At 61.5% G+C, this 56806-nt stretch carries 50 protein-coding genes and 9 pseudogenes (2 of these 59 cut by a window edge); 44 read left to right on the forward strand and 15 right to left on the reverse strand.

The genetic code is table 11. From position 1 onward, the window contains the following. Positions 1-112: the start of a glycosyltransferase family 2 protein gene (locus P0D84_RS44115; protein WP_408349246.1), read on the reverse strand. The gene continues 194 nt to the left of window position 1, outside the view; 112 of the gene's 306 nt are visible here — the first part of the coding sequence; the start codon lies at positions 110-112; the stop codon falls past the left edge of the window. Between the two features lie 334 nt (positions 113-446). Continuing rightward, positions 447-2237 (reverse strand): annotated as a pseudogene (locus P0D84_RS44120) (ATP-binding cassette domain-containing protein); the annotation flags it as partial. 93 nt (positions 2238-2330) lie between these two features. Between P0D84_RS44120 and P0D84_RS44125 the strand changes: the two are divergent. Continuing rightward, positions 2331-3431, forward strand: coding sequence for an IS5 family transposase (locus tag P0D84_RS44125; protein WP_408349678.1), 1101 nt, complete (start codon positions 2331-2333; stop codon positions 3429-3431). A 150-nt stretch (positions 3432-3581) separates the two neighbouring features. Here the strand turns inward: P0D84_RS44125 and P0D84_RS44130 are convergent. Then, positions 3582-4144: pseudogene (locus P0D84_RS44130) on the reverse strand (ABC transporter transmembrane domain-containing protein); the annotation flags it as partial. Between the two features lie 464 nt (positions 4145-4608). Here P0D84_RS44130 and P0D84_RS44135 point away from each other — a divergent pair. From P0D84_RS44135 to P0D84_RS44170, 8 genes are all read left to right on the forward strand, one after another. Continuing rightward, a complete protein-coding gene (locus tag P0D84_RS44135) occupies positions 4609-5904 on the forward strand; it encodes a glycosyltransferase family 4 protein (RefSeq protein ID WP_408349249.1) in 1296 nt (431 codons plus the stop codon). A gap of 102 nt (positions 5905-6006) precedes the next feature. Next, on the forward strand, positions 6007-6612 hold the full coding sequence (locus P0D84_RS44140) for a D-glycero-alpha-D-manno-heptose-1,7-bisphosphate 7-phosphatase (RefSeq protein WP_408349252.1): 606 nt from the start codon (positions 6007-6009) through the stop codon (positions 6610-6612). After that, complete coding sequence (waaF, locus tag P0D84_RS44145) at positions 6609-7829, forward strand: lipopolysaccharide heptosyltransferase II (protein ID WP_408349255.1); 1221 nt, start codon at positions 6609-6611, stop codon at positions 7827-7829. Before P0D84_RS44140 ends, waaF begins: the two co-directional genes overlap by 4 nt. Positions 7830-7853: 24 nt before the next feature. Continuing rightward, positions 7854-9599, forward strand: coding sequence for a carbamoyltransferase family protein (locus P0D84_RS44150; protein ID WP_408349258.1), 1746 nt, complete (start codon positions 7854-7856; stop codon positions 9597-9599). Then, positions 9596-10672, forward strand: coding sequence for a glycosyltransferase family 2 protein (locus P0D84_RS44155; RefSeq protein WP_408349261.1), 1077 nt, complete (start codon positions 9596-9598; stop codon positions 10670-10672). Before P0D84_RS44150 ends, P0D84_RS44155 begins: the two co-directional genes overlap by 4 nt. After that, the gene (locus P0D84_RS44160) at positions 10669-11802 is read left to right on the forward strand and encodes a glycosyltransferase family 9 protein (protein ID WP_408349264.1); all 1134 of its coding nucleotides are present in this window, start codon (positions 10669-10671) and stop codon (positions 11800-11802) included. The genes P0D84_RS44155 and P0D84_RS44160 overlap by 4 nt, the downstream gene beginning before the upstream one ends. After that, positions 11792-12745, forward strand: coding sequence for a glycosyltransferase family 4 protein (locus tag P0D84_RS44165; protein ID WP_408349267.1), 954 nt, complete (start codon positions 11792-11794; stop codon positions 12743-12745). The genes P0D84_RS44160 and P0D84_RS44165 overlap by 11 nt, the downstream gene beginning before the upstream one ends. 38 nt (positions 12746-12783) lie before the next feature. Beyond that, positions 12784-13797 (forward strand): UDP-glucuronic acid decarboxylase family protein, encoded by a 1014-nt coding sequence (locus tag P0D84_RS44170; RefSeq protein WP_408349270.1) that lies wholly within the window; start codon positions 12784-12786, stop codon positions 13795-13797. Here the strand turns inward: P0D84_RS44170 and P0D84_RS44175 are convergent. After that, positions 13754-15505 (reverse strand): RecQ family ATP-dependent DNA helicase, encoded by a 1752-nt coding sequence (locus tag P0D84_RS44175; protein ID WP_408349273.1) that lies wholly within the window; start codon positions 15503-15505, stop codon positions 13754-13756. The two genes, P0D84_RS44170 and P0D84_RS44175, sit on opposite strands and share 44 nt — an antisense overlap. Before the next feature lie 518 nt (positions 15506-16023). Between P0D84_RS44175 and P0D84_RS44180 the strand changes: the two genes are divergently transcribed. The 3 genes from P0D84_RS44180 (at position 16024) to P0D84_RS44190 (ending at position 17395) form a co-directional block, all read left to right on the forward strand. Further along, a complete protein-coding gene (locus P0D84_RS44180) occupies positions 16024-16224 on the forward strand; it encodes a hypothetical protein (protein ID WP_408349276.1) in 201 nt (66 codons plus the stop codon). Between the two features lie 219 nt (positions 16225-16443). Next, positions 16444-17148 (forward strand): sensor histidine kinase, encoded by a 705-nt coding sequence (locus P0D84_RS44185; protein WP_408349279.1) that lies wholly within the window; start codon positions 16444-16446, stop codon positions 17146-17148. Continuing rightward, a complete protein-coding gene (locus P0D84_RS44190; RefSeq protein ID WP_408349282.1) occupies positions 17138-17395 on the forward strand; it encodes a hypothetical protein in 258 nt (85 codons plus the stop codon). Before P0D84_RS44185 ends, P0D84_RS44190 begins: the two co-directional genes overlap by 11 nt. A 454-nt stretch (positions 17396-17849) precedes the next feature. Here the strand turns inward: P0D84_RS44190 and P0D84_RS44195 are convergent, their stop codons facing one another. Then, positions 17850-18734 (reverse strand): manganese catalase family protein, encoded by an 885-nt coding sequence (locus tag P0D84_RS44195; protein WP_408349849.1) that lies wholly within the window; start codon positions 18732-18734, stop codon positions 17850-17852. Between the two features lie 565 nt (positions 18735-19299). Between P0D84_RS44195 and P0D84_RS44200 the strand changes: the two genes are divergently transcribed. Continuing rightward, positions 19300-19827, forward strand: a complete 528-nt coding sequence (locus P0D84_RS44200) for a DUF4142 domain-containing protein (RefSeq protein ID WP_408349852.1) — start codon at positions 19300-19302, stop codon at positions 19825-19827. Positions 19828-19854: 27 nt separating this feature from the next. After that, positions 19855-20107 (forward strand): annotated as a pseudogene (locus P0D84_RS44205) (GlsB/YeaQ/YmgE family stress response membrane protein); the annotation flags it as partial. A gap of 188 nt (positions 20108-20295) precedes the next feature. Here P0D84_RS44205 and P0D84_RS44210 read toward each other — a convergent pair. Beyond that, on the reverse strand, positions 20296-20436 hold the full coding sequence (locus P0D84_RS44210; protein ID WP_408349285.1) for a DUF2934 domain-containing protein: 141 nt from the start codon (positions 20434-20436) through the stop codon (positions 20296-20298). A 286-nt stretch (positions 20437-20722) separates the two neighbouring features. Here P0D84_RS44210 and P0D84_RS44215 point away from each other — a divergent pair, with 286 nt between their 5' ends. Continuing rightward, positions 20723-21220 (forward strand): YciE/YciF ferroxidase family protein, encoded by a 498-nt coding sequence (locus P0D84_RS44215; RefSeq protein WP_408349288.1) that lies wholly within the window; start codon positions 20723-20725, stop codon positions 21218-21220. 75 nt (positions 21221-21295) lie between these two features. Here P0D84_RS44215 and P0D84_RS44220 read toward each other — a convergent pair whose 3' ends face one another. Together P0D84_RS44220 and P0D84_RS44225 are read right to left on the reverse strand one after the other, a co-directional pair. Beyond that, entirely contained in the window at positions 21296-21703 is a 408-nt protein-coding gene (locus P0D84_RS44220) for an Hsp20/alpha crystallin family protein (protein ID WP_408349291.1), read from the reverse strand. A 25-nt stretch (positions 21704-21728) separates the two neighbouring features. Continuing rightward, entirely contained in the window at positions 21729-22169 is a 441-nt protein-coding gene (locus P0D84_RS44225) for an Hsp20/alpha crystallin family protein (protein ID WP_408349294.1), read from the reverse strand. Positions 22170-22420: 251 nt separating this feature from the next. On the opposite strand from P0D84_RS44225, the pseudogene P0D84_RS44230 reads away from it, so the two are divergent. The 11 genes and pseudogenes from P0D84_RS44230 to P0D84_RS44280 all read left to right on the forward strand — a co-directional run bounded on the left by P0D84_RS44230 (position 22421) and on the right by P0D84_RS44280 (position 32456). Further along, positions 22421-22844, forward strand: a pseudogene (locus P0D84_RS44230) (hypothetical protein). Between the two features lie 347 nt (positions 22845-23191). Beyond that, positions 23192-24223, forward strand: a complete 1032-nt coding sequence (gene coxB, locus P0D84_RS44235; protein WP_408349296.1) for a cytochrome c oxidase subunit II — start codon at positions 23192-23194, stop codon at positions 24221-24223. Then, entirely contained in the window at positions 24220-26169 is a 1950-nt protein-coding gene (ctaD, locus tag P0D84_RS44240; RefSeq protein WP_408349299.1) for a cytochrome c oxidase subunit I, read from the forward strand. Before coxB ends, ctaD begins: the two co-directional genes overlap by 4 nt. After that, complete coding sequence (locus tag P0D84_RS44245) at positions 26166-26816, forward strand: cytochrome c oxidase subunit 3 (RefSeq protein ID WP_408349302.1); 651 nt, start codon at positions 26166-26168, stop codon at positions 26814-26816. The genes ctaD and P0D84_RS44245 overlap by 4 nt, the downstream gene beginning before the upstream one ends. Positions 26817-26827: 11 nt before the next feature. Continuing rightward, a complete protein-coding gene (locus tag P0D84_RS44250; RefSeq protein ID WP_408349305.1) occupies positions 26828-27160 on the forward strand; it encodes a hypothetical protein in 333 nt (110 codons plus the stop codon). Next, a complete protein-coding gene (locus tag P0D84_RS44255) occupies positions 27133-28101 on the forward strand; it encodes a cytochrome c oxidase assembly protein (protein WP_408349308.1) in 969 nt (322 codons plus the stop codon). Before P0D84_RS44250 ends, P0D84_RS44255 begins: the two co-directional genes overlap by 28 nt. Continuing rightward, the gene (locus tag P0D84_RS44260; RefSeq protein WP_408349311.1) at positions 28098-29390 is read left to right on the forward strand and encodes a cytochrome c; all 1293 of its coding nucleotides are present in this window, start codon (positions 28098-28100) and stop codon (positions 29388-29390) included. Before P0D84_RS44255 ends, P0D84_RS44260 begins: the two co-directional genes overlap by 4 nt. Positions 29391-29423: 33 nt before the next feature. Beyond that, positions 29424-29606, forward strand: a complete 183-nt coding sequence (locus P0D84_RS44265; protein WP_408349314.1) for a hypothetical protein — start codon at positions 29424-29426, stop codon at positions 29604-29606. Positions 29607-29723: 117 nt separating this feature from the next. Then, positions 29724-30101 carry an NUDIX hydrolase gene (locus P0D84_RS44270; RefSeq protein WP_408349317.1) on the forward strand — a complete coding sequence of 126 codons (378 nt, stop codon included), beginning with the start codon at positions 29724-29726 and terminating at the stop codon, positions 30099-30101. Positions 30102-30364: 263 nt separating this feature from the next. After that, positions 30365-31534: a zinc-dependent alcohol dehydrogenase gene (locus P0D84_RS44275; RefSeq protein ID WP_408349320.1), complete on the forward strand. Its 1170-nt coding sequence runs from the start codon at positions 30365-30367 to the stop codon at positions 31532-31534. Between the two features lie 469 nt (positions 31535-32003). Then, positions 32004-32456, forward strand: coding sequence for a CinA family protein (locus P0D84_RS44280; protein ID WP_408349323.1), 453 nt, complete (start codon positions 32004-32006; stop codon positions 32454-32456). A 296-nt stretch (positions 32457-32752) separates the two neighbouring features. Here P0D84_RS44280 and P0D84_RS44285 read toward each other — a convergent pair whose 3' ends face one another. Continuing rightward, a complete protein-coding gene (locus tag P0D84_RS44285) occupies positions 32753-33967 on the reverse strand; it encodes a zinc-dependent alcohol dehydrogenase (protein WP_408349855.1) in 1215 nt (404 codons plus the stop codon). A 199-nt stretch (positions 33968-34166) separates the two neighbouring features. Here P0D84_RS44285 and P0D84_RS44290 point away from each other — a divergent pair. The 11 genes and pseudogenes from P0D84_RS44290 to P0D84_RS44340 all read left to right on the forward strand — a co-directional run. Further along, positions 34167-35178: pseudogene (locus P0D84_RS44290) on the forward strand (SDR family oxidoreductase). A 95-nt stretch (positions 35179-35273) separates the two neighbouring features. Beyond that, a complete protein-coding gene (locus P0D84_RS44295) occupies positions 35274-35525 on the forward strand; it encodes a xanthine dehydrogenase family protein molybdopterin-binding subunit (RefSeq protein WP_408349326.1) in 252 nt (83 codons plus the stop codon). A gap of 263 nt (positions 35526-35788) precedes the next feature. Next, a complete protein-coding gene (locus P0D84_RS44300; RefSeq protein WP_408349328.1) occupies positions 35789-36310 on the forward strand; it encodes a glutathione binding-like protein in 522 nt (173 codons plus the stop codon). A 66-nt stretch (positions 36311-36376) separates the two neighbouring features. Next, entirely contained in the window at positions 36377-37522 is a 1146-nt protein-coding gene (locus tag P0D84_RS44305; RefSeq protein ID WP_408331415.1) for an ISAs1 family transposase, read from the forward strand. A 1479-nt stretch (positions 37523-39001) separates the two neighbouring features. Then, positions 39002-39388 (forward strand): ATP-binding protein, encoded by a 387-nt coding sequence (locus P0D84_RS44310; RefSeq protein WP_408349331.1) that lies wholly within the window; start codon positions 39002-39004, stop codon positions 39386-39388. Then, a complete protein-coding gene (locus P0D84_RS44315; protein ID WP_408349334.1) occupies positions 39385-39525 on the forward strand; it encodes a hypothetical protein in 141 nt (46 codons plus the stop codon). The genes P0D84_RS44310 and P0D84_RS44315 overlap by 4 nt, the downstream gene beginning before the upstream one ends. A 21-nt stretch (positions 39526-39546) precedes the next feature. Further along, positions 39547-39834 carry a sensor histidine kinase gene (locus P0D84_RS44320; protein ID WP_408349336.1) on the forward strand — a complete coding sequence of 96 codons (288 nt, stop codon included), beginning with the start codon at positions 39547-39549 and terminating at the stop codon, positions 39832-39834. Further along, entirely contained in the window at positions 39831-40808 is a 978-nt protein-coding gene (locus P0D84_RS44325) for an IS5 family transposase (protein ID WP_408349339.1), read from the forward strand. Before P0D84_RS44320 ends, P0D84_RS44325 begins: the two co-directional genes overlap by 4 nt. 9 nt (positions 40809-40817) lie before the next feature. After that, complete coding sequence (locus P0D84_RS44330; protein ID WP_408349342.1) at positions 40818-41309, forward strand: ATP-binding protein; 492 nt, start codon at positions 40818-40820, stop codon at positions 41307-41309. 30 nt (positions 41310-41339) lie between these two features. Continuing rightward, the gene (locus P0D84_RS44335; RefSeq protein ID WP_408349345.1) at positions 41340-41552 is read left to right on the forward strand and encodes a response regulator; all 213 of its coding nucleotides are present in this window, start codon (positions 41340-41342) and stop codon (positions 41550-41552) included. Positions 41553-41945: 393 nt separating this feature from the next. Continuing rightward, positions 41946-42218, forward strand: a pseudogene (locus P0D84_RS44340) (GMC family oxidoreductase); the annotation flags it as partial. 155 nt (positions 42219-42373) lie between these two features. Here the strand turns inward: P0D84_RS44340 and P0D84_RS44345 are convergent. The 3 genes from P0D84_RS44345 to P0D84_RS44355 form a co-directional block, all read right to left on the reverse strand. Beyond that, positions 42374-42559, reverse strand: a complete 186-nt coding sequence (locus P0D84_RS44345; RefSeq protein WP_408349348.1) for a hypothetical protein — start codon at positions 42557-42559, stop codon at positions 42374-42376. A 114-nt stretch (positions 42560-42673) separates the two neighbouring features. Then, positions 42674-43081, reverse strand: coding sequence for a GFA family protein (locus P0D84_RS44350; protein ID WP_408349351.1), 408 nt, complete (start codon positions 43079-43081; stop codon positions 42674-42676). 46 nt (positions 43082-43127) lie between these two features. Continuing rightward, complete coding sequence (locus P0D84_RS44355) at positions 43128-43277, reverse strand: hypothetical protein (RefSeq protein WP_408349354.1); 150 nt, start codon at positions 43275-43277, stop codon at positions 43128-43130. 352 nt (positions 43278-43629) lie between these two features. On the opposite strand from P0D84_RS44355, the gene P0D84_RS44360 reads away from it, so the two are divergent. From P0D84_RS44360 to P0D84_RS44380, 5 genes and pseudogenes are all read left to right on the forward strand, one after another. After that, the gene (locus P0D84_RS44360) at positions 43630-44532 is read left to right on the forward strand and encodes an SDR family oxidoreductase (protein WP_408349357.1); all 903 of its coding nucleotides are present in this window, start codon (positions 43630-43632) and stop codon (positions 44530-44532) included. 7 nt (positions 44533-44539) lie between these two features. Then, positions 44540-44815, forward strand: coding sequence for a hypothetical protein (locus P0D84_RS44365; RefSeq protein WP_408349360.1), 276 nt, complete (start codon positions 44540-44542; stop codon positions 44813-44815). A 281-nt stretch (positions 44816-45096) separates the two neighbouring features. Continuing rightward, positions 45097-45440, forward strand: a pseudogene (locus tag P0D84_RS49210) (DUF3022 domain-containing protein). Positions 45441-45689: 249 nt separating this feature from the next. Continuing rightward, positions 45690-49853: a CheR family methyltransferase gene (locus tag P0D84_RS44375; RefSeq protein WP_408349366.1), complete on the forward strand. Its 4164-nt coding sequence runs from the start codon at positions 45690-45692 to the stop codon at positions 49851-49853. Between the two features lie 210 nt (positions 49854-50063). Further along, positions 50064-50747 (forward strand): annotated as a pseudogene (locus P0D84_RS44380) (DUF4158 domain-containing protein); the annotation flags it as partial. Positions 50748-50983: 236 nt separating this feature from the next. Here P0D84_RS44380 and P0D84_RS44385 read toward each other — a convergent pair. Next, complete coding sequence (locus P0D84_RS44385; protein ID WP_408349369.1) at positions 50984-51334, reverse strand: response regulator; 351 nt, start codon at positions 51332-51334, stop codon at positions 50984-50986. Between the two features lie 6 nt (positions 51335-51340). After that, positions 51341-52817, reverse strand: a pseudogene (locus P0D84_RS44390) (ATPase domain-containing protein). Positions 52818-53053: 236 nt separating this feature from the next. Between P0D84_RS44390 and istA the strand changes: the two are divergent. Both istA and istB read left to right on the forward strand, forming a co-directional pair. Beyond that, positions 53054-54601 carry an IS21 family transposase gene (gene istA / locus P0D84_RS44395; protein ID WP_408349372.1) on the forward strand — a complete coding sequence of 516 codons (1548 nt, stop codon included), beginning with the start codon at positions 53054-53056 and terminating at the stop codon, positions 54599-54601. Between the two features lie 12 nt (positions 54602-54613). Further along, positions 54614-55372: an IS21-like element helper ATPase IstB gene (istB, locus tag P0D84_RS44400; protein WP_408349375.1), complete on the forward strand. Its 759-nt coding sequence runs from the start codon at positions 54614-54616 to the stop codon at positions 55370-55372. Positions 55373-56212: 840 nt separating this feature from the next. On the opposite strand, the gene P0D84_RS44405 is transcribed toward istB, so the two are convergent. Next, positions 56213-56806 carry the 3' portion of a TetR/AcrR family transcriptional regulator gene (locus P0D84_RS44405; RefSeq protein ID WP_408349378.1) on the reverse strand. It continues 39 nt past the right edge of the window, so the window shows 594 of its 633 coding nt (coding positions 40-633); the start codon falls outside the window, past its right edge; its stop codon occupies positions 56213-56215.

Genomic DNA, 56806 nt, shown 5'->3' on the forward strand with positions numbered 1-56806 from the left:
CAAGGAGGCGCGAGAGGGTATGCATTACTTCCTTCGCCCGGTTATGCGTCAGCACGACCACAGAGATGCGATGCGCGACCGATAGGTCTGGGTAATGAGCGTCTATTTTCATTTCCTGGCCTCTGGTTTGTCCCGCCAGACCGCAACGACGCGCCTGCGGATGTCCGTCTGAGTCGATCCAGTGCTCCAGCGGAGCCGGTTCAGTCAGCCGCTGATCGCGCCGACAGTTCGCTCTTCCTTGCACATCGTCAATGCCCCTGATACGCCGTTATCCAGCGTGGCCGCATAATTGTAGAGCTCTGTCGAGCCGCATCTTCCAGCAACAGCGATGCCAGAGAGCGCTCAACGAAAGCTCCGCTTGCAATCAGCCTTGGGTCAGCACCATGCATGCGCCCCGGTCGTTCCGTGCAACTGCCAATTGTCTGAGCAGATGCGGTAAGGCCCGGCTAGGCCATCTTTCCGGCGGCCGACTTCTCCCCGCGGTTCGAATCCGTCACCTTCCTGAGTTCGATAATCAAAGCGTCGGGCGGGACCGGTTTGCTTAAGTGCGCCTGGAAGCCGGCCTGTTGCGCGCTCAAGCGGTCACCCACTTCAGCGTAGCCGGTCAAAGCGACCGCCGGCAGATACGACGTCGGCGGCAAGTTCCGTTCGCCTTCCAGCGCTCGCAGTCGCCGCAGTACGTCGTAGCGGTCTTCATCCGCGAGCACGATGTCGCATAGCAGGACTTGCGGCCACTGGTTCGTCTCCGCGTGAGAAAGTCACGCCAGCGCTTCGGCGCCAGATGACGCGAGCTGCACGCGCGCACCGCTCGCGCTCAGCACCGCTTCGAGCGCGTCGCGCGCTTCTTCCGGGTCGTCAATCGCCATGATGAACAGATTGCCCAGCGGCCGCACGCCACCCGGCTTTTCTGCCGGCGCGATTTGCGAATCCGCCTCGGCCACCGGATGCAGGGGCAGCATCGCGACATACGCGAGCCGGCCGCGCAATGGCATCAACGTAAAGCTGCCGCCCGCGGCAGCCAGCGAGGCCTCGCTATGCTGCGCGGCGACCTGCGAAAGCTCCGCCGGCTCGCTACCCATGCCGAGCACGCTGACCCATGCGTGGTTGTTATGCGCTCCACGCGCAGCGCGATTCGATGGCCCGGCTTCGCCTGCGCGATCTCATTGCGGCACAACTCCGATCACCGGCTGCAACACGCCCGGATCACCCGTCACACGCAGAGCGTTGTCACTGAGTTCAGTATGGACGGTCACACGCTGCGCGGCGATCTCATCACGCAATGCGCTGATCACGTCCGTCATCAGCGCGGCCAGGCTGACCGACTGTGCGGTCAGCTTGCGCTGCGCATGCTCCAGTTCGCCTTGCTGCCGTTGCAGCGACCACATCTTCGCGTAGACGCCATTTCGACAGAGCAACTCGCGGTGCGTGCCCTGCTCCACCACTCTGCCGTGCTCCATCACCAGAATCCAGTCCGCTTCCACCACGGTCGGAAGACGATGCGCGATCACGATCGAAGTGCGGCCTCGCGCGAGACGCGTCAGCTCAGTCTGGATCGCGCGTTCAGACCGCGTATCGAGCGCGGAGGTTGCTTCGTCGAAGACGATGATGCGAGGGTCTTTCAGAATCGCCCGAGCGATGGCGATGCGCTGCCGCTCGCCGCCCGAGAGCCGCACACCGCGTTCGCCGACGCGCGTATTGTAGTGATCCGGCAGGCGTTCGATAAACTCGTCAAATTGTGCGGCACGCGCCGCGCGCACGACGTCCGCGCGCGTTGCGGATGACCGCCCATACGCTATGTTGTAGGCGATCGTCTCGTTGAATAGCACGGTGTCCTGCGGCACTATGCCGATCGCCTCGCGCAAGCTTTTCTGCGTCACTTGGCCAATATGCTGGCCGTCAATGCGAATTGTGCCGCTTCCCGGCTGATAGAGCCGGAACAGCAGCTTCGCGATCGTCGATTTGCCTGAGCCGCTGCCCCCGACCACCGCCAGCGTCTTGCCGGCGTACGCGTGAAAGTCAACATCGCGCAATATCTGGCGCGCCGGGTCGCAGCCGAATTCCACATGCTCGAAAGCGATTTGCCCCGCGCTCACCACCAACGGCTTCGACGCCGGGGCGTCGATATCCTCACCCACTCGCCCTTGTGTGCCGAGAATGATGAACATACGCTCCACGTTGACCAGCGCGTCGTTCGTCTCGCGAAACACGAAACCGAGCGTGTTCAGCGGCATGCAGATCTAGCAGGCCGGTGAAATACCTCATGTAGCGGTCATCCGGGACGCAGGCGTAAACGTTGAACTGATGTCATCAATGAGAGCGAGATGGAACGGATGCGTGGGCCAGATGGTTTTACCGAGTCAATGTTCACGGTGTTGAAGCTGGACGATTTTGTACCGAAGGACCATCCGTTGCGTCTGATTCGCACCTGGCTCAATGACGCGCTTAAACGCATGGACGATGTGTTCGCGCGGATGTACGAGGCTGACGCGAAAGGAGGTCGGCCGAGCATTGCGCCGGAGAAGCTGGTGCGAGCTCTTTTGCTGCAGGTGCTGTATTCGATTCGTAGCGAGCGCATGCTGGTGGAACAGATTTCCTACAACATGTTGTTCCGCTGGTTCGTCGGCCTGCCGATGGACGGGACCGTGTGGGACCACTCGACGTTCAGCAAGAACCGCGACCGGTTGCTCGAACACGATGTGCTGGTGTTGCTCTTCAACGAGACGGTCGAGACCGCGCGCGAGCGCGGATATCTTTCCGGGGAGCACTTTAGCGTCGACGGCACGTTGATTCAGGCATGGGCCGGGCACAAGAGCTTTGTGCCCAAGGCAAGTCCAGACAAAGACGACACGCCTCCTGACGAACCGCCCGCGCCGAATGACAACTGGCACGGACAGAAGCGCAGTAACGAGACGCACCAATCCACGACGGACGAGCAGGCGCGCCTGTTTCGCAAGAGCAAAGGAACCGGAGCGATGCTCTGTTATATGGGCCACGTGCTGACCGACAACCGGCATGGCCTGGTGGTCAACGCACAGGTGACGCTGGCGACGGGCACCGCCGAGCGCGACACGGCCGAGCTGATGCTTGCCGATGCCGCAAGTGTTGCGCCGCTCGGCATCACGGTCGGCGCGGACAAGAACTACGACACCGCCGGTTTCGTGGCCAGTTGTCGAGCGAACCGTGTGACGCCGCATGTGGCGCAAAACGATGGGCGTCCAGGAGGTTCAGCAATTGACGAGCGAACTACGCGCTGGCCGGGTTACGCGGTCAGCCAGCAAAAACGTAAACGCATTGAGCAGGTGTTCGGATGGGGCAAGACAGTCGGACGAATTCGACAAGCGATGTATCGGGGACTTGAACGCGTAGACCAGCTCTTCGTGCTGACGCAGGTCGGCTACAACCTGACGCGTATGCGCACACTTGCCGGTTGAGGGGCAGGAAGCGATGGATAACACCGATATGGTGAACCCGCGAGTAACGCCGAATGCCCGCAAACGTATTCCGCGTTTCAAAAGTGCAAACCCAGCATCCGTCGTAATGCATCTGAGCGCATCAACGACGGATATTTCAACGGCCTGCTAGACGAGATAGGCATTCACCAGTATCAGATCGCCCACGCTCATGCTGCCGCCCACCACGTGCTGCGCGGCGAGCAGCACGATCGCAGGATGCCGAGCGCAATCACCGCGCTCTGTCCGACGTGCAACGCGGTCAGCGCGCGTTGATTCGCAGTTCTCGCGTGGACCACTTCTCCAGAACTTCGCTCAGCCGGCGCGTCTCGGTTTCTTCTGTCGCAAAGTATTTGACGGTGTCGTAGTTCAGCAGGCTGTCGACCAGCCAGCCGTCCGACTGCGCTTCCAGCGCGTTGACAGCGCGCTGGAAGGGAACCCGCCGGCGCGTAACGATGAATGTGTAAACCGCGTAGCAGAAGAAGGTGACGGCGATTGCCAGCATGAATTCGCGCGCATAGTTGTGGACCATGAGCGCAACGATCGTCGCAATCTCGAAAGCGGTCGGCACGATGGTGAACAGCGCGACGCCGAGCAGAAAAGATGCCGTCCACCCCCTTCTTAACATCGCGCACGATGACACCGGTCTCGCGCCGGGTATGAAAGCGGGCACTCATCCGATGCAGATGCGCGAATAATAGCGCGCGCGATAGTAGCTGACTCGTCGTCGCCCGGCAATTCCGATGCGGCGGCGCGGCGTTGCCAACGTTAAGCGGAAAGGAATGCCTGGCGAGCCACGTGTGAGCAAGCAGCGCGCCTGAAAAACCGGTCAAAAAGTGACGCCTGTGGAGCGTCAGGGCTTTTCGGTCCGTCGTTGCACATTGGAATCATCGCAGTACCAACGAATGCTCCGGCCCGCGTGAACTTACATGCGCATTGTAAAAACAGGGAACGCCACAGCGTTTCTCGCGCGGAAACCGGGGGTGCGCAACAGAGGCTAGTCCGTCTGAAAACCGCTGCATCTATCTAAGGCCTCCGTTCACGCGAGTGGCACACCGCATGCTGTAGTCGAGTGTCGACTTCGTCGCGTGGTTTCCAACCGTGTTAGACAAAGCAACCGTATCGACTTCCAGTACTGTCCCGCTTGCGAAGGAACGCCATGAAGATCGCTCTCATCAGTGAACACGCCTCGCCACTTGCCGTTGCAGGCGGTGTCGACAGCGGAGGGCAAAACATTTACGTTGCCAACGTCGCGCGCCAACTCCTGGAGATGGGCCATGAGGTCGACGTCTTCACGCGCTGCGACCCCGCGCTGCTCCCGCTCATCTCGGACATGGACGGTGTGCGGGTGATTCATGTGCCGGCTGGACCGCCGAAGCAACTACCGAAAGAACAACTGCTGCCCTTCATGGATGAGTTCGCAACGTTCCTCATCGAGTTCTTTCAGCGGGAAAGAGACCCGCACCAGGTCATGCACGCGAATTTCTTCATGTCCGGCCTCGCTGCCCTGAAGGTGAAGAAAGCCCTCGGCGTGCCGCTCGTCACCACCTTCCACGCGCTAGGTCGCGTGCGGCGAATCCACCAGGGCGCGGACGACGGCTTTCCCGACGAGCGTTTCGCCATTGAAGACGAACTGGTCGCCCGCTCGGACATTGTCGTGGCCGAGTGTCCCCAGGACGAGGCCGATCTGATCGAACACTACCGCGCCGATCCGTCCCGCATCCAGATCGTCCCATGCGGTTTCGACGCCGACGAATTCCGGCCCATCGAGCGCGCCGCCGCGCGCGAGGCCCTCGGCTGGCATCAGGATGAATTCACCGTGCTGCAGCTCGGACGGCTCGTGCAACGCAAAGGCATCGACAACGTGGTGCGCGGCGTCGGCATTCTGCGGCAGGTATTCCGGGCGTCCGCGCGACTGTACGTGGTGGGCGGCAACTCGGACGCGCCGAATGAACTGGCCACACCGGAGATCGCGCGCTTGCGCGGCATTGCCGGCGAATGCGGCGTGGCCGAGCAGACCGCCTTTGTCGGACGGCGCGGACGGGCACAACTGCGCTACTTCTACAGCGCGGCCGATGTGTTCGTGACCACGCCGTGGTACGAGCCCTTCGGCATCACGCCAGTCGAGGCGATGGCCTGCGGCACGCCCGTGATCGGCGCCGATGTCGGTGGAATCCGCTATTCGGTCGCCGATGGCGTGACGGGCTTCCTGGTGCCGCCGCGCGATCCGGTCGCACTCGCCGCGCGCCTCGACCAGTTGCGGCGCGAACCGGCGCTGGCGCGCCGCATGGGTGAAGCAGGCCTCGCGCGCGCCCAGGCGGAATTTACCTGGCAAGGTGTCGGCGCAGGGCTAGCGCAGATCTATGCGCGCGCGGCGCGACTCGTGCCGGAAAGAGCCGGAGTGGAACAGGTCGGGATGCCGAAGCGCGCCGCGGCCGGCGCGTCGTTCGGTTAAACCGGCGCACGCGCCGCCTTTCGTACGGTTTGCCCGGCTTGCCCGCGCCGTCACCGCGACGCAGGTACAGATGTTCCGCTCACGCTTTTCGTCTGGACGCTCATGATGCAACCCGCTGTGTTCCTCGACAAGGACGGCACGCTGCTCGACGACGTGCCGTACAACGTCGAACCCTCGCTCATGCGTTTAGGGCCCGGCGCGTGCCGCGCACTGACTCTGCTCGCCGCGCAGCCGTTCGCGCTGTTTGTTATCAGCAATCAGTCGGGTGTGGCGCTGGGCAGGTTCGAGTATCCGGCATTGAACGCAGTGGAGGCGCGGTTGCATCGCATGTTCGCCGGGTGCGGCGCGACCTTGCGCGGCGTGTACTGGTGTCCGCATCATCCGCATGGCAGCGTCGCGCGTTATGCGGTTGCGTGCGACTGCCACAAGCCTGCTCCTGGCCTTCTGCTGCGCGCGGCGCACGAACACTGGCTCGATCTCGCACGCAGCTGGTTTATCGGCGACATCCTCGACGATGTCGAGGCGGGCAATCGCGCCGGCTGTCGCACGGTGCTGCTCGATAATGGCCATGAAACCGAATGGCTCGACGGCGCGCAACGTCTGCCGAACGAGCGCGCCGCCGATTTGCACGAGGCCGCGCGGATCGTCGTGCGCTGCTCCGACGATGACAGGCGCAACGCTTCAAGCTGCACGGAAGCCGCGCGATGAACGCCCCGCTGCTGCTCGCCCAGCCGATCCTGGCGCACGCGCGCGTGCCCGATGCGCCACCGCCTTCGTCCTGGGGCGAAGACGTCAAACGGATTCTGTGCGTGCGTCTGGACAACCTGGGCGACGTGTTGATGACCACGCCGGCACTGCACGCATTGCGCCGGTCCGGCGCGAATCGCCACATCACGCTGCTCGCTTCGCGCAGCGGCGTTGCGCTCACCCCCTTTCTCGACGACGTCGACGCGGTGATCGAATACGACGCCCCATGGGTCGCGCAACCGCCGAACGATAACCGCACACTCGCCGACGATCAGCGGATGCTCGACCATTTGCGCTGCGGCTGCTTCGACGCAGCCGTGATTTTCACCGTCTACAGTCAGAGCCCGTTACCTGCGGCAATGCTTTGCTATCTCGCCGGCATTCCGCGCCGCCTCGCTCACTGCCGGGAGAACCCCTATGCGTTGCTCACTGACTGGTTGAGCGAACCGGAACCGCAGCAGCGCACGCGTCATGAAGTGGAGCGTCAGCTCGATCTTGTGCGCCACGTCGGTGCGCAAGCGCCGGACACGCGCATGCGCTTCAGCGTGGACGAAGCCGACCGGAGAAGCCTCGATGCGCAACTTTCAGCGCGCGGCGTCGATCGCGCAGCCCGCTGGTTCGTCTTGCATCCCGGCGCCACCGCCGCGTCGCGCCGCTATCCGCCCGAACGTTTCGGCGAATTGGCCGGCCGCCTCGCGCGCGAAACTGGCGCGGCGGTGCTGATCACCGGCAGTTCAGGCGAACGCCCGTTAGTCGAGGCGGTGATTCGCGCGGCCGAGCCTTGCGTGCGGACATATCTGCACGATCTGAGCGGCGCGCTCACGCTCGGTGAACTCGCCGCACTGATCGAGCGGACAAGCGTGCTCGTGTCCAACAACAGCGGCCCGGTGCATCTGGCCTCGGCGCTGGGCACACCAGTCGTCGATCTGTACGCGCTGACCAATCCGCAACACACGCCGTGGCAGACGCCGCACCGTGTGCTGTTTCGCGACGTCGAATGCCGCTGGTGCTATCGCAGCGTGTGTCCGCAACAGCATCACGCCTGCCTGCTCGGCGTCACGCCGGATGAAGTGGTGCAGGCGGCACTCGAACTGCTCGGTCAGGCGGCCACGCACCGCGCCGCATCCGGCGCGAGCGTCGACCTCCCGCCGCTCACCGATGAACCCGTGGCCCCCTGAAACCCTCTTCCCTTGCGAACGCTCATGTACACACTCGGAATCAATGCCGTCTATCACGACAGCGCCGCAGCCCTGCTGCGCGACGGGGTGGTCCTCGCCGCCGCCGAAGACGAACGCTTCACCCACATCAAACATGCGAAGCGCCCCGTGCCGTTTTCGACATGGCAATTGCCTTTCGATGCGATCGACTATTGCCTGAAGGCGGCCGGCATCACGCTCGCGGACGTCGACCATGTTGCGTATTCGTACGACCCCGCCTTGTTCGGCGGCATGCCGAAACATGCGGGCGCAACCATCGAACTGCCGTTCGATCCCGCCAATACTCGCTTGGCCAACCCGTCGGCGTCGCCGTGGGATCCGCTCTTTCTCAGCTACATTGCGAACGCCAAAGGGCAATTGCTCGACGGCGCGCCGCATCATTTGCGCAAGCGCTTCCAGGGCGTGGACCGTGACAAGGGGTTCCAATGGCACTTCGTCGAGCATCACCTTGCACACGAGGCCAGCGCCTTTCTCGCCGCGCCATTCGACGACACCGCGGTCCTGACCATGGATGGCCGCGGCGAAGGCGTGACCACCAGCATGGGGCAATTCGTCGGTGGTGAATATACGCGACTCAAGCAGGTCGAACTGCCGCACTCGCTCGGCTTGCTTTATGAGGCCGTGACCGACTGGCTGGGCTTTCTCCACTCGTCGGACGAATACAAGGTCATGGCGCTCGCTTCGTACGGCCAGCCGCGATACATCGATGTATTCCGCGAGATCGTTCGCTATCGCAACGATGGGAGTTATACCGTCGAGGCGCCGCGTCTTGCCGAACGCTTCGGACCGGCGCGCGAACGCGGCGCTCCGCTCGAGCAGCGTCACCTTGATATCGCGCATTCCTTGCAACGGGTGCTCGAAGAGACCGTGCTGCAACTGGCGGGCTGGCTGCATCAGCGGACCGGTTTGAGCAGGCTGAGCATGGCCGGCGGCGTTGCATTGAACTGCGTGATGAATTCGAAACTGCGCGACGCGGGTCCGTTTTCCGAGGTGTGGGTTCAGCCCGCTGCGGGCGATGCCGGCACGGCGCTCGGCGCCGCGCTGTGGATCGACTACCGCGAGCGCAGCGCGCGCGGCGACCGCCGGCGTCACTGGGTCATGGATCACGCGTATCTCGGACCGGAATACGGCGAAGCGGAAATCGAGCAATTCCTGGGTTGGTCGAAGATGCCATACCGGCGCCTGTCCGACATTGCCGGCGAGACCGCCGATCTGCTCGCTGACGGCAAGGTGGTCGGCTGGTATCAGGGCCGCACGGAATTCGGACCGCGCGCACTCGGCGCGCGTTCGATCCTCGCCTCGCCTGTAGACCCGCAGATGCAGGCGAAGCTCAACGAGATCAAGGACCGTGAAGATTTCCGACCGGTGGCGCCGGTCGTGATGGAAGAGCACGCGAACGAATGGTTCGTCGACGGCAGGTTCGCGCCTTTCATGCTGTTCGTCTTCGACGTGCGCGCCGACAAGGCCGCACGCATTCCGGCTGTGCGGCACGTCGACGGCACGGCGCGGGTGCAGACCGTCAACCGCTCGCAGCATCCGCTGTATTACGACCTGCTGGACGCGTTCAGACAACGCACGGGCGTGCCGATTCTGGTCAATACCTCGTTCAATACACGCGGCGAGCCGATGGTGAATTCGCCGCGCGACGCGGTGGAATCGTTCTGGACCTCGCCGCTCGATGCGCTAGTGATCGGGCCGTTCCTCCTCGAGAAAACGGGAGTCCGCGCATGAGCCCAGTGAGCGGTCCGATCGGATCTGGCGACGCTACGGCCAACGCATGTGGCGTGAGCGAACCGGTCGCCTGCGGCCATTGCGACTCGCCGCCGACGCAATTCGATGTTTCCGTGGTCGTGCCGACCTATCGGCGTTCCGCGCTGCTCGCCGCGTGTCTCGCCGCGCTGTGCGAGCAGGATTTTCCCGCCGGTCGCTACGAGATCCTGGTCTGCGATGACGGCCCCGACGAGGCGACGCGAGCATGCGTCGAGCGCCTGGCCGAAGCCCAAGCCGCGCGTGGCCTCGCCGTCCGCTATGTGCCGGTCACGCGCACCCAGGGGCCGGCCGGCGCACGCAACGCCGGCTGGCAGCAGGCGCGCTCGCCGGTGATCGCCTTCACCGACGACGACACCCTGCCCGATCGGCACTGGCTCACGGGCGGCGTCGCGGCGCTCGCACACGGCGCCGCGGCCGCGACGGGAGCGATCGTCGTGCCGCTACCGCCACGGCCGACCGATTACGAAGCCGATGCAAGCGGCCTCGAACGTGCCGAGTTCTCGACCGCGAACGCGTTTGTCGTTCGCTCGTTCCTCGCCGCGGCGGGTGGCTTCGACGAACGTTTCACGTCGGCATGGCGTGAAGACTCCGACCTGCAGTTCACGCTGATGCAGGCGGGCGGCGAGATCGTGCGCGTGCCCGAAGCGCTGGTCGTGCATCCGGTCAGGCCGGCGCGCTGGGGGGTGAGCATCGCGCAGCAGAAAAAAAGCCAGTTCGACGCGCTGCTCTACCGCAAGCATCCCGAACTGTTCAGGACCCGCATTCGCACGACGCCTCCACTCCTCTATTACGCGATCCTGTGCACCACGCTAACCGCGTTGTGCGCTGTATTTGCAGGCGGCGCCGCCATCGCGCTGACGGCGCTATTCGCATGGCTGGTGCTCACGGGCTGGTTCTGCGCAATGCGTTTGCGCGGCCGCGATCGCAGTTGGCAACACATCGCCGAGATGGCATTGACGTCGATTCCCATCCCGCTTCTTTCCATATTCTGGCGGCTCTACGGCGCCTTTCGCTTCAAGGTGCTCTTTCTATGAACGCAGCCTCGTTCCTGACGGCATGGGCGCCGCGCCGCATCGTCATTTTTCGCGCGCTGCAACTCGGCGACATGCTGTGTGCGGTGCCCGCGCTGCGGGCGCTACGACACGCGGCCCCGCAAGCGCATATCGCGCTGATCGGGTTACCGTGGGCGCAGGCGTTCGTCGAGCGCTACGGCGATCTCATCGACGAGTTGATCGTCTTTCCCGGCGCGGTGGGCTTCCCCGAACAGTCAGAATCGAACGCCGGGCTACCCGCATTCTTTTCGCAAATGCGTGGAAGGCGTTTCGATCTCGCGATCCAGTGGCACGGCAGCGGCGGCATCGCCAATGATCTGCTGCTCGAACTCGGCGCGCGGGCCCAGGCCGGCTTCGTCCAGCCTGGCGAACCGGCAAGGCATGGATGCTTCCTCGACTGGCCCGACGATCTTCCGGAGTCCGAACGCTATCTCGCGCTGACCAGTGCGATGGGCGCGCCTGTGATCGAACGGCAAGCGGCATTCCCATTGACCACGCGGGACAGCGACGAGTACGCCGCGCTCGCGTCGATGCATGGCGTGGAAGCACAGCGGCTCGTGCTGGTTCATCCGGGCGCACAACTGCCGTCGCGCCGCTGGCCCGCGGAGCGTTTTGCCGCGGTGGCCGACCATCTGGCCGCTGACGGCTGGCAGATCGCCATCACCGGCACCGCCGCCGAAGCGGCGCTGACAGGCGCCGTGTTGGGCGCGATGACCGCGCCCGCGTTATATCTGGCGGGCGCCACGTCGCTCGGTGGACTGGCCACGCTGGTCGCCCACGCGCGTCTCCTGGTATGCAACGACACCGGCGTCTCGCATATTGCCGCCGCGGTGGCCACCGCGTCGGTGGTCATCGCGTGCGGCAGCGATACGCGTCGCTGGGCGCCGCTCGACCACGCACGGCATCGGGTGCTCGCCGACTATCCCGCTTGCCGGCCGTGCATGTTCCGCGATTGCCCGTATGGGCATCCGTGTGCGTTGAACGTCGGCGTCGATCAGGTTGTCGCTGCCGCGCGAGCGCAACTCGCGCAGGTTCAGGGTGCATGTCCGGGCGCACCGAACGCATTGCACGCGGACAGCCGGACTTTGAAGGAGATGCCTCATGCTGCATAGCCGCCGTCTGCGCGTGTTGACCTGGCACGTGCATGGCAATTACCTGTACTACCTGACGCAGACGCCGCACGATTTCTTCCTGGTCACCAAGCCGGGCAATCCACCGGGCTATGCGGGCAAAACAGGCGTTCTGCCGTGGGGCGACAACGTCCACGAAATCGCTGTGGACGATGTGCCCGATCAGGAATTCGACGTGATCCTGTACCAGCACAAAGACCATTGGGAACACGACCGCAAGCACGTATTGAGCGCGGCGCAACGGCGCCTGCCGCGCGTCTATATCGAGCACGATCCGCCGCAGGACAATCCATTCCAGCAATGGCATTGGGTCGACGACCCCGACACGCTGCTGGTTCACGTCACCCACTTCAACCAGTTGATGTGGGACTGCGGCGTCACGCCGACGCGTGTCATCGAGCACGGCGTGTTCGTGCCCGCGGGCGTGCGTTACAGCGGTGAGCTTGAGCGCGGCATCGTGGTGGTGAACCACCTGGCGCAGCGCGGACGGCGGCTCGGTGCGGATGTATTTAGCGAAGCCCGCGCGCGCGTGCCGCTCGATCTCGTCGGCATGGATGCGGAGCGGCTGGGTGGTATCGGCGAAATCGGCAATCTCGATCTGGCCGCTTTCAGTGCGCGTTATCGCTTCTTCTTCAATCCGATTCGCTGGACCAGTCTTGGGCTGGCGATCGTCGAGGCCATGACGATCGGTATGCCGATCGTGGGTCTAGCAACCACCGAACTGGCCACCGTGATTCGCAACGGCGAAAACGGTTTCATCCACACGGATGTGAACGTGTTAGTGGAAGCCATGCGGGCGCTGCTGCGCGACCCTGGCGAGGCGCGGCGTCTCGGTGAAGGCGCGCGGCGCACCGCGCTCGAGCGCTTTCATATCGACCGTTTTGCGCGGGACTGGCATGACACGCTGCAGCACGTCGCAGCCTGACACGACATCCGCCGCGCTCCACCGAAGGACCAAGCATCATGAAAGAACTTACCCGCAAGAGGATTCTGGTTACCGGCGGCGCCGGATTTCTCGGCTCGCATCTGTGCGAGCGGCTCGTCGCACAAGGGCACGACGTGCTGTGTGTCGATAACTTCTACACCGGCACCAAGGACAACATCGCGCATCTTCTCGATTGCGCCAACTTCGAACTGATGCGTCACGACGTCACCTTTCCGCTCTACGTGGAAGTGGACGAAATCTACAATCTCGCCTGCCCCGCTTCTCCCATTCATTACCAGTACGATCCGGTGCAGACCACCAAGACCAGCGTGCACGGTGCGATCAATATGCTCGGACTGGCCAAACGCGTGAAGGCAAAGATCTTCCAGGCGTCGACGAGCGAAGTCTACGGCGATGCGCTCGTGCATCCGCAGACCGAAGACTACTGGGGACATGTGAACCCGATCGGTCCGCGTTCGTGCTACGACGAAGGCAAGCGCTGCGCCGAAACGCTCTTCACGGATTACCGGCGTCAGCATGGCCTGTCGATCCGGATTGCGCGCATCTTCAATACGTATGGGCCGCGCATGCATCCCACCGACGGCCGCGTCGTGTCGAACTTCATGATGCAGGCGCTGCAGGGCGCGCCGATCACGCTCTACGGCGACGGCTCGCAAACGCGCTCGTTCTGCTACGTGGACGACATGATCGACGCGTTCATCCGCCTGATGAACACCGACGAAGAGCCGGTCGGCCCGATCAATCTCGGCAATCCCCATGAGGTGACGATGCGCGAGATTGCCGAGCGTATCGTCGCGATCACCGCGTCCACATCAACGCTGGAGTTGCGCCCCTTGCCGACAGACGACCCCTGGCATCGTCAGCCGGATATCACGCGTGCGCGAGCGCTGCTCGGCTGGCAACCACAGATTTCGCTCGACGACGGACTCGCCGCTACCGCCCGTTATTTCCGCGCGCGCATCGCCGCCAGCGAGGGTCTGCGTAACGCTATGCCGAACTTCGCCGCACCGCTCGCACATAGCTCGACATGAAGGTGCGCGTGCGGCCGTCCGGGAACTGCACCGCAACCTGCTCGCCGCTTGCCAGCGCAACTTCACCAGCGCCGTAGCGTGGCACGCGCACCGGATCGCCGGGCGCCCATTGATGCGATTCGCGTGGTTGCCGCGGAGGCGGCTTGATAGACGATAGATCCGCGACCACTGCGTCTGTATCGAAATGCACATCGATTTGCGGCGGATTCGCGCAGTTGTCGCACACGCCGCAGCGCTCCATTTGCGGCGTATCGCCGTAGTAATCGAGAATGGCGCGCCAGCGGCACTGGCCGGTCTGCGCGTAGTCGATCATCTTTTGCAAGGTGTCCTTGTCGTGTGCGCTCATCTGCTCGAATTGCGCCGCGGCTTTTGCTACTCGTTCGCTCGCCGTGTCAGACGCTGCGTGGGTGAGTAGCCGGTAGCGGCGCTGCCGGTCACGTCCGGCAATGCGCGCGTCCACCAGCATGTTCAACGCGACCTCCAGCTTGCCGCCTCCCACATCCACGAGTGCCTGTTTGAGTGCCGCGAGCGTCGCGCCCTTGGCGTTGTCCTTGCAATGCGTCGCCAGCGTGTCGTACACGCGTTGTGCGAGGTCAGGGCTCGGATAGCGGCCAGCCAGAAAAAACTGCTGGATGCGCCGATCGCCGAGATCGAACAGCAGCACACAGTCGGCCGGTTCGCCGTCGCGGCCTGCGCGGCCCGTTTCCTGATAATACGCGTCGAGGCTGCCGGGCATCTGATAGTGGATCACGAAACGGATATCCGCTTTGTCGATACCCATGCCGAAGGCGTTGGTGGCAACCATCACGCGTGTCGCACCGGACATGAACTGCTCCTGCGCCGCTTCGCGCGCATTGGCGGAGAGACGGCCGTGATACCGCGAGACGGACTCGCCTGCGTCGACGAGCCAGCCGTAGATGCGCTCGACATCCGCCACCGTCGCAGCGTAGACAATGCCGACACCGGCTAGCGACGTGATCAGCTCGCGCAGTTGCTCGCGCTTCGCTTCAACCGCGCGCGTCGCGCCGTCCTTGCCGCCACCTGTGCTGACTTGCATGACGCGGTAGCGCAGATTTTCGCGCAACGTGCCGGTTCGAACGACACGCGGGTCGCGCAAGCCCAATGAGCGAACAATGTCGTCCAGCACCGTGGCTGTCGCCGTCGCGGTTAAAGCGAGCACCGGCGGATGACCCAGTGCTTTCACCGCGCTCGCGATTTCGAGGAAGGCCGGCCGGAAGTCGTGACCCCATTGCGACACGCAATGCGCCTCGTCCACAACCACGAGTCCGACGCGGTGCCCCGCGTGGGCGCGAGAAATGTCGATGAACGCCGGTTGCGCGAGGCGCTCCGGCGTCACGAATACGATCCCGCTCTCGCCCGCCGCGATACGCGCCAGCGCCTCGCGTTCCGCGCGGCTTCGCAGCGTGCTATTGACCAGCGTGCAGTCGATGCCGGCCGCGAGCAGCTTGTCCGTTTGATCCTTCATGAGCGCGATGAGCGGCGACACGATCAGAGTCATGCCGTCGAGATGCAGCGCGGGGAGTTGATAGCACAGCGATTTGCCGGCGCCGGTTGGCATCGTGGCCAGCGTGTCGTGCCGTTCCAGCACGCTGCGCATGATGTCTTCCTGGCCGGCGCGCAGCCGGGAGATCCCGAACATGTCGCGCATAGTCTTACGCATGCTTCGGAGGCGCTGGTCGAGGGTCATCGGGTGAAACACCGGCAGAAACAGGCGAGAGAATTCATGCGCAATTTTCTCTTTTGATCATCGTGGTGTCGAACGCAGCAACCGCCGTGCCGGGAAGCGTGTACGGCGCGCAGCTTGACGCATTTCGCGATAACGGCGGATGTCGCTCACAAGAGCGCGAAGTTTTCCGACCCATGAACATCGACAGCTATCGTTCCCAGCAACGTGGGACTATTCTTTGAGCTTCAACGACGTGCTTGCCCGCTGTCTCTGCTCCATTTCACCCGAAGCGTCGAACAGTCGGGGAAGACGATCAATAGGCGCCAACCTGTACGCGTTCATCGGCCGCAGCGTCGACTACCATCGCGGGCTGTCGATCCGATGACGGTCGCGAGAGGTCGGCGACTCGTTGGGGGAAGCCACAATACGTTGCTCCCCACGCCTTACCGGCCGCGCCCTGCCGAATAAACGAAGGCATGCACGTTGCTACATGACTGGAAGACTTCCGCGCTCTGCGCCTACGCCTGAAGGAGCTTCTGATGACGCACCGTCCCATTTCGTGGCTTGCCACCACCGCCGTCGCGACAGTGACGGCTGTTTCCGGTTGCAGCCCCTCCGGTTCTGCAGCAGGCGGCCAAGGCAGCAATGACGTTGCCGCAAGCGCCGCTGCTCAGAGCGGCCCAGCCGTGGCGGCGCCCGCCACCGCCGCCAGCGACAGACCGGCCGGTGCAAGCCAGTAAGCGCGAGCAGGCCTATGGCGGGAGGTTTTGCTTCAAGTGCGGCCCCGTTCATGCAATCGGCTCAACGGATCGCGCAAGCAACACGAACACGAACTCGAGCCTGACCCACTTGCCAATTCAGAGCGATCAACGCGCAAGCGCAGCGAAGCTGCTGGCGCGCACGATGGATCAGTTCATTGCCGCAGTGAGCCACGAGCTTCGATCACCGCTTAACGTCACGTGTCCCGGGCGGAGCTGCTGCAACTTGCCATAGACCCGTCGCATGTTGGCCGGTCCGGCGACGCCATCCGCCGCAATGGCAGACAGTTGTCGCACACGGTCGACGATCTGCTCGATAGAGGGGCAATTGCGACCGGCAAGCTGTCGGTGAATCTCCAGCCCGTCGACCGCGGCGCACTCGCTGCGATCGTCGCCGAGGATGTCCGAAGCTTGCGCAGCACAAGGGGTCTGCAGTCGCACGCTCCCGGCATCTCGCCCTGCCTTGTGATGGCGGACAAGGGCCGGATGAAACGGGTCGTATGGAACCTTCTGGCCAACGCCGTCAAGTTCACCGACGCCGGCGAAATCGAAGTGTCGGTCAACGCCGCGCAGGATTACGGGGAAATGATCGTACGCGATACAGGACGTGGTATTGACGCCGACTCGCTACCTCCCGTATTCGACCGCTTCCGGCAGATCGCCCCGCAAGCGAGCGGTCGGGTGGGCGGATTAGGCCTTGGCCTCTGGCTGGCAAGACAGATTGTCAGTCTGCACGGGGATCTATCGCCGTTGCGAGCGACGGACCGGGTTGCGGGGCGACCTTCACGGTCAAGCTTCCCCTGGTTCCAGCGGCCGCTGACTGCGCGGTGGCTAGAATCCCTCGGCCGCCGGGCACTGCCGTTGCTGCGAAGTGGAGACACTCGAGGAGATAGCCATGAACCCTGAATCTTCAGACCCGGTCGAGCGCGCCGATCGCCGCCGGGAGGCGCTTGGTGACGGGGACATCACCCAGAAACCAGACGGTACGATCGAACAGCGCCCGCACGGCAATATGGACGAGACCCTCGTGCCGAAAGGGAAGGACCACCCCGAGGAAGGTCCGTACGTGCCGGAACACGACGGTGTGGACCCGGACACCAGCCCCGCCGCCAGCAGCGATCATCCTAAAGGCAAGTCGGATCTTGGAGCCTGATGGACTGCGCAGGGCTGGCTCGACGCGGGAACGACACCCCTATCTCGTGCTGATCGGCCCACGCTGCGTCGCGAGGCAGAGAATCCCTCGCCTTTTCCGCCGGTTCCGTTTCCCGTGCCTCGCAGGTCCCCCGGTTGCGGCACACGGCCACTAGCTGCAGTCATCAAACGGAGATACCCATCGGTCGCGCATCCTGACTGCACCGGCGCCCGGTCATCCGACGCTCTGACACACCCCGCTGGCCATCCGCTGAGGAAGCCGCCATGACTGATAGCAAGGAAAGGCCCGGCCCGCCATATACTGCGCCCGATGCAGCGGTGAACGTCACTGCAATCGAGGAGCGGCTGAATGTCGATGTTGCCGATAGCTTGCCGAGATACCGGGTCCTCATCAGGCTGGGCTTGTCATTGCCGACGAAAGGCCATCGGCGGCTCCAATTGAAGCTCTGGCAACCTTACTTCGTGACTGCCGCATCCTGCCCGGCGCCAAGGTCAGCGCCGGTGACCGGATCTGTGTCGGTTGCAGAGGCCGTACGCGATGCCATTGCGCTCAGCACCTCGACGTCTTTCTTCGAGAACTGGACGGTCGCGAGCCCGTCACCGCCGTCGACCGCAGGCTGGGGCTGCTCGACGAAGTCCCAACCAGGCCCTTCGTTCCATGGACCGCGCGGCGCGTCGTCGCCGTCGGACATGTTGTAATAAACGTTTGTAAATTCAGGAACGCCTGGCAATTTCCCTTGCGGAAAATTCGGCTGGATCGAGTGAAGGGCCTTTTCAAAAGATTTTTGATGCGCAATTTCGCGGGTCATCAGAAAGCCGAGCGCTTCCTTGATACCGGGGTCATCGGTCACGTTGATCAACCGCTCGTATACGATCTTCGCGCGGGCTTCCGCGGCGATGTTCGATCTCAGGTCAGCCGTCGGCTCACCGATAGTGTCGATGTACGCCGCAGTCCAAGGCCCGCCCGCCGAGTTCGTCAGCGCGGGACCCCCGCCATAAAGCAATGCGGTCGTGTGGGAGTCGTTTCCGCCTCCGGTCAGCGAGCGATAGAGCTCCGCTTCCTTTTCGACGCCTTCTGCCAGTTGCCCCTTCGCGCTCTTGTTAAGCATGGCGACAATGGAGCCGATGATCTCCAGGTGACTGAGTTCTTCGGTCGCGATATCGAACAGCATGTCGCGCCGGCCGGGGTCGTCCTCGCTTACCGCCTGGGTGAAATATCTGCACGCGGCGGCCAGCTCGCCCTGCGGCCCGCCAAACTGTTCGAGCAGCAGGTTCGCAAGGCCGGGGTTCGGTGCGGCCACGCGGACGGTGTACTGCAGTCGCTTGTTGTGAACAAACATCGCATCTCTCCAAAAAGTAATGTGGGTTCCGCAGACGCAAGTCCCCGCTTGCGGGTAATACATCCACGGGAATGTCTCGTTGGAAATCAAGCTGGGGGCGATGACGAACGCATGCGCGGAATGTCCCGTGCCCCAGTCTCAGAGCGATCGCTCCGGCGGAAAGTGCGCGCAGGAACGCAACGGTAATAGGCCTGCGATCGTGGGCGGCGCATGCGTCGTGCCTGAAGATTGAGGTCCGCGAGTAACCCGACTTCCTTGTTCCTTCGTAAGCACCGTTCGATGCCGGACCGCCTATGAGAGCGAACTGATCCGCCGCGCTGCGTGAAATCTGCCCGTGCCGTTCGTGCGGCATGCGCCTTGCGCGTTGCTAGGCGTCCGCAGCGCAAAGGGACAGTGGGGTTGCACGCGGCTCGCTCGCGCGAGCCGTCTTTTTTCCATCGCGCAGGCTTGGCAGGTGCTTTGCGTTGGCGTGTCAGACGGCATGCCCCACACGTGATAGTTGAGCCGGCAAACACACTACTTGACCAGGGAAGAAAAAATGAAAAACAGCGTGAAAAATTTGACAATGATCGGCGCGCTTAGCGCGGGACTCACCTTCGCGTCGGCAGCGGCGACTGCGCAGACGCAGGCCGCCTTGACGACTGCGGCCAACCCCTTGGCACAGGTCGATAAGGACTTCGTACAGGCTGCGTCCATGTCGTCATCGACCGAAATCGATGCGTCGAAACTCGCGACCAGCAACTCCAGTGACAAGGATGTGAAGTCCTTCGCGCATCACATGATGCTCGATCATACGAAGCTGACCGTTCAACTGAAAATGGCAGCACCTCATGGCGTCGCGGTGCCGAAAGACAATTCCGATACCGCGGTGCTCGAGTCTCTCAAGACGCTTAAGGGTGCAGACTTTGACAAAGCCTACATAGCGAAGGTTGGCCTCGAGGGGCATCAGCAGGCTATCGCGGCTTTCGAAAAAGAGGCTTCAGAGGGCCAGAATGTCGATCTGAAAAAGGCAGCGCAGAAAGCCTTGCCAACGATCAAGGAGCACTACCAGATGGCCCAGCAACTGGCGTCGAAGAAAGGCGTCGCCCAGTAACGGCCGCATGGAAAACCGGAGAAGCACATGGAACCCACATCGCATGGAATTATTTTCTGGCTTGTAATCGGTGGCGTCGCCGGCGCGCTTGCTGGTCGTATCGTCGATGGGGCGGATTTGGCATCGTCGTTGACATCATCGTCGGGTCGTCGGCGCGTTTCTCGGCGATTGGGTGGGCGGCGCTCCTGGGCTCCATCTCGGTAGCGGGATAGTCGGCTCGCTGATAACTGCCCTGATCGGGGCGGTGATCCTCCTGTTGATCGCTCGTCTTTTCGGTCGGGGGCGGTCCGGGGCGCCGTCTAACCAGGCAGCGGGACCGCCCGCGCCGTTGCGCTCGCAGGAGTGCTGCCTGACGGCGCCCGGCGGTTCTCAGGTTTTCGCGGCGACTTAGCCGTCGTCCGCCGCGCTGCCCTGCTCCTTGTCCGCCCCCTTCCCATCCGCCGCACCATCAGCGCCTCCCCGCATACGCTATTCATCCGCGAGTTCGGCTTCGACAAGAGTTCTCGCTTTCCGCCAGTACTCGTCCGCACATCCTTCCATGCTGCCGTCCTCCTGCCAGAGCTCATATGCTTTGGCCCGGATGCGCTCCTCAAACGTCGCTGTGTTCATGCAGGACTCCCTGGTCGTAGGTCGTTGGTGTCAATTATAGATTTTCGTTCCGTCAATCGCAGTTGGATTCATGGGATGTCTACGCTGCGAAACATTGTTACGGCTGCGGGACCTCGATCCGGTGAACTGCCCCAACAAATGCAGGCTCCGCCGGACTTTAGAGACGTACCCGGGCGCAGGCGACAGGAGACATGCGGGGAACGTGGCGGCTTCCGTCGCGCGTCACGCCTTGACCGGGCACACCCGTTGCGAAATCGAGGCTTCCTACACCCTCAGGGAGTCCATCATGGCCCAACGCAAGACAGTCGACGATCTTTTTGTCCATATGCTGTCGGATATCTATAGCGCGGAAAAGCAGCTCACCAGGGCACTGGCGAAGCTGTCGCGCGCAGCGTCCGATCCCAAGCTGAGCGACGCGTTCAAAACGCACCTGGAGGAGACGCAGGGGCAGGTCGAGCGCATCGATCAGGTAGTGGACGTCTGCGGCATCCGCCTGAAGCGAATGAAGTGCGTTGCCATGGAAGGACTTATCGAGGAGGGAGCGGAGCTGATCGACGAAATCGAAAAGGGCCCGGTTCTGGACGCGGGGCTCGTAGCCGCAGCCCAGAAGGTCGAACACTACGAGATCGCGGCCTATGGCAGTCTGTGTGCGATCGGCAAGCAGCTTGGATTCACTGAAGGGGTGAAGCTGCTCCAGGCGACCCTTGAGGAGGAAAAGGCAACTGACCTCAAGCTTTCCGAGTTTGCAGAAAAGGCGGGCAATGCGAAGGCGTCGGCAGCCTGATAAGGATGCCGCACTCAGGGCTCACGGCGGGGGCGCAGCATCAAGGTTACTTGCTCGCCCCCGCTTGCCGGGCTCCTAGCCAACGGCGACCTCAATCCGCCGCGGCCGCGCCTCTTCGCGGCGTGGGATCAGCAGCTTCAGTACACCGTCCTTGAGATTTGCTTCGATCTTTGAAGTATCAAACTCCGGTCCAAGCGTAAACGAGCGTGCGAAGTCCGGCACACGCACTTCAGCGTGCTGCAGCCGCAGCCCTTCCCGGGTCGGCACGCTGGCGGATGCGTCGATCCGCAGATTGCCGTCCTGCACCCTGATCTCGAGGCTCTCCCGTGCCACGCCCGGCAGATCGGCCCATAGGGTTACGCCGTGTGCGTCCTCGATGACGTCGACGGCCGGATTCAGCGTCAGGCGTTTTTCCGCACGGTCCGGCACTGCAGCGCTTGCCACTTTGGACTCCCGGCGCGTAAGTTGGTTTGTATCGCTCATGATTGGCTCCTCTCCGTGGACTGTGTTACTGGACGGTAATCGCACGAGGTTTCGACGACTCGCGCTTTCCGATGCTGATGCTCAGGCAGCCGTTGAGATAACGGGCCTCCACCCGGTCAGGATCAGCATGCTGGGGAAGCTCGGTCACCCGGCGGAATTGCCCGCTGAAACGTTCCCGCGCGTAATGACGCGTGGCTTCGTCGACCTCGCGCGTCGCCGCGGCCCGTTCGCCGGCGATCGTAAGCAGGCCCTTGTCGATGGAGACTTCCAGTTGCTTTGGGTCGATGCCCGGCGCGAAGGCGACGATCTCGATGGTGTCATCGGTCGTCCCGACGTTGATCTGCGGGAAGGCCGACAGGCGGTCGGTCCGGATACTGGAAGGGTGGCCGCTGAACAGCGTCGCCATCTGCTGATGCAGACGATCGAACTGGCTGAACAGGTCGGACGTGAAGTAGAGATCACTCATGGTCGTTTCCTCTGGGAAAAATGCGGCGAGGAGACGGACGGGCCTACGCGCTCCAGTCCGTCTACCCCACTGCGGGCAAACAAATCGAAACACGCAACGCACGATGCTGAATTCGCGCGGCTGCCTGAGCGAAATGAAAGATAGACGTTGGCGCGTAGATTTCAAGGGTGCAGAAATTTTTTTTTAACCTCTTGAAAATCCGCTCACGCACCTTACTCTCCGCGCAGATCTGTTCCCGCCGGAGGACACTCATGGAATTCGATTCAGACTGGCTCACGCTCGGCAGGCATCGCGTACGTCTGCGCTCGCCGCGAGGTTTTCCGACCGAGGGCATGCGCACGGCGGTCGACGTGATGCACCTTGCCATCGAAAACAATATGAGCGCCCGGGCCCGCCTGGTGGATGCGGCGGTGCGCGAAGAGAAAACATACGAGCTCTCGATTGGCACGACGTTCGCGGACGACCGACTGTGCGTCCCCCAAACTCGAATCCGCGATCGCAGTCGTGCTTGGATTGCTGCCGGAACAGGTCCGCATCTTTGTGACGGTGGTCACGCAGGAGGAAGTCGATCTGCATTTCGGCGTCTATGAAAGAATGCTGGCGGAAAAGATCGGTGGGCTACCCCCCATCGGGCACGGGCTGCCTGTCCACGCTCGGGAAACACGGGAGACGTAGCCCCGGCTGCTAGAACCAAGGACGAATCGGCGGAAACACTTCAGTGCTGCGCCAGGCTTGCACAACCAGAAAGGTCACTTCCGCTTCCTGGTTGAAAAGTTTTCTGACGACAGTCCCGGGACGGTGCATCGTGAGGACGCCAGGATAGGGCAGCGGCGGTGCTTATCTGATCATCCGGACCGAAATCGCGGGACCTGGGGCCGGTCTCGCCCGATGTGCCGTCCCCGTGCGCAGGTACATAGCTTGCTGCCACGTCGCAGAGGACTCCCCGAGACGTCTACACCGCTGAGAACATGCATACAGGCCGAGCATACCGGGCACAGCCGGGACGAACACCGAACAAGGCGTTGGTTCGTCGGCTTTGGCAAACCTTTGCCCCGCTGGTGCCCGGCGGCGTTGCCGCGCGCGTATGCGCCGAGCCCAGCCAGAACGTGCTCCATCCGGCCGGCGTGCAGGCCGCCCATATCTTTACACTTTGGACGATCACGCTTGCCGTCTGCTCGCTGGTCTTCGCGGCAGTTCTGATTGTCTTGCTGCTCGCCGTCATGCGGGCTCCGCGCACAAACCATGACGACCGCCCGGACCTGACCTCGCTCGATCGGCCCGAAAACCGGCTGCGTCGCGTCGTGGGCGGTGCGTCGGTGGCGTCCGTGGTCGTGCTATTTGGCCTTCTCCTCACTGACGTTATGACCGACCGCGCCCTGTCGCGCCTGCCGGTCGCCAACGCGGTTCATCTCGAGATGACAGGCCACCAATGGTGGTGGGAAACCCGCTATGCCGACGACACCGCCGGCGGCGGCTTCGCCGTGTCGAACGAGGTCCATGTGCCGGTAGGACGGCCCGTCGTCGTTTCACTCAGGGCGGACGATGTGATCCACACCTTCTGGGTGCCGAATCTGCATGGAAAGAAGGACATGATCCCGGGCCGCGAGTCGACGATCGAATTCCGCGCCGACCGTCCCGGCACGTATCGTGGACAATGCGCGGAATTCTGCGGGCTCGAACATGCGCTGATGGCCTTCTCAGTCGTCGCCGAGTCGCCAGCGCAATATCAGGCGTGGGTCGCGCACCAGCAGATGCCGGCGCCGCAGCCCACAAATGACCTTCAGGCGCAAGGCGAGCGCATCTTCACCACCGGTGGCTGCGCCGGATGCCATACAGTGCGAGGCACGTCCGCCCACGGCGCGCTCGGCCCAGATCTCACGCACGTCATGAGCCGGCCGATGCTCGCGGCCGGCACGTTCGCGAACAACACTGCCAACCTGGAGGCCTGGATCAAAGCACCGGGAAGCATGAAGCCGGGCACGACGATGCCCGCGAGCCCATTATCGCGACAGGAACTCGAAGCGCTCGCCGCGTGGATCGGAACCCTTCAATGAGCGACCGTCAATCTGCTTCGGACGATACATCACCACATCTGGTGGACGGTCCCGCGGCCGGACCTCGGAGTGTGGAAGCGCTCGCGCGCACGTGGAGCGATCCGCCCGGATGGATCGGCCGGCTTTCCGCGGTGAATCACAAGACAGTGGCGTGGCGCTTCATCATTACGACCTTCGTCTTTTTTCTGCTGGGTGGGTTACTCGCGCTAGCGATGCGGCTGCAACTTGCACGCCCCGGCAATCGGCTCATCGGACCAGAACTCTACAACCAGCTCTTCACGATTCACGGCACGACGATGATGTTCCTGTTCGCCGTGCCGATCATGCAAGCCGTCGCCACATGGCTCGTGCCGCTGATGATCGGCTCGCGCAGCGTCGCATTCCCGCGAATGAACGCGTACGCGTACTGGGTTTTTCTGTTCGGCGGGCTCACGCTATATGTGGCGTTCGTGCTCGGCGCGGGTCCTGACGCTGGCTGGTTCAGCTATGTGCCGCTAGCCGGTCCCGACTATTCAACGGGCAAAGGCGTCGACATCTGGGCGCAGATGATTACCTTCACCGAACTGTCTTCTCTGCTGGAAGCGGTCGTACTCATTACGACGATCTTCAAACTGCGCGCGCCGCGCATGTCGCTCAATCGCATGCCGTTATTCGTATGGGCCACGCTCGTCACGCAGTTCATGGTGTTGTTCGCCATGCCCGCGGTGATGGTCGGCAGCACGGCGCTGATTCTCGACAGACTGGTCGGCACGCACTTTTATAACGCGGCCCGCGGTGGCGACGTGCTGTTATGGCAGCACCTTTTCTGGTTCTTCGGACACCCCGAGGTGTACCTGATCTTTATCCCGCCATTGGGATTCCTTTCGTCGATCATTCCGACTTTCGCGCGTCGTCCGATTTTCGGTTATCCGGCGATGGTTCTTGCGCTGATCACGACAGCATTTTTCGCGTTCGGCCTGTGGGTGCATCACATGTTCGCGACGAGCATTCCCGAGCTCGGCAAAAGCTTCTTTACCGCGGCGAGTCTGATGATCGCCATTCCGTCAGGCGTGCAGATTTTTTGCTGGCTCGCGACACTCTGGACCGGCCGCCTCAATCTGAAGACGCCTCTGTGGTTCGCACTGGGGTTCTTTTTTATTCTGGTGCTCGGCGGCATGACAGGCGTCATGCTGAGTTCAGTCTCGCTCGATCTTCAGGTTCACGACACCTACTTTGTTGTCGCGCATTTGCATTACGTGCTCCTGGGCGGCGCCGTCTTTCCCCTGTTCGGCGCGTTCTACTACTGGTTTCCCAAGGCGACCGGCCGTCTGATGAGTGAAACACTCGGGCGTTTGCAGTTCTGGCTTTTCTTTATCGGTTTCAATGTGACGTTCTTTCCCATGCATCTGCTCGGTCTGCACGGCATGCCGCGACGGGTATGGACCTATCCTCACGGCATGGGCTGGGACAACATGAATCTCACCGCCACGATCGGCGCCTACACGATCGGTGCGAGCGTACTGATTTTCCTGGTCAATGCAACCCGAAGCTATAGGCATGGCGAACTCGCGGGCGCAGATCCCTGGGGCGCCGGCACGCTGGAGTGGAGCACGTCCAGTCCGCCACCGCCGCATAATTTCGATGCGCTACCCGTCGTGCACGGACGCGATCCGCTATGGGAATCCGGTGCACAGCCGGGCTGCGTCAGCGGACTCGCAGCGGACTCGCGGGAAGTGCTCTCAACCACCGCGCTGGACGCGCTGCCCGATCTGCGGCTGCTCTTTCCGTCTCCGTCGATCTGGCCGTTCATCAGCGCGGTGGCGACCACCGTGTTGTTCGTCGGCTCGATCTTCTCGCCGTGGGCGGTCGTATGGGGATCGGTGCCGGTCGCCATCGCGATGATCGGCTGGTTCTGGCCGAATCGCGGTGGGAACCGGCGCGCCGTTCAACTGGAGAAACGGCCATGACGGAAGTCCGCAAAGTCACGCCGGACGATCCCGGCAGTCACAAAGGCGTGACCTCCGCGTTGACGCTGGACGTGCGTCACTTGCCGAGCTTCGGCTTTGGTCATCGTAGCCTGATGTGGTGGAGCACTGTATGTCTGATGTTGATCGAAGGCACGGTATTCGCCATTGCCGCAATGATGTATTTCTATCTGCGCAGCCTGACCACGAACTGGCCGCTGAATGCTGCGCCGCCCGCGCTCCTGTGGGGCAGCGCAAACACTGCGGTGCTGCTCTTAAGCATGTGGCCGAATCAGCTCGCCAAACGCGCTGCCGACCGCGAAGATCGCGCCCGCTCACGGTTATGGCTCTCGGTCTGCCTGTTATTCGCCTTCATATTTCTCGTACTGCGCGGCTTCGAATTCGCCGCGCTGAACGTGAACTGGTACACCAACGCCTACGGGTCCGTGGTTTGGCTCCTGCTCGGCCTGCACACGACCCACCTCATCACCGACACCGTGGATACCGCCGTCCTTGCGGTCCTGTTGTTCACGGGCCCTTTTGAAGGAAAACGGTTTGTCGACGTGAGCGAGAATGCGCTGTACTGGTACTTCGTCGTACTGAGCTGGTTGCCGATCTACGCGGTGATCTATCTCGCTCCACGCCTGTAATGGAGGTCGCCATGCGAACCTGGCTCGCGCTGCTTGGTGCGCCCTCGGCCGTTCTGAGCGCGCTGAGTGCCGACTATGCACTGGTCGCGCCAGCCTGCGCATGGCGCACGCTGCTGCCGCTGGGCAGCGTGACCGGCACCGCCCTGCTGTTTTCGATGCTCGCGACGCTGCTCGCCTGGCAGCGCTGGCGCGAAGCCGCCGTGGTCGCGCCGGCGAGCGCGCCCGCCTTGCCGGCACGGCCCGCGATGCTGGCGTGCGCGGCAACCTGGGTCGGCATGATCTCGACTCTCGCACTCGTCGCAATGTGGATACCACAATGGCTGCTCTCCCCCTGCGTGCAATGAGCCTCGCGGCGACCTGTCTGCTCGCGCTCTGCGCGGCCTTCGAACCCGTCTGCGTGCAGGCACATGTGCTGAGCGCAGCAGGACGAGGCGCCCCCAACGTGCTGCGCTGGACGTTCGAGCCTTGGATTGTGGCACTGCTGCTCGTGAGTCTCGGCCTGTATGTCGCCGGCTATCGGCGCCTGTGCGCACGCAGCAAACGCGGGCTCGGGATTCGCACTCGTCAACTGGCCGCCTTCGTAATAGGATGGCTCACCCTGGTTGCCGCGCTCGATTCGCCGCTCGATGCATTGAGCGCTGCCCTCTTCTCCGCGCATATGGTGCAGCACGAATTGATGATGATCGTTGCCGCTCCGCTTCTTGTGCTAGGACGTCCGCTCGCTGTGTGGCTTTGGGCATTTCCCGGCCGCGCACGGCATGTAATCGTCGCCGCGGTTCGCTCTCCACCCTTGCATAGGCTCTGGCGGGCACTGTGCGCGCCGCTCGTCGCGTGGCTGCTGCATGCGGCCGCGCTCTGGGCATGGCACATGCCGCGTCTCTTCGAGGCGGCCTTGGCCTCGCCCTCAATTCACACGCTTCAGCACGGTAGCTTTCTACTGAGTGCGCTACTGTTCTGGTGGGCGGTTTTCGGCGATGGTGCACGGCGCGAACAGAGTGGCTACGCGATGTTGCTGCTCTTCACGACCATGGCGCACACCGGCGCGCTCGGCGCGCTGTTGACGCTGGCGCCAGGGCTCTGGTATCCGGCATATATCGAACCTACGTCGGCGCTCGGTTTCGATCCGCTTCAGGATCAGCAACTGGGCGGCCTCGTTATGTGGGTGCCAGGCGGTCTCGCTTATCTGATCGCGGCGATCGCGACCGGCGCTCGCTGGCTGATGCATCGCGCGCCCGTGACGTTCAATGAAAACGCTCTGGCTCCGCGCGAGGACGGTACGTCATGATAGGCGCGAAGTTGACCGTGCTGGCTAGTGCGGCGGCCCTTTGCACCGGATTTTCGCCGGCGATATATAGCCAAACGCTAAACACGGCGGACGCTCAACTCGTCGCGCGCGGCGAATACCTCGCGAAAGCCGCCGATTGCGCAGGATGCCACACAGCTGTCGGCGGGCCCGCGTATGCCGGGGGACTCGGGCTCACGTCGCCGTTCGGCACCATCATGAGCAGCAACATTACGCCGGATCGACGCTACGGCATTGGCGCATACAGCTTCGACGATTTCGATCGCTCGATTCGTCTTGGTGTCTCGCCCGGAAATAAGCGGCTCTATCCGGCCATGCCGTACACATCGTTTTCGAAAATGTCGACCGCCGACATGCGCGCGCTTTACGCGTACTTCATGCACGGCGTAAAGCCGGTGGCACAGGCCGCGCCGCCTACCAAAGTACCATTTCCGTTCAATCAACGCTGGGTGCTCTATTTCTGGCAAAGCGCATTCGCTCCGACCAGGCCGTATGAGCCGAAAGCTGGACACGACGCTCAATGGAATCGAGGTGCCTTTCTCGTCCAGGGGCCAGGCCATTGCGGCGCATGCCATACGCCTCGCGGCGCAGGCTTTCAGGAACGTGGCTATGACGAATCTTCTTCCACGTATCTGACGGGCCGTATCAACGACAACTGGTTCGCGCCCAACCTTACCGGCGATCCGGGCGCAGGACTTGGACGGATCGGCGAACAGGACGTCGCCGCGTTTCTGAAGACGGGGCACGGCGCAGGCGTGAGCGCGTTCGGGACGATGGTCGAGCAGGTCGAAGACAGCACACAGTATCTGACCGACAGCGACGCGCTCGCCATAGCGCACTATCTGAAGTCATTGCCGGCACAGAAACCGTCTGGACGCTACGATCCTGGCGCGCTGCCGGATCTGGCAACTCGCAATGGCAATCACATCGACTCGCCGCAATCGGTCGGTGCGCGCGTGTACGTGTCGTTTTGCGCGCAGTGTCACGGCGCCGGGGGCGCAGGCGTGCCCAACGTGTTTCCGCGGCTTGCGGGTAATCCGGCCGTGATCACCGAGGACACGACATCGCTGATTCGCCTGCTCGTGGAAGGCGGCAGCAGCCCCGCAACCGTCGACGGGCCGCCGCGCCAGGCCATGCCGGGCTTCGCGCAAACGCTGACGAACGCACAGATGGCCTCGGTGCTTTCGTGGATCCGCGCTTCATGGGGCAACGATGCACAGCCAGTCACCGCAAATGACATCCGGTCGCTGCGAGAAACATTGCACAAATGACATGGCGAAGACGGCGGGTAACCATATCGTTGAATGGCTCGATTACGCGTCCGCGCTGGTGGCAATCACCGCAAAGCCTGGCAGCCGCAGAACAAGATCGAGAAATTCGGTTTGGAGCCGCCGATCAGGCAACCCGGCCAACCGGCCGAACTCGTGCCGGTTCATGTGCTGCTGGGCCATGAAGCGAGCTTCGTCACCGGCAAAGTGTATGGGTGACGGGCGGCAATCGTTTAGCGTAAGCGCGACCCGGCAATTTCAAACGATGATTTCAAAGTACCCGGTATGGGGAGCAGCCGCCGCTTCCCCTCAAACGAGGCGGGCGGCAGGCAGAAGATGAAAGACAGGGCAACCGTTCTATGCGTTCGGGACGACCGTATTTTGCTGGTTGCCAGGCAACGGTCGAGATGGGCCTTGCCCGGTGGACGGATTCGTCGGGGCGAGTCGCCACAGGACGCTGCGTCGAGAGAACTGGGCGAAGAAACGACTCTTGTCGCCGACGCTCTGGTTTATCTCTTCCAGTTCAACGGCTTCAACACGCAGCATTACGTCTTTTTCGCGGACGTCGACCCTCTGTTATCCGCGCAAGCCAGCAACGAAATTGTCAGGTGCGGGTGGTTCACTCCGGCCAAGGTAGAGACGCTCTCGGCGAGCGTGCCAACGCGTGGGATCGTGGCGCTTTTCTGCCGACATATCGGCGACTTGAAAAGCTGATGAGGCCGTGCAGAGGTCGAGCGCCAAACGCGCGAGAACCACGTCGCCGCATGAGGTCTATACGACAGTGCCCTGCGGTAAGCCGTGGACAGAATTGCTTCGAGTGCGCAGCGAGGCCTTTTTGCAAGCCGATCGTCGGGCAACGACTGCCGACGAAGCTCCCGACATTCGTGGTACGGCCGTTGCTCAGTTGAACAGACCGAACCCGGTATCCGGCCAGACCCTCGGTGCGCAAATTGGCCACTATCCCTCAGGAGAGTCACATGAGAGCACTTCGCTGGCACGGCAAGCATGACATTCGCTGCGACACGGTTCCCGATCCGATCATCGAAGAAGGTCGCGACGCAATCATCAAGGTATCGACCTGCGCGATTTGCGGATCGGACCTGCACCTGTTCGACGGTTTCATGCCGACCATGGAAAGCGGCGACATCATGGGACACGAATTCATGGGCGAGGTTGTGGAAGTCGGCAAAGACAATGCGAAACTCAAGGTGGGCGACCGTGTCGTGGTGCCGTTTACTATCTTCTGCGGCGAATGCGAGCAGTGCAAGCGGGGCAATTTCTCGGTGTGCGAGCGCAGTAATCGCAACAAGGAGAAGGCTGACAAAGTATTTGGTCACGCGACCGCCGGGCTCTTCGGCTACTCCCATTTGACCGGCGGTTATCCCGGCGGCCAGGCGGAATACGTCCGTGTCCCGATGGCCGACACCACCCACGTCAAGATTCCGGACGGCCTGACCGACGAGCAGGTCCTCTTTCTCGGCGACATCTTTCCGACCGGCTGGCAGGCGGCCGTGAACTGCGACATTCAACCCGACGACACCGTCGCGATCTGGGGCGCGGGTCCGGTCGGTCAGATGGCAATTCGCAGCGCCGTCCTATTGGGCGCGCGGCAGGTTGTGGTGATCGACCGCGTGCCGGAACGACTCGCGATGGCGCGTGCGGGCGGCGCGATCACCATCAATTTCGACGAGGAAAGCGTGCTGGACCGCCTCAAGGACCTGACTAACGGAAAGGGGCCGGAAAAATGCATCGATGCCGTGGGCATGGAGTCGCATGCAACTCGCTCCTTCGATGCCGTGTACGATCGCGTCAAGCAGGCGGTGATGCTTGAGACCGACCGTCCCCATGTGCTTCGCGAAATGATTTATGTTTGCCGCCCTGCGGGAACGCTGTCGGTGCTGGGTGTCTATGGCGGTCTGATCGACAAGATCCCGTTCGGCGCGTCGATGAATAAAGGCCTCACCTGGAAAATGGGTCAAACCCATGTCAATCGGTGGACCGACGATTTGCTCGAGCGGATTCAGGAAGGCCAGATCGACCCCTCCTTTGTCATCACCCATTCCGTAGCGCTGGAAGATGGACCGGGCATGTACAAGACATTCCGCGACAAGGAAGACGGCTGCATCAAGGTCGTGCTGAAACCTTGATGACCCTCTCACGCGGCCGCGCTGAGCTCAGCGCCTCAGGGCGGCGTTGCAGACGACGCATTCATGGCAAAGCTGGGAACAGCAATGCAGAAAACCAGCCATCCTCTGGTTAAGACGGATGGGCTCCATCAAAGCGCGAGTGACCTGCGCGAGCGATCGGGCAAGAACGGTCGCGTCCGAGAGACGCGCGTGTACAAGCGAGCGGGCGGCCGGCTGCTGGCGGGAGCGGCAGTGTTTCTCCTGGCGTCACTCTCCCACAGGTCGGAGCGGGCAAAAGCGACTCGCTGAGCGAGGGTAAGTCTCGAGGCGGAAAAATGGGACATACAGTGGGACACACCCTATCACGTTCATCGGCGGCCGCTTTTCAGAACTATCAGTTCTCGTCCTTGGGCCGCGTGCGCTTTCGCCGGATCCGGACCGTCTCTTGCTACGTGGAAAGGGACGTTTCGCTCCTTCCTTGGGTGCGGCCATGAATGTCCCCATGCAGGTCGTGTCGTTCCTGTCATCGCGCGGGCTGAAACTCGCCACGGCCGAGTCGTGTACTGCGGGCCAGATCGCGTCTTATCTTGCCAGCGTACCTGGAAGTGGTGCGTGCCTCGATGTCGGTTTTGTGAGCTATTCCCCTTCGGGCAAGGTCGGCTTTCTCGGTGTCAAGCAGTCAACAATGGAACGGTGCGGTCTCACCAGTGAATCAGTCGCGCGTGAAATGGCCGAAGGTGCGCTCCAGCAGGAGGGTTGTTGCGCGGACATTGTCGTGTCCAACACGGGACTGGCGGACGATGGAACGGAAGGCGGTCCGCCTCCAGGCACGCAATGCTATGCGTGGGCATTCTGCACGCGGGAAGGCAACATAGTCACGTTTTCCGAGACACGAAGGTTCGCGGGCAACAGGAACGACGTTCGCTCGGCTGCCGCACTCTAAGCTCTGTCGCGCATCGAGCATTACTTCACGAAGTCGCCAACGTAGGGCGGCAAATTTACACGAGGCCCAGGACATGAGCCTGTCATCCTCGGGATTCGCACGCGGAAAAAGACGTGGCACAAGCGCTAAAGCCCAGTTTCGGCGCACACATCGGCAAACCGGGTGTCGCTGGCGTCGTTACTTGCGGCGATCGGACAGTGCCGTCTTGCAGCGACGCATAACGTTGTGACGTGAGCAGTCCATACGTTCGCCTATCCACGCGTTCCGGCGGCCCTGCGCCGGAACGAGTAGTGGGGTCATGCGGACGGTTTCAGCTCGACCTTGATCCAGCCAGGCTGACGTTCGTCGAAAGCCTTGAAAGCGTCAATCGCGTTGGTCATCGATTCACACTGGGTGAGGATTTTCGACGGATCAATTTTGCCGGTTCGCACCATTTCCACCAGTTGCGGCACGTACCTGCGATGGTTGCAATTGCCCATGCGGATCGTCAGGTTCTTGTTCATCGCCATGCCAATCGGGAAGAACGAATCGGTGGGCGGATAGACGCCGATGATCGAGAGCGTGCCCGCCTTCGCGAGCGCCTGAACCGCCCATTGCAGCGCCTGCGACGGAGCATCACCCGGATGCCAGTTGTCCCCATGCGGACGGGCGTGGGGCGCGATCTTTTTCCCCTCTTCCTCGAAGGCCTGTTTTTGTTCTTCGGCGTGCGCGGCCGCCGGACCTGCGTGCGCATAAACCGCGTCGACGCCCACTGCATCGATCGCTGAATCTACACCGATACCGCCGGTTAGCGATTTGATCGTCTCGACGGGATCCTCCTTGTCGAAGTCGATAACTTCGGCGCCCTGCTCACGTGCCATCGCCAGGCGTGAGTCGAGACAATCGACTGCGAAGATACGGCCTGCGCCCATCAGTTTCGCCGAAGCGATCGCAAACTGGCCGACCGGGCCGCAGCCAAACACCGCTACCGTCTGACCGGGCTTGATGTTGGCAAGGTCCGCGCCAAAATAGCCTGTCGGGAAAATGTCGGAAATCGGAATCGCCTGCTCGTCGGTCACTTCGTCGGGCAACTTGACCAGATTGACGCTTGCGAATGGCACACGCACTTTCTCGGCCTGCATCCCGTTCAATCCACCGGCCGCTTTGGGGCCGCCGTAGAACACGGTGCCCGCGCCAGGACCGTTCGGGTTCGCGTTATCGCATTGCGCATAGTAACCGGCGCGACAATAGGAACAGTAACCGCAAGCCACCGTGGACGGCACAACTACACGGTCGCCAACCTGAAAATTTCGCACGCCCTCACCTATTTTTTCCACGATGCCTACGCCCTCGTGACCGAGGATAGTGCCTTCGTCCACACCCTCGAAGGTGCCTCGAATGAAATGAAGGTCCGTGCCGCAGATCGCGCTCGTTGTCAGCCGGACAATCGCATCGGTCGGCTGCTCCAGCGTGGGCTCAGGTACATCTTCAAGGCGAATATCGCCAATGCCGCGAAAGACAATCGCTTTCATCATGGGCTCCTCGGACGGACTTAAAGATTGGGATGGACTCACCGCATGACGCGACGATCCAACGCTGCGGATCGATGCGCAAGCGACATTCCCAACATCCGAGTGCCACCGGCTGCTTGCTGAGCAGGAACCCCGTTTGCTCATAAAGCAACGGCTAGCCGGCCGCCACTCTTCCCCCAACCTCTACTCCGGAGCAGTCATGCCTTCAGATGATCCCAAATCGACCACACGCCGCAAGTTGATGCAGGGCGCGACAGTCGGACTCGCCACCGCCGTCGCGGGACGTGCCGTCGCGCAGACGGGCGCGCCGAATGGGACGGCAGAAGCTGCGCCGCCGCAAGATCCGCGCAACCTGTATCCGCGTCCGCCCTTCCCAGCCCAGCAGCAGCCGTGGCCGGGTCTTGCGGGCCGCATGAATCCCCGCCCCGACCATGGCGAGTCCAGTTACCGAGGCAGCGGCCGCCTCGCAGGTCGGCGAGCGCTCATCACCGGCGGCGACTCCGGCATTGGCCGTGCGGCGGCAATTGCTTACGCGCGCGAAGGCGCCGATATCGCTATCGTTTATCTTCCACAGGAAGAGCCCGACGCACGCGAGGTCATCCAGATCATTCGAGCGGCGGGACGCAAGGCAGTGGCTCTGCCCGGTGACATTCGAAGCGAGGCGTTTTGCCAATCGATTGTCGAGCAGGCCGTAGCCGGGCTTGCCGGGCTCGATATTCTCGTTAATAACGCCGGTCGGCAGCAGAGTCACGATTCCATCCTGGACATCAGCACCGAGCAGTTCGACTGGACGCTTCGTACGAACCGGTACGCTCTTTTCTGGATCACGAAGGCCGCGATACCGCACATGCCGCCCGGTGCGGCGATCGTCAATACCGCCTCAGTCAATGCCTATGACCCCTCGTCGAATCTGCTTGACTATGCGATGACCAAGGCGGCAATTGCGAATTTCACAAAAACGCTCGCAAAACAGCTGATCGAGCGAGGAATACGGGTCAACGCAGTCGCGCCCGGTCCTTTCTGGACTGCGCTTCAGGTCACGGGCGGGCAGACGACTGAAAACGTGGAGAAGTTCGGTCAACAGGTGCCCATGGGGCGACCGGGCCAACCCGCTGAAATTGCCCACGTTTTATGTGGACCTTGCGTCGATCCAGGCAAGCTATGTTACCGGGCAGATCTATGGCGCGATGGGCGGCACGGGACAGCCGTAGTGCGTCGGCACGACGCGGGCCTGAGGGTGGCGCAACCGCCCGACTCGGCTACCGCTCGCGCGCTTCCGGGTTTGTATCTGTGGTGGAGCATACAAATGGAACCACCCCGGCACACATGCTCGCGTCGACGCGTTCGCAAAGGTCACCGGGCCGCGCAGTTCGCTTCGGACTTTGTGTTGCCGGGGCTCGCATACGCATCGGTCGTGACCAGCCACATCGCCCGGGGACGTATCGTGCGCTTCGAGTTGGCTTGCGCCCGTGCGGCCGATAGCGTAATCGGCTTCTTCGCGCATGCCGACCTTGGAAATGCGAACTTGCACGTGCCCCATTTGATGGCAGGCGGCTAGTCGAACAGTTCGGCGCTGCCGCTTGGCTTCGATCAAGTCCGCCAGGCTGGCCAGATCGTCGCGCTGCGACGCGGATTAACGCATTGAGATTGAATACGACCGTCAGCTTCCTATGAGCGGTCTTTCAAGTTTGGCAAAGGCGGCGAAAGAATTTGTTGCTTTGCGGTGGCGTCGCGGCATGCGGCGGCCCGCCGTGGAAGACGGCACAGCCTTTGCTTCGGGGTAGGAAGTTTAGCCCATTTCACGATTAGGAGACATCTATCATGAAACTATACTATTCACCGGGTGCGTGCAGCCTCGCCGACCATATCGCGATGCATGAGGCCGATCTCAGCTTCGACCGCGTTCGCGTCGACTTGAAGACCAAGGAAACCGAGACTGGAGATCAGTTCGACCAAATCAATCCCAAGGGCTACGTCCCAACCGTTGAGATGGATGACGGCCAGCGACTGACTGAAAACGTCGCAATCCTTTCGTGGGTCGCGCAGCGCAAGCCCGCCCTTGCGCCCCATGGCGAAGCCGGCAGCTTGCGCCTGCTTGAAATGCTGGCGTTCATTTCGACTGAGATCCACAAACAGTTCGGGCGTATTTTCAAGCCTAGTTCGGATGAGGAAGCAACGGCTGCACGCGAGAAGGTCGGGCAACGCTTTCGGTTGATCGCCGGTATGTTTAAAGGCGATTACCTGTTCGGAAGCGAAATGAGCGTGGCAGATGCCTATCTGTTCACCATGCTGCTCTGGGCGAAAAACAGGGCCGGAGCGCCAAAACCCGTTTACAAGCAATGAGTTACAGCAACGAGTTGTAAGCTTGGCGGAAAAAGCGTTTACTTCTGGTTTTTCAGAGTAGCGCAAATGAGCCCGGGAAAACATCTGATCAGTCTGCTGTCGGCAATAGAAGATCCCCGCGTCGTTGGACGAACGTGGCACAAGTTGATCGACGTTCTGTCGATTGCGCTGTTCTCTGTGCTGGCCGGCGCACAAGGGTGGGACGAGATGGAAGAATGGGGGCTTGCCAACGAAGCGAGGCTTCGGCAATACCTCGAATTGCCCCATGGCATCCCGGGGCACGACACCATCCGACGGATCTTCGAGGTGCTCGATCCGAAGCAACTGGATGCGTGCCTGCTGAATTGGGTAGGCGAGGTGTGTCCGGATCTTCATTCGGTCATCGCAATCGACGGCAAGAGTGTGCGTGGTTCGGGCACGCACGCCAGGGGTGTGCGTGCCTTGCATAGCGTGACGGCCTACGCGAGTCTAAGTGGGCTGGTGCTGGCGCAGCAGCGCTGCGAGGAGAAGTCAAACGAGATCACTGCCATTGAAGCTCTGCTGCCCGTCCTGTCGCTCAAGGGCAGCCTGGTAACCATAGACGCCATCGGCACTCAGGTGGCCATCGCCCAGAAGATCACTGAGCGTGGTGGCGACTATCTGCTGGTTGCGAAGGATAACCAGCCCGGTCTGGCTCAGGCCGTTGAAGACTATATGCGAATCGGCAAAGCCCACGATTGGGCGCACATGAATCCATCGATCTTTGAGACGCTGGATAAAGGGCATGGTCGCCTTGAAACCCGTCACTGTGTCGCAGTGGCAGCGCCGGACTATCTCAGCGAACTGGACCGCTGGCCCAGGCTTAAGAGCCTGGTGCGCATTGAGCGGACACGCGAGATCGCGGGCCAGGTCAGCTCGCAGACGCAGTACCTGATCAGCTCCGCAGCACCCGACGCCAAATACCTACTTGAGGCGAGCCGCATGCACTGGGCCATCGAGAATGGTTTGCATCATTGCCTTGACGTGACCTTCCGCGAGGACGCCAGCACCGTGCGCTTGCGCAATGCGACGGCCAATTTCGCCACCTTGCGCCGCATCACTTTGAATTTGCTGCGCATGCGGCCCGAATCCGGTAAGAAAAAGCGCAGCGTGGCCGCACGTCGCAAGGTCGCCGGCTGGAATCCCGACTACTTATTCGAGTTACTCCAGCTCACGCGACTTCCCAGAATTTGATGCTCCGGCCCTGGGGCGAAAAAAGCGGGTATCGAAGTGCCCCAAAAATTGACGGCTTATGTTGAACGGATGCGCGCGCGTCCGGCCGTACAACTTGCCCTGAAGCACGAGGGGCTGGATTGATGAGACGGAGGGCCGGAAAAGTCCTCCGGTTTTCCATCGGGAGCGAGGCAGCTACAAGGCGTGCAGTTGCGCACGCTTTGTCGTTGTCGTTTCTGGCTGTCTGGAAGTCGGGTCTCGTGCATTCTGTCCAGTATCTCTGGATGGCTGTTATATGGCGCAGACCAGTCATCACCGGGCGCCGAGGCCACAGGAGCTGTGTGGTCAGACGTCACCTTGAGGCACAGTACCGGGTAGCGGCGAGCCCTCCTGCCAACCAGCCAGCACAGGCGCATTCTTCAGCCTGCATAGATCGAGGAAACGCAAACATGTTGGATCCGAAGTCAGGTCTCATGACGCGATAACACGGGCACGTATCGGCCAGTTTCGGCGCCAGTTCGAGATTGATGCCCGAGAATACTCCTTCCAAGGGCATAAACATGTTGCGCAAGGCTACCCGCCGTTTGAAACGTGCCAGCGTGCATCCTTTAACCGATGGATTCAGTCGTCTCCAGGCAACCCGCTTCCTGCGTTCAGAAGACTTGCACAGTGCTTGACTCGCCGCGCCAGAAGGTCCAGCCGACACACCCCGGGCTCAAATGTATCCGCAACGTTGTCGAATCCACAGTTGGCAAAGGTTCGACAGGCTAAACGCGCCCGGCTCCACAAAGTTTGCGTTCGTCGGTACGTGCAACACTTTGCCGGATCACGTTAAACCATTGCGTGCGTAAAGCCCTTGCCAGCGCCAAGGGGTCTTCATTACCAGTACCCGAGCCGCCCGCGCTTCGGCCAACGGTAGCGGGTTCTGAGCTCTCGTCGGGTAAGAGCGACATCCACAGGCGTATCTCGATCTGATGACTCGAGGTCCGACCCGTGGATGAACGCCCACGCGCCGGTAAAGCCTCGTACAATTAGTGTCCGTCGGCGGGTACCCTGACTGAACCATTTGGGCTCGCTTGCCGCAAGATACTTTCGCGACGTCCTGAAGGCCATCACGCAGCCGCTGCTATCGCAGCGATTCGGCTCTACCCTTTCTCCGCGCGACGCGATGCCATGGAAAGCACTCGCAAACCCGCACAAACGAACGAACTCAGCATGCGTCCGGTACGACCAGCAGACTTAGCCGCTGAAAACGGCGTCTTGCTGAGGCTCGCTCGTGCGCAGTCGGGGTCGCGCGAGCGGCTCTTACAGGAAATAGCGAACGGTGCACTTTCGCTCTGCGATGCAGGCAGTTCCGGCATCAGTCTCGTCGAGGGTGCGGACCTGCGAAAGCACTTTCGCTGGCTGGCAGTGGCAGGCTTATGTCTGGGACTGCAGGGCAGAACGACAGCGTGACAGGAATGCCCGTGTCGGCTCGCGCTGGAGTCCGCAGCTCCCCAGTTGTTCGTTCGGCCCCAGACCCACTTTCCCAGCTTGCGGTTTCCCGGCGTTGACATTGCCGAAGGACTCGTCGTTCCCATTCCGACCGAAACCGGCTTCGTTGGCGCGATCTGGGTGATGTCGCACACACCGGAACGCCACTTCGACCTTGAAGACGTCCGCTTGCTCACGAACCTCGCCGTCTCCGCGGGCGCTGCGCTAACCATCGTGGATGCCCGTGATACCGGCGAGGAAAGCGAGCGACGGCACAGCGAATTCATCGCGATGCTCGGCCATGAACTGCGCAACACGATGGCGCCGATCGATAGCGCGGTCGGCGCTGAAAACAGTTGTGCGCGGATAACGAACAGGCGGTTGCAGTCCTCACCATTGCGCAGCGGCAGATGAGACATCTTCGGACTCTTGTCGACGATCTGCTGGACGCGGCGCGGCTGAAGCACGGCAAGCTCGCCATCAAGCACAGCGATACGTCGCTCAACGAGATTGCGTTCGATGCCATGACGGCCGTGAAGCACCATATTTAATCGAGACGTCACTCCCTCAGGTTGTCCGGCCTTGAGGCGCCAGTTCCAGTCACTGCCGATCACGTGAGGCTGAGCCAGGTTCTCGGCAACCTGCTGTCCAATGCAGCGAAGTACACGCCGATCGGCGGCACCATCGATCTGGCCGTGACGATCGTTGCCGAAAAGAGTGACTCTGCGCGTAAGAATGTGGTCGTTATTGAAGTGCGCGACAACGGCATCGGGATCGACAGTTCGATGCAGCCGCACGTTTTTAAGGCTACGCTGAAAAAGGTCAACGGCATTGGGCGTTCAATCGTTAGATGTGCATGAAACAACAGACCCTTGCGATGGCGGCCGATCAAGGCGCCGGATTTGAACAGTACCGTCGGCCAACCAAACGCGATGTGTTCCTTGAGACGATGGAGCAGATCGTGCCGTGGGCGCAACTGTGCGAGGTTGTCGAGCCGTACTATCCGAAGGGTCAAGGCGGTCGCCCGCCAGTGGGTCTGGAGCGCATGCTGCGCATGCACTTTGTGCAGCACTGGTTCAACCTGGCCGATGAAGCATGCGAGGAGGCGCTGCTGGACAGCACCGCATTGCGGCGATTCGTCGGGATTGACCTGGGGCGCGAGCGGGTTCCCGATGGCACGACGCTGTTGAAGTTTCGCCGGCTGCTGGAGCGCAACAAGCTCGGCGAGCAGTTGTTCTCCAAGGTCGGCGAAGTACTGCAAGGGCATGGGCTGAAGGTTGGCACCGGAACGATCGTGGATGCCACCATCATCGGTGCGCCCAGTTCCACGAAGAATGCGGACAAGGCACGAGACCCCGAAATGCATCAGACGAGGAAGGGTCAGCAGTGGTACTTCGGCATGAAGCTGCACATCGGTGTGGATAGCCAGACGGGACTGGCACACAGCGCGGTAGTGACGGCGGCAAACGTGCATGACAAGCATCCGCTGCCGGCGCTGCTGCACGGCGACGAGCGGCGTGTGTACGGTGACAGCGCCTATGCGAGCCAGAAAGAACTCATCACCAGCAAGGCGCCGAAAGCGAAGGACTTCACCAACCAGCGTGTGCGCAATCGCAGTGGTGAAGTCGATGAAACCAGGCGCTCGAAAAACCGCAACAAGTCGAAGATTCGTGCCCGGGTCGAACACGTCTTTGCGGTGGTCAAGCGGCTGTGGGGCTTCGGCAAGGTGCGCTATCGCGGCCTCGCGAAGAACGCCACGCGTGCCTTTACTGCACTCGCGCTGGCCAACATCTACATGAGCCGCACGCGGCTGATGGCACAGGTGCGTCCATAAGCAGCCGAAATGGGTCGAGAGTCCCGCTTGCCAGGCCCTTCAGGGCCGGGAAATCGAACCAGTCGAATCGCTGATCTCACGTTCCGAAATTCAGCATCAAGCTGTCGGCGAAAACGGTGGCTTCTTCAGCGTAGCCTTAAACTCTTCGCGCAGTCTGCGCGCGGTAATGCCAGGGCAGAAGGCGGATTGGGCATCGGCCTTGCCGTCGCGAAGCGAATGGTGGAACTGCACGACGGAACGATCTCGCTTCACAGCGACGGAACAGGCAGGGGCACGTCAGTCACCCTGCGACTGCCTATATTGCGATCTGGCCCGGGCACGACGGCGACAGTCGATACTGCGCAGTCGCTCTGTCTGGGGCCTGTAAGGCTGCTACTCGTAGATGACAACGTGGATGCGTTGCAGTCGCCAGGGGTCCTGCTGGAGCTGGAAGGACATCAGGTCACGACGTGCAACGGCGGCCGTGAAGCGGTCCAGTTGATCAAGGAAACACTGCCCTAGGTCGCCATCATCGACGTCGGCATGCCAGACATGGACGGCTTTGATGTCGCCCATGCGGTGAGGGCTGACAGCGGGCTTGATAATGTCATGCTCGTAGCGCTTACTGGCTACGCGGCAGAATCGGACAAATCCCGGGCATTGGCTGCGGGCTTCGACTTTCATCTCACCAAACCCCTATCGCTCGAGAAGTTGCAGTACATACTGGCAAACCGCGCTGGCGGAAAGCTGGCCGGCATTGTTTGATTCCCGGCGCTTAACCAGGCCCGAGCTCTTCTGCCCAGCAACGCTTCGTTCGGAAGGGCGCTAAAGCCATCGGCGGCAGCTGGGGAGCCGAGCGGTGCCGCGTGGCCGATTGTGTGATGCCCGCGCGCCAACTCGGCCGTGCCGAACGCCGCAGTCATACCGGCTGATGATTTGCTCGCTCAAAACAGGCGACTGTGTCCGGCCGAAATCGTTCGGGGAAAGTCCTTACTCCCGTGGCGTACTCGCCGTTCATGCGTGACCACGCGTCGTTAGCGACACTGCATGCCCCCGGGCATGTTCGTGGTGACGCTCACGCAGTGTGGCGGTCAGGCGGTCAACATCTCGTGAATCGGAGTCGGGAACACACCGCCGTTCATTTGACCACCGCCGGACTTCATGGAACAGGCGCTTGGCGCTGCAGGAGGCGGCGAAATCTGGTGGGAAAACGACGACACGTGCCACCTGAACGGTACAGCACGTATGGAGGATGATCCGTCAGTCAGCGTGGTCAACGCCGATTGCCGGAGCTGGGATATCCGCAATCTATGGATATGCGATGGCTCGGTGTTTCCGACTGTGGGTGGCGTGAATCCTTCGCTGACCATTCAGGCGATAGCGTGCCGAACCGCCGATCGCATCGTCGAACTGGCTACGCACGGCAAACTTCAAGCCACCCACCCTTGCAGGCCGGATATGCAGAGCGCGAGCCGATTTCAGTCACGAGAGGTTAATGAAATCGACCTCAAGTCAGGTTGACGCTCCAACGTATCCTGCGCGAGTTTGCCGGGCCGAAAGCTCTCAGCATGTCTCCCATCAGCGAGCTACGACTCAACGGGCATCCGCCAGCGGAGCGGACGCCCGTTCAGCGACGAGCGCCATGGCATTACGGCTGTCGCTGTCCACCCTGGTGCTGCGGTGCCTTGCTGGTTCTGCTGCTGTTGGCCTTGCTGTTTGGCTGTTTCCTTCGGGTTGGCGGGATGGGAATTCGATTGCTTCGTATCACTCATGTCGACACTCCTTGCCGGATACGCCGGCTGCTTTTACAAAAAGAGCAAGCCGCGTTCCGCTGCGGATGCAGACTTTGCAACCGCAGAGCTAAGCGGGCCTATTCATCCTGCGGCTTACGCGATTCTCCCTTTGTCATATTCGGTGCGCACGCCCGCGGGCAGCCACGGCTCCTTGTGACAACACCACAGTTCGTAACTCGGCTCATACAGGCCAACACGGTCGAAAGCGCCCAGCGGAAGATCCAACTCCTCGCCATCGAGGTATTCCATGAATGCCACCGATCCGCATACCGGGCAAAAATGCCTTCGCGCTTCGGGTGAACTCTGCCAAGCCAGCGTCGGCCCGGAGAACGCTACATCACCACGCTCGAACATCGCGTAACCGCCGAATACGTTGCCATGTATTCGCCGGCACGTCATGCAATGGCATATCGACACGCGCCTGGGTCGCGTGCTCACGCGGAACCGCACCGCTCCGCACGCACACCCGCCGGTTTCTTCGATTGGTTCGCTATTCGTCACCACGATGCACCCCTTCGCCCGCAATCTGGACTGCGCGCCACCGGTTCTACTTCTCGCTCTTAGGAATCTTTGCACCCGACTTGCGCGCCTGGTTCAACGCAATTGCTACAGCCTGTTTGTGTGGCTTACCGTGTTTTGTTTCGGTCTTGACATTGTGCGACACGGTGTCCTTCGACTTCCCTCTCTTAAGCGGCATGATGTTCTCCTGTCGATCAAAATAGTCCTGAGGAAGCAGCCGCCCGGCGGAGCGGCTACACGTGGAGCAATCGCAGCATGCGGCGTGCCACTTGGCGACGGACGTGCAGCGATGGGGCTCGGTTTTTCCGACCGTCGGCAGCGTCAATCCTTCACCGACCATTCAGGCGATAGCGTGCCGAACCGTCGATCGCATCGTCGAGCTGGCTGCGTACGGCGAACTGCAAGACATCGCCGCGTGCGGGTGTGCAGGCCCTTAACCCAGGAATGCCCGTTGCTCAATCGTTGAGCCCACGCAGAAGGCGTCACGCGATGCCCGCTGCGGCCACCGACCGACGCAAAGGAGTGCGCACATGTCCGACACCAAAAACCGGTTCACCATGCAGGACCCCACGAAGCAATACCCCCAGCCGCCTTTCGAACGCCAGCCGCAGTCGCCCCCGGGCCTCGCGAAACAGATGAACCCGCAGCCCGATCACGGCGAGAACAGCTACAAAGGTTTCGGCAGACTGGCAGGCCGACGCGCGCTGATTACGGGCGCGGACAGCGGGATCGGCCGTGCGGTTGCGATCGCCTTTGCGCGCGAAGGCGCCGACATCGCGCTGAATTACCTGCCGAGCGAAGAAGCGGACGGCCGTGAAGTCATCCAGATGGTCGAGGCCGCCGGCCGCAAAGCTATCGCGCTGCCCGGCGATATCGGCGACGAAGCGTTTTGCACGCAGCTTGTCGATCAGTCGATCGGGCAACTCGGCGGCCTCGATATCCTGGTGAACGTCGCGGGCAAGCAGACTTACGTCGATGACATCGCCGAGCTTTCGACGGAACAGTTCGAAGCGACCTTCCGCACCAACGTCTTCGCCATGTTCTGGCTGTGCAAGGCTGCGTTGCCGCATCTGCCGCCAGGCGCGACCATCATCAACACGACGTCGATCCAGAGCTATCAGCCCAGTCCCGGGTTGCTCGATTATGCGTCGACCAAGGCTGCCATCACGGCCTTCACCCATGCACTGGCGAAACAGGTCGTAGGCAAGGGTGTCCGTGTGAATGCCGTTGCGCCCGGGCCGGTATGGACGCCGCTGCAACCGAGCGGTGGTCAACCACAGGAAAAGATCGAGAAATTCGGTTCCGAGGTTCCGATGAAGCGACCGGGACAACCTGCCGAACTTGCGCCGGTCTATGTGTTGCTGGCGTCGCAGGAGTCGAGCTTCGTGACAGGCGAAGTGTATGGCGTGACTGGCGGCAATCACCTGACGTGATCGGCGCATGTCCTCTGGCAGATTGACCGGCGCCTACTGGCTTGCCGCACTTGCCGGTGTGCTTACAACGGGCGCTTCGCGCACCGGCGCGTCCGTCGAACTGGCCGCGCTGCCTGCAGCGCTATCCGCCCGGTTCGCGGCATTGCTGGTGCCCGCCGTGCCGCTCGGGCCGGCGGAATTGCTCAACGCACCGCTGCTTGCCGAGTCCATCGCACCTGGGTTCCCGTTATCCGTCCTCTTGCATCCGGAGGCCACCGCGACCAGCGCGGCGATCGAGACATAAATGAACTGATTCGTCATCGCCCGCTTCATGACCTGGTACCTCCAAAGGTATGTTGTGCAACATCAGGTTGCATGCGGAATTTCTACTGAATAGCGAGCATCGGTCATGCCCGATTGCGGATCTGGCAACACGGTCGCTCTTTCGTAAGGAATGCGCATTGCTCCGCCTCCCGGTGATCACTTGTGACTAATCGACGGCGCACGGGCCCACGTGCGGGGATGGCGCCGTGACGACCTGTTCAACACGATGGCCTGCCGGAGGTACGGATGAATGAAGCGAACATGGACCAAGGTCTCGAAGAAATAGAACCGGCGCTTGCCGCTATCTTCGAATCGCCCAAAGCACCAGCGGTCAGCAGTTATGACGAAGGCGCGCGTCTATTCCTGCAGTTATCGTGGGTTGTCGAATCTCATCGCGATACGACGCTCGACGCGCGGTGTGTTATCACCCTTTCCTGGAGCGCGAACAATTCGATCGTTATGCGTCGCTCGATACCGCGCAACGCAAGGCGTTTCAGGCGCGCCTGGCCGAATGGGTGCGCCAGGAGTTTGCCAGGCGCAAGAATTCGCCGGTATTGCACGGAGACTGCGCAGTGGAACTGGCTATGCCGGACGAAATCCTCTGACTACCGGGCGGGGTCCTCGCATTGGGGAAGCAACCTTGCCGCCAGCAGCGCATGTCACGTGTTGGAAACCGCGCCCAAAAGTACACAACCTGGAATTCGACCCGGTAACTCTTGCCTGCTCGACCGTGGCGGCCAACCCGGCGCGACTTCTGCTTTCCTGTCTACATCGTCCGGTGTACGCTGGATGACTCATGCCACCGTCCCACAGCAAACCAACCGGGGCTGTCTACAGCCCCATCGCCCCTACTGATGACCACGCCAACATCCTCCGATCCGGGCCCTGGACAATCCGGCGCGACGCCTGCTTCGTCTAGATCCCCAACGTTTCCCGTGGTTGGCATTGGCGCATCTGCCGGCGGGATCCAGGCGCTTCTTCGTCTCTTTGAGCAAATGCCCGCAGACAGTGGTATGGCGTTTGTCGTCGTACTGCATCTTTCCCCAAAGTACGAAAGCCGCGCCGACCAGGTGTTGCAGCGGGCAACCTCAATGCCTGTCATGCAGGTTCGTGAGCCGACACACATCGAGAAGAACTCCATCTATCTGATCTCGCCGTCCAACGATCTATCCATGTTCGATGGCTACCTTCGCGTGACGCCGGCGGAGCGGCCGTCAGGCAGGCCGGTGGCGATCGACCGGTTTTTCCGCAGTCTTGCGGACGCGCACGGCACGCGTGCCATAAGCGTAATCCTTTCCGGCACAGGCAGTGACGGAAGCGCCGGGATCGGCCGGATCAAGGAATGTGGTGGCGTCACGCTGACTCAGAGCCCGGACGACGCCGAATACGGCGAGATGCCGCAAAACGCCATTGCGACCGGGCTCATAGACATGTCGCTGCCGGTCGTCGATCTTCCGCAAAAGCTGCTCGAGCTATGGCGCAATGCGCAGGTGATCCAGCTACCGAGGGTTGAAGGCGAGCCTCCGATAGCTGCGGCCCCGTCAAGTGAAAATGCGGTAGCAACCGCAGAGAGCGCATTGCAGGAAATTCTCAAGGCTCTGCGAGTTCATACCGGACATGACTTCCGTCACTACAAGCGCGCAACGGTGTTGCGGCGCATCGAACGGCGCCTGCAGGTCAATGCGCTTCCCGATCTGCCCTCGTACCTCCTTTTTCTGGAACGACACCCCGACGAAAACAGGGGATTGCTTCGAGACATGCTGATTGGCGTAACCAATTTTTTCCGCGATCGTGAAGCATTCGAAGCGCTGGAACGAGAGGTCGTACCCAGAATCCTGGAAGGTAAAACTGACGAAGAACAAGCTCGCGCATGGGTTGCAGGCTGCTCGACGGGTGAAGAAGCCTATTCGCTTGCCATGCTGTTGTGCGAACGGTTGGCCGAAGAAAATCAACGGCCCGGCATTCAGGTATTCGCCACCGACATTGATGAACGCGCCATTGAGTCGGCGCGTTCCGGCCGGTATCTCGAGTCCATCCTGACCGACGTGCCGCCTTCGCGGCTGCGGCAGTTTTTTACGCACACGCGGGGGTTTTACATCGTAAGCAAGGCGCTTAGGGAAAAGGTCCTCTTTGCCGCACACAACATCTTGCGTGACCCGCCCTTCTCGCAGCTCGACCTGGTGACGTGCCGCAATCTGCTCATTTATCTTGACCGCGATGTTCAGCGACAGGTCCTGCAAACTTTTCATTTCGCCTTGCGGCCTGGCGGATTCCTTTTCCTTGGGAGCTCCGAATCAGCCGAGATAGCTCAGGACCTGTTCACCCCCATAGACAAGAAAAACCGCATCTACCGCGCAAAAGCCGTCACTCGCAGAACGCGAGTGACGCCCCAACAAACGTCAACCGGGAAAACACCGCACTTATCCCAGGTCGACGTCGCGCGGCCCTTAGCCAGACCAGCAAGTTTTTCGTTTGCGCCGTTGCATCAGCGTGTCATCGAATACTTCTCGCCACCGAGCATCCTCGTCGACCGGGACGCTGAAATCCTGCATATGTCTGAACATGTCGGACGTTTCTTGCGTTACGTGGGCGGCGAGCCATCCCACAACCTGCTCACCGTTGTGAATCCTGATCTGCGTCTGGAATTGAGAACGGCGCTCTATCAGGCGTTACAGCATGGAAAAAGCGTCGAGGTTAAACGGGTACGATTCTCACGGGGCGACGCGCCCTCCTATGTCAGACTCTCTGTGCACCCATTTCACGACGACGCAGCAGGTGGCGACGTCGTCGCCATCTTCTTCGACGAGTCTGACGAAGCAGAAGAGAGCGGCTCAGCCGATCCGGCTCGCAACCCTGGTCAGGACCGGGTCGTATCCCACCTCGAAACCGAGCTGATCCGAACGAAAGAACTTCTGCAATCCAACGTCGACCAATCGAACCTGTCGACCCAGGAACTGAAAGCATCGAACGAGGAATTGCAGGCAATCAACGAGGAAATGCGCTCGGCAACGGAAGAACTCGAAACCAGCAAGGAAGAGCTTCAGTCGGTCAATGAGGAACTGGTCACCGTGAATGCCGAGCTCCAGACGAAGGTCGAAGACGAAGCGAGGGCAAACGACGACCTTCAGAATCTAATTGTTTCGAGCGGCATCGCGACGATCTTCGTGGATCGGGCCATGCGGATCAAGCGCTTTACCGCGCCTGCAGTGAATATTTTCAACCTGATCGAGACTGATATTGGCCGGCCGTTGCTGGACCTCCGGCATCGCCTGAACTATCCGGAACTGGCACAGGATGCGGCCGCTGCATTCGAGACGCTCAGGCTGACGGAACGGGAAGTCAGCACGAACGATGGAGAGTCGTTCATTGTGCGACTGCTGCCGTACCGGACCCTCGATGACCGCATCGAGGGCGCGGTGCTGACCCTGATCGATATCACAGCGCGACGACGCGCGGAAGATGTGGCGCGAGCCAGCGAAGAGCGGTTGAAGTTTGCCGCGCTCACTACAGACGACTACGCGATCATCGTGCAGGACCTGGATGGCGTGATAGTGAGCTGGAACAGGGGCGCGCAGAACGTGTTCGGCTATGAAGAGGTGGAAGCTATCGGAAAGCCAATCGATCTGATCTTTGCGGAGGCGGACCGGGAACAGGGCGTGCCGCTGGCTGAGAGACAGAAGGCCAGAAGTGCAGGCCGTGCCGAGGATGAACGGTGGCATGTGCGCAAGGATGGCAGGCGGATCTATTGCAGTGGCGTGGTGACCGCGATCGACACGGAAGGCTTCAGAGGCTACGCGAAAATCGCGCGCGATCTCACGGATCGGAAAAGCGCCGAAAGCCGCCAGGCCGATCGGCTCGAACTCGAGCGACGGGTCCGCACACGCGCCGTCTCGGCGAACCGGCAAAAGGATGAATTCTTTGCGGTGCTGTCGCATGAACTCAAGAACCCGCTGAACCTCATACACGTGAAGGCGGAGATGCTGACGCGCGCACCGGAACTTCAGGACATCCCGCTGGTTCGGGATGCAACCGATGTGATTCTCCGGGCCGTGGTCGGCCAGGCAAAAATCATTGACGATCTGCTTGACCTGTCCCGGGCGCGGACCGGCAAACTCGCGCTGCATCTGGTATCCGTCGATGTTTCGGCAATCGTGCGCACGGTGGTCGACGCGAGCGCGTCTGACGCGGCCGCCAGCGGCGTTGCCCTATCCGTTTCAGGCATGGACAGCCCTGTTCAGATACAGGCTGACCCAGTCCGTCTGGAACAGATTTTCTGGAACATCATCCGTAACGCGCTGAAGTTCACCCCGGCGGGAGGCCGGGTAGACGTGACTCTTTTGCCTGAAGACGGATTCGTGTGCGTGCAGGTTGAAGATACAGGACAGGGAATCGCACCTGATTTTCTCCCCCGCGTCTTTGATATGTTCAGCCAGGGCCGTACCGGTCCCGCCCGGGAGCACAGCGGTCTGGGCATCGGGCTCTCGCTGGTCAAGCAACTGGTGGAAATGCACGGCGGCCAGATCCACGCGCATTCCGATGGCGTCGGGCGGGGCGCAACGTTCTCCGTGAGACTGCCCGAAATCGCAACCTCGTTGCCTGCGGAACATGCCCACATTGAGGTTGATGGGAGCGTCCTGAAGGATTTGCGGGTGCTGCTTGTTGACGATTCTGCCGACGCACTGGACGCCTTTCGTACGCTGCTGGAAATGGAAGGCGCGAAAGTCCGTGCCGAACTCAGCGGGAAGGCCGCGCTCGCCGCAGCAGCCGAAGCCAGATTTGATCTGATCCTGTCGGATATCGGCATGCCGGGAATGAGCGGCTATGAACTCATCGCGGAACTCCGGAAGTTATCCCAGACGGCGGCCACGCCAGCAATCGCCTTAACCGGATTTGGACGCGAAAAAGACGTGGCGGAAGCGCTGCAAGCCGGCTTCGACGCTCATGTCGGCAAACCGGTATCACTGGCTTCGTTACTTGCTGCGATCGGGCAATCACGGTTGGTTCGCGGCGACGCCTAGAGCTGGCCGAGCCGCTTGCGATAACTTCAATACGACGGCATCGAATGCCAGGTTGCCGAACCCGTACATGGGGTATGAGCGAGGTAAGCGTAAATTCCTATCATAAGACTTCTGGTTATGAAAACAGGCAGGATCATTTCAACGCGACCTGGTAACACGGGCTTTTTCTTGCGCTAATCTGAGCGGCCCTCTGCGATCAGGAAGACTCGCATGGCAACCATTGAGCGCACCGCCTATCCGCGTTTCCCCAAGGTTCTTGCTACACGGGACCTGCAAACCTGCTACACACCACAGCCGGACGAACTCGAATGGGCCCGCCGTTCGACTCGGGGTGAACGACCGAGACTGGGCCTGCTGGTGCTGCTCAAAGTCTTCCAGCAGATGCATCATTTCCCCGCCCTGGACAGCATTCCGGCATCGGTCGTCGAATACGTGCGGTCGGCGGCGGACATTGGTTCCGTGGTTCAGTTCGGCTATGACACGCAGACTTCACCGACACTCTTCCGGCACTACCTGACAATTCGTGAGTACCTCGGCGTCAAGCCCTATTACGGGACCGACGCCAACGTCATCGCGACACGCGCGGCGCACACGGCGGCCCTGTCGATGGACCAGCCAGTCGACATCATCAACGCCACGATCGATGAGCTCATCGCGCAGAACGTTGAACTCCCGGCGTTCTCAACGCTTGACCGCATCACGGAGCAGATCCATGCGAAAACCCAGACGCGGTTGTTCCGGCGTGTTGCCCGGCGCCTTACCGACGGGCAGAAGCGCGACCTTGACCGTCTGCTCGCGCGAGACCTGACGAGCCGCCAAAGCGCCTACAACCGTATCAAACGCCACGCAAAGCGACCGTCCCGCCAGCATCTCGATCTGCTGATCGAGCTCGTCATCCACGAGCAAAATCGAATACATCTGCGGCCGCCAGTTGGTCAGATTCGCTTTTCAGTGTCGCCCACCACGCAAGAAACGTTCCAAAAAGAGCGCTTGCCACGGCAAGTGTTTGTCTTTCCTGCGTGTATCTTTGGGAGGGACGCATGCAAACTCTAGGTGGTTCCACTGGGCTTCTCCGAACCCGATTGGTCCGCTCGAAGCGAATAGCCCACGCTCTCGCTGCGGGCTCGGGCTCAAGGCAGCATTTTCTCGATGATCGGAAGCAGCATGTCAAGTGAGATAGGCTTGCGGCAATAGGCAATCACCGGATTGGGCTGCTTCGGTATGTCGACGGCTGCGCTGCACAGGATTATCGGTATTGACCGCAGGTCCGGATCCTCTAAGAGGGCAGCGCATAGCTCTGGACCAGACATGACTGGCATCATGCAGTCACTGAGGATGAGGTCCGGCGTGGCCTTCCGGATCAGTTCAAGCGCGACCGCTCCGTTGGGCGCTGTCACAACCGTATAGCCGACCTGTTCGAGCAGCAGGCTCCAGACAGTCAGAAGATCGAACTCGTCGTCGACGACCATGATTGTTTTCATGGCGCGCTAGCTGTCGTATCGGCCAACATTCCCTGCGGCGGCCCCGCGACCGGCAAGTACACCTGCCGCACCCTGGAAAGCGTCGATGACATCGAGCCCCTTCTCGGTGATGACGAGCTCCCGAAGCGAAGAGTCGTGGGCGCTTTCCCGCTGCTTGACCACGGAGATCATCCGATGCAGACCGGTGTCCGTTTCTGCATAGCGCAGCAAAATGAGATTCTCGGTCATGGCCGACAGACGCATCCCGCGCATAACGGCGGGATCGGCATAAAACGGCACTTCCTCTGTGAGAAGCGTCGTCACCCCTGCTTCGCGTAACTGGTGAGTCAATGCGTTCAGGAACAGACCGAACCGGCCCGTGCGCATTGCTGAGTCGCGAAATCCTTCGATACCGTCGAGCATTAGTCGCGTCGCGCCGGTGTGCTTCACCGTAGCGAGAGCGGTGGCTGCCAGTTCGTCTATGGCCAGTTCAATGGCGGGTTGCCACTGGACGGTCAACCGCCCATCGTCGCAGGCCGCTCGCAACGCGATCGAAACGGACTCGGCCTTGCCAATCAGCCGTTGTGGCGACTCATAGAAGCCAAGGTAGACGCACTTTTCGCCGCGTTGCGCGCCGGCCGCCAGGAACTGAAGCCCAAGAAGTGTCTTGCCGATTCCCGATGCGCCCATCAGCGTGGTCGTGGAGCCCTTTATAAACCCTCCGGCCAAGCAGCGCATCAAGGCGTGGAATACCGGATCCGAGGCGTGATCGGAGGTCGGCCGGACCCGGCTGAGATGCACATTGTGCTTCCAGCCGTGGAAACATGACATGGCCGCTGTCCGTTATCCGGAAGAAATGCTTGCCTAGTATGTGGTCGCGGGCGCGCATCTTGTGCACTTCTATTTCACGGGTGCGCCGCATGCCGTCGCTGTAGCGGTTGAGTTCGATCAGGCCATCTACAAGCGTATGCTCCGGATGTGGCTCATTGCCCGACAGAGGAGCCAGCAGCAACGTCGTGCAGTTCATCGCGGCAACCAGCGCGTTCAGCTCGTGGATGAATTTGGATAGCGCGAGGTCCGTTTCGCTGAATTCGCGTGCGCTGCGAAAGCCGTCAACGATAAGCAGACTCGGGCGATACTGATGAAGGCTCGATGCAACCTGCTTCAGGAAGCCATCAAGTCCACCCTGCATAAGCGCGTGATAGCCCGAGACGAAAAACATCTTCTCCGCGACCGCGTTCTCGTCAAAGAAGCTGAGGCCGCTCAGATGCCCGAGAAGCTTGTCGTGCGATTCAGCGATCAAGGTCATATACAGCACCTTCTCGCCCTGAAGGACGCGATGGAAGCCGATCTGGCTTGACAGGATTGTCTTGCCCGCTCCAGCCATGCCTTCAATCAGGTATAAAGCGCCGCCGACCAGACCGCCGCCGAGAATGGTGTCGAGGCCCGGTACGCCCGTTTCGACGTTCGAACGGTCCGAAGCCGGAGATGTATGAGTTGTCATTTTTTGAATCGTCTGCGAAGGTTCAACAAGGGTCCACCGCGGAATCAGCAGATTGAATATTCCACGCCAAAGTAAACAGGGATTCCACGGGAAAAAGAACACGAATTCCACGGCAAAGTGAATGCCGATTCCACGGCAAAAAGAACAGGGTTTCCACGCCATCGCGAACAGGATTTCGGGGTGGCGGCGACGCGGGTCAACGGTGGCACGATCGACGGTTTTGTCGGGAGTGCCGAATGGCGAATGTCAGGTTGACCATGCGAAAAATCAGGGAAGTGCTGCGGCTGCATTTCGAGTGCGACCGCAATCAGAGGGAGATCGCGGATGCGGTCGGCGCCTCGACAACAACGGTGTGGCATTACCTGCGCCGCACGCGGCTGGCAGGGCTGAGCTGGCCGCTGCCAGCGGAACTGCTGACGGACGACGCGGCGCTCGAGGCGAGGCTGTATCCGCCGCCGGCACGGCGCGAGCCAACGCGCGGCATGCCGGACTGGCCGACGGTGCATCGCGAGATCGGCAGGAAGGGCGTCACGCTTGATCTGCTGTGGCAGGAATACAAGGCGCAGCATGCGGACGGCTGCGGCTATAGCTGGTTCTGCAAGGCTTACCAGGAATGGGCGCAGCGGCTGCCGGTCACGATGCGGCAAACGCACGTGCCGGGGCAGAAGCTGTTCGTCGACTACTCGGGCAAGAAGCTCGGCATCATCAATCCGGACACCGGCGAAATCCGCGAGGCCGAACTGTTCGTCGCCGCGCTCGGCGTGTCCGGCTATACATTCGCGGAACTCACCTGGACCCAGCAGCTTCCGGACTGGATTGGTTCGCACGTGCGTGCCTTCGCGTTTTATGACGGCCTGGTGGAAATCCTGATCCCCGACAATCTGAAATCGGGCGTGCACAAGCCGGGGTTCTATGATCCGGACATCAATCCAACCTACCAGGAAATGGCCCGGCATTACTCCGTGGCGGTCATCCCAGCCCGGAGCAAGAAACCCCGCGATAAGCCGAAAGCAGAGCTGTCGGTCCTTCTTGTGCAGAGATGGGTTCTTGCCCGTCTGCGCAACCAGCGCTTCTTCAGTCTGGACGGAGCAAACCGGGCGGTCGCCGCATTGTTGAGCGATCTGAACAACCGGCCCTTCAAGAAATTGCCCGGCTCCCGCCGTAGTGTCTTCGACGAGATCGATCGCCCGGCGCTCAGGCCGTTGCCCGAGCGGCCGTATCAGTACGCGGAATGGAAAGTCGCACGCGTCGGCCCGGACTATCACGTTGAGCTCGATCAGCACTACTACTCGGTGCCGTACCGCTACGCGCGCGAGCAGGTCGACATGCGTCACACAGCCAACACCGTCGAAATCTTCCATCGTGGCCAACGCATTGCCGCCCACGGCAAAAGCGCCCGCCCTCGCCACCACACCACGATCGACGCGCACATGCCCCCCGAGCACCTGGCTGTCGCGAAAGGCTGGGATCCGCAGCGGCTGCGCAGCTGGGCCGCCGACATCGGTCCGCATACGGCGGCCGTCATCCAGCACCTGCTGGTCGCCCGCAAGCACCCACAGCAATACTATCGAACCTGCCTGGGCGTGCTGCGCATGGGCAAGGACTACGGGCGCGACCGCCTCGAAGCCGCCTGCCGCCGCGCCATCGATCTGAACGCGCCGAACTACAAGTTCATTGCCTCGACGCTGAAGAACGGCCTGGACCGGGAGCCCGAAGCGACTCCCGCCCAGGCTGACCTGCCGCTCATGCACGCCAACGTGCGCGGACCGTCTTATTACCATTGAAAGGGAGTCGTTATGCTGCAACATCCCACTGTCGATAAACTGCACGCGCTGCGCCTGTCTGGCATGGCCGCGGCGCTTGCCGAGCAACAGACCCAGGACGGCATCGACCGACTGGGCTTTGAAGAACGTCTCGGGCTGCTGGTCGAGCGTGAAGCCAGCGAACGTGACTCGCGACAAACAGCGGCCCGGCTACGCCGGGCTAGACTGAAGGTCCCCGACGCGTCGCCCGAGGACATCGACTATCGCACCGCCCGCGGGCTGGACCGGGCGCTCACCGCCCGTCTGCTGACCTGTGAGTGGATTCGGGAGCGGCAGAACCTGATCCTGGTCGCGCCAACCGGACTCGGCAAGAGTTGGTTGGGTTGTGCCTTCGCCATTCAGGCGTGCCGCCAGGGATTCTCCGCCTGCTATCTGCGCGTGCCAAAGCTCAACGAAGAACTGGCGATCGCACACGGCAGTGGACGTTACGCGCGATGGCTCGCGCAACTGGCCAAGACGGACCTCGTGATTCTCGACGATCTGGCCATGGCGCCGCTGACCGATTCGGCTCGGCGCGACCTGCTGGAGGTGCTCGATGACCGGCACGGACACCGATCCACACTGGCCACAAGCCAGATTCCGGTTGATCACTGGCATGAAGCGATCGGCGAACCGACCGTCGCCGACGCGATCCTCGACCGGCTCGTGCACAACGCACATCGCATCACCCTCGCGGGCGAATCACTGCGCAAGACGCGTAGCCGATTGACCGCGAAGCCCCAGTCCGAGTAAAAAGACAAAGGTCCCGCGTCGCTGCGCTCAGTTTGTTCGCGATGGCGTGGAATCCTTGTTCGCTTTGCCGTGGAATCACGATTCACTTTGCCGTGGAATGGCTGTTCTCTTTGCGTGGAATACGCACAGCAGATCGCCTAACTGTAAGCAAACCGTGTACCTGACCCGCTACGCGGCCAGAAAAGCGCGCCCGACGGAGTACGCCGGAATTTTACCTCCGCGGTATCCTTTGTGATCGTCGATTTCGACGCAGCCGATAGTACTGATCCAATGAGGGGGTAGCAGTGTGCTGCCTCGTCGATGGGCTCGAACTTCTGCCCTCGGCCAGGAACGGCCGGTTGTGAAGGGCCGCTTCGGAGTAGCCTACCCGGAACCCTAGAAGCCTCATCGGACACGAGCATGCGCCACTACAACGGACGTTGGGACGAAGATCGAGGTGACGAATTTGCCTAGTAGGGAGCTTCCGACTGGTACTTCGAGGCCTGGCCGAAGAAGACCGTAGTGCGGCAGATGGAGGTGTACGACGCGGCAGTCGTTCTGCAGTACGACCAACAGCATCTTGAGGTGATTCGGAGTTGTCACAAACAAGCCGTGCGATGCCGCGGAGTTTCCAGTTGCCGAGATTGCGCACAACGATTTCGAGAGAGCATGGTCAACTCATGCTGCCGCGAATCGCCGCCCGAGAGGGACCGCGCTTGGGGCCAACTGGCTTACAGGCTTCGACTTCCAAATCAAGGTGATCCCTCCTATCCCAACGGGAAACGATCGATCGGGGTTGAGGGGCGCGCGAAGCGGCAACTATCAAAGCCTACTGCCCCGCAACGCCCCTTAACGCCGGCATCAACTTTCTGGCGCCGCGTTTCCACGACGCGGTTGGAGCACCAGGTCGGCCGCTTCCTCAGCATCTTTGAGGAGCGTCTTGCGCGGCGTGCCTAACTGCGCACGCATGGTCAGCCCACGCGCTAAATCCGTGACTTGGGTTGCGCGCGCGGCTACGGGAAAGTCGGACGGGATTTCTCCCGCGCTGATTGCGTCCCGGAAACGACCTTCCACCAGCGCGGTGCCACCGGCGGCCGCGTTTTGCAGGAGCTGCCGAACCTCAGGGTCGTCCACAAGCGGCGCGACGCACACCAGAAGGCAGCCCCGGGCAGACCCTTTCTCGGTCGCGCTTTCGACGGCGTACCTCAGAAAGCCCGTGATCGAGTCGCGAAGACTCTGTGGCGAGAGGAGTGCCTTCGCGGCTGACGCGCCCTTCCGTTCTGCGTACCCCCTAAGGACGCGCAGGAATATCGCCCGCTTGTCCCCAAAGACGGCATACAGGCTCGGCCGTCCCACACCCATCCCGGCGACGAGATCGTCAATCGTCACTCCATCGTAGCCTTTCGACCAGAACACCTGAATCGCCTTTTCCAGCGCCCCCGTCTCGTCGAAGCT

Origin of the sequence: Paraburkholderia sp. RL17-337-BIB-A, from assembly GCF_046025895.1 — a bacterium.
GTDB classification, from domain to species: domain Bacteria; phylum Pseudomonadota; class Gammaproteobacteria; order Burkholderiales; family Burkholderiaceae; genus Paraburkholderia; species Paraburkholderia fungorum_C.

Excerpts from the sequence above, each read along its gene's own strand:
- P0D84_RS44125 (WP_408349678.1), top strand. The coding sequence starts at position 2,331 with ATGCGTGGGCCAGATGGTTTTACCGAGTCAATGTTCACGGTGTTGAAG.
- P0D84_RS44135 (WP_408349249.1), top strand. The coding sequence starts at position 4,609 with ATGAAGATCGCTCTCATCAGTGAACACGCCTCGCCACTTGCCGTTGCA.
- P0D84_RS44140 (WP_408349252.1), top strand. The coding sequence starts at position 6,007 with ATGATGCAACCCGCTGTGTTCCTCGACAAGGACGGCACGCTGCTCGAC.
- waaF (WP_408349255.1), top strand. The coding sequence starts at position 6,609 with ATGAACGCCCCGCTGCTGCTCGCCCAGCCGATCCTGGCGCACGCGCGC.
- P0D84_RS44150 (WP_408349258.1), top strand. The coding sequence starts at position 7,854 with ATGTACACACTCGGAATCAATGCCGTCTATCACGACAGCGCCGCAGCC.
- P0D84_RS44155 (WP_408349261.1), top strand. The coding sequence starts at position 9,596 with ATGAGCCCAGTGAGCGGTCCGATCGGATCTGGCGACGCTACGGCCAAC.
- P0D84_RS44160 (WP_408349264.1), top strand. The coding sequence starts at position 10,669 with ATGAACGCAGCCTCGTTCCTGACGGCATGGGCGCCGCGCCGCATCGTC.
- P0D84_RS44165 (WP_408349267.1), top strand. The coding sequence starts at position 11,792 with ATGCTGCATAGCCGCCGTCTGCGCGTGTTGACCTGGCACGTGCATGGC.
- P0D84_RS44170 (WP_408349270.1), top strand. The coding sequence starts at position 12,784 with ATGAAAGAACTTACCCGCAAGAGGATTCTGGTTACCGGCGGCGCCGGA.
- P0D84_RS44175 (WP_408349273.1), bottom strand. The coding sequence starts at position 15,505 with ATGACCCTCGACCAGCGCCTCCGAAGCATGCGTAAGACTATGCGCGAC.
- P0D84_RS44180 (WP_408349276.1), top strand. The coding sequence starts at position 16,024 with ATGACGCACCGTCCCATTTCGTGGCTTGCCACCACCGCCGTCGCGACA.
- P0D84_RS44190 (WP_408349282.1), top strand. The coding sequence starts at position 17,138 with ATGAACCCTGAATCTTCAGACCCGGTCGAGCGCGCCGATCGCCGCCGG.
- P0D84_RS44195 (WP_408349849.1), bottom strand. The coding sequence starts at position 18,734 with ATGTTTGTTCACAACAAGCGACTGCAGTACACCGTCCGCGTGGCCGCA.
- P0D84_RS44200 (WP_408349852.1), top strand. The coding sequence starts at position 19,300 with ATGATCGGCGCGCTTAGCGCGGGACTCACCTTCGCGTCGGCAGCGGCG.
- P0D84_RS44210 (WP_408349285.1), bottom strand. The coding sequence starts at position 20,436 with ATGAACACAGCGACGTTTGAGGAGCGCATCCGGGCCAAAGCATATGAG.
- P0D84_RS44215 (WP_408349288.1), top strand. The coding sequence starts at position 20,723 with ATGGCCCAACGCAAGACAGTCGACGATCTTTTTGTCCATATGCTGTCG.
- P0D84_RS44220 (WP_408349291.1), bottom strand. The coding sequence starts at position 21,703 with ATGAGCGATACAAACCAACTTACGCGCCGGGAGTCCAAAGTGGCAAGC.
- P0D84_RS44225 (WP_408349294.1), bottom strand. The coding sequence starts at position 22,169 with ATGAGTGATCTCTACTTCACGTCCGACCTGTTCAGCCAGTTCGATCGT.
- ctaD (WP_408349299.1), top strand. The coding sequence starts at position 24,220 with ATGAGCGACCGTCAATCTGCTTCGGACGATACATCACCACATCTGGTG.
- P0D84_RS44245 (WP_408349302.1), top strand. The coding sequence starts at position 26,166 with ATGACGGAAGTCCGCAAAGTCACGCCGGACGATCCCGGCAGTCACAAA.
- P0D84_RS44250 (WP_408349305.1), top strand. The coding sequence starts at position 26,828 with ATGCGAACCTGGCTCGCGCTGCTTGGTGCGCCCTCGGCCGTTCTGAGC.
- P0D84_RS44255 (WP_408349308.1), top strand. The coding sequence starts at position 27,133 with ATGGCTGCTCTCCCCCTGCGTGCAATGAGCCTCGCGGCGACCTGTCTG.
- P0D84_RS44260 (WP_408349311.1), top strand. The coding sequence starts at position 28,098 with ATGATAGGCGCGAAGTTGACCGTGCTGGCTAGTGCGGCGGCCCTTTGC.
- P0D84_RS44265 (WP_408349314.1), top strand. The coding sequence starts at position 29,424 with ATGGCTCGATTACGCGTCCGCGCTGGTGGCAATCACCGCAAAGCCTGG.
- P0D84_RS44270 (WP_408349317.1), top strand. The coding sequence starts at position 29,724 with ATGAAAGACAGGGCAACCGTTCTATGCGTTCGGGACGACCGTATTTTG.
- P0D84_RS44275 (WP_408349320.1), top strand. The coding sequence starts at position 30,365 with ATGAGAGCACTTCGCTGGCACGGCAAGCATGACATTCGCTGCGACACG.
- P0D84_RS44280 (WP_408349323.1), top strand. The coding sequence starts at position 32,004 with ATGAATGTCCCCATGCAGGTCGTGTCGTTCCTGTCATCGCGCGGGCTG.
- P0D84_RS44285 (WP_408349855.1), bottom strand. The coding sequence starts at position 33,967 with ATGAAAGCGATTGTCTTTCGCGGCATTGGCGATATTCGCCTTGAAGAT.
- P0D84_RS44295 (WP_408349326.1), top strand. The coding sequence starts at position 35,274 with ATGGAACCACCCCGGCACACATGCTCGCGTCGACGCGTTCGCAAAGGT.
- P0D84_RS44300 (WP_408349328.1), top strand. The coding sequence starts at position 35,789 with ATGAAACTATACTATTCACCGGGTGCGTGCAGCCTCGCCGACCATATC.
- P0D84_RS44305 (WP_408331415.1), top strand. The coding sequence starts at position 36,377 with ATGAGCCCGGGAAAACATCTGATCAGTCTGCTGTCGGCAATAGAAGAT.
- P0D84_RS44315 (WP_408349334.1), top strand. The coding sequence starts at position 39,385 with ATGAGACATCTTCGGACTCTTGTCGACGATCTGCTGGACGCGGCGCGG.
- P0D84_RS44325 (WP_408349339.1), top strand. The coding sequence starts at position 39,831 with ATGAAACAACAGACCCTTGCGATGGCGGCCGATCAAGGCGCCGGATTT.
- P0D84_RS44330 (WP_408349342.1), top strand. The coding sequence starts at position 40,818 with ATGGGTCGAGAGTCCCGCTTGCCAGGCCCTTCAGGGCCGGGAAATCGA.
- P0D84_RS44335 (WP_408349345.1), top strand. The coding sequence starts at position 41,340 with ATGGACGGCTTTGATGTCGCCCATGCGGTGAGGGCTGACAGCGGGCTT.
- P0D84_RS44345 (WP_408349348.1), bottom strand. The coding sequence starts at position 42,559 with ATGAGTGATACGAAGCAATCGAATTCCCATCCCGCCAACCCGAAGGAA.
- P0D84_RS44355 (WP_408349354.1), bottom strand. The coding sequence starts at position 43,277 with ATGCCGCTTAAGAGAGGGAAGTCGAAGGACACCGTGTCGCACAATGTC.
- P0D84_RS44360 (WP_408349357.1), top strand. The coding sequence starts at position 43,630 with ATGTCCGACACCAAAAACCGGTTCACCATGCAGGACCCCACGAAGCAA.
- P0D84_RS44365 (WP_408349360.1), top strand. The coding sequence starts at position 44,540 with ATGTCCTCTGGCAGATTGACCGGCGCCTACTGGCTTGCCGCACTTGCC.
- P0D84_RS44375 (WP_408349366.1), top strand. The coding sequence starts at position 45,690 with ATGACCACGCCAACATCCTCCGATCCGGGCCCTGGACAATCCGGCGCG.
- P0D84_RS44385 (WP_408349369.1), bottom strand. The coding sequence starts at position 51,334 with ATGAAAACAATCATGGTCGTCGACGACGAGTTCGATCTTCTGACTGTC.
- istA (WP_408349372.1), top strand. The coding sequence starts at position 53,054 with ATGGCGAATGTCAGGTTGACCATGCGAAAAATCAGGGAAGTGCTGCGG.
- istB (WP_408349375.1), top strand. The coding sequence starts at position 54,614 with ATGCTGCAACATCCCACTGTCGATAAACTGCACGCGCTGCGCCTGTCT.